Source organism: Desulfosporosinus metallidurans, assembly GCF_001936615.1.
GTDB classification, from domain to species: Bacteria; Bacillota; Desulfitobacteriia; order Desulfitobacteriales; family Desulfitobacteriaceae; genus Desulfosporosinus; species Desulfosporosinus metallidurans.
In genome coordinates this window covers 1-57671 of the sequence record NZ_MLBF01000020.1, presented here as the reverse complement: position 1 = coordinate 57671, position 57671 = coordinate 1, and the positions used below count along the sequence as shown (strand labels likewise).

At 44.2% G+C, this 57671-nt stretch carries 46 protein-coding genes, 2 pseudogenes and 2 other annotated features; of the genes and pseudogenes, 42 read left to right on the top strand and 6 right to left on the bottom strand.

Features of this window, described 5'->3' with window-relative positions:
• Positions 1 to 341 precede the first annotated feature (341 nt).
• Positions 342 to 1301 (bottom strand): NAD(P)-dependent oxidoreductase, encoded by a 960-nt coding sequence (locus DSOL_RS13545; protein ID WP_075365368.1) that lies wholly within the window; start codon positions 1299 to 1301, stop codon positions 342 to 344.
• Between the two features lie 105 nt (positions 1302 to 1406).
• Positions 1407 to 3056, bottom strand: a complete 1650-nt coding sequence (gene aspD / locus DSOL_RS13540; RefSeq protein WP_235838820.1) for an aspartate 4-decarboxylase — start codon at positions 3054 to 3056, stop codon at positions 1407 to 1409.
• A gap of 558 nt (positions 3057 to 3614) precedes the next feature.
• Here aspD and DSOL_RS13535 point away from each other — a divergent pair.
• The 22 genes from DSOL_RS13535 (at position 3615) to DSOL_RS13430 (ending at position 31110) form a co-directional block, all read left to right on the top strand.
• Positions 3615 to 4820 carry a bifunctional 3-deoxy-7-phosphoheptulonate synthase/chorismate mutase gene (locus tag DSOL_RS13535; RefSeq protein ID WP_282433548.1) on the top strand — a complete coding sequence of 402 codons (1206 nt, stop codon included), beginning with the start codon at positions 3615 to 3617 and terminating at the stop codon, positions 4818 to 4820.
• Between the two features lie 67 nt (positions 4821 to 4887).
• Positions 4888 to 5213 (top strand) — a binding site (T-box leader).
• 61 nt (positions 5214 to 5274) lie between these two features.
• Positions 5275 to 6504 (top strand): tryptophan synthase subunit beta, encoded by a 1230-nt coding sequence (trpB, locus tag DSOL_RS13530; RefSeq protein WP_075365367.1) that lies wholly within the window; start codon positions 5275 to 5277, stop codon positions 6502 to 6504.
• Positions 6497 to 7315 (top strand): tryptophan synthase subunit alpha, encoded by an 819-nt coding sequence (trpA, locus tag DSOL_RS13525; protein WP_075365366.1) that lies wholly within the window; start codon positions 6497 to 6499, stop codon positions 7313 to 7315. Before trpB ends, trpA begins: the two co-directional genes overlap by 8 nt.
• 155 nt (positions 7316 to 7470) lie before the next feature.
• Positions 7471 to 8421, top strand: coding sequence for a sugar ABC transporter substrate-binding protein (locus tag DSOL_RS13520; protein ID WP_083642558.1), 951 nt, complete (start codon positions 7471 to 7473; stop codon positions 8419 to 8421).
• 7 nt (positions 8422 to 8428) lie between these two features.
• On the top strand, positions 8429 to 9934 hold the full coding sequence (locus DSOL_RS13515; RefSeq protein ID WP_075365365.1) for a sugar ABC transporter ATP-binding protein: 1506 nt from the start codon (positions 8429 to 8431) through the stop codon (positions 9932 to 9934).
• A 134-nt stretch (positions 9935 to 10068) separates the two neighbouring features.
• Complete coding sequence (locus DSOL_RS13510) at positions 10069 to 11022, top strand: ABC transporter permease (RefSeq protein ID WP_075365364.1); 954 nt, start codon at positions 10069 to 10071, stop codon at positions 11020 to 11022.
• 17 nt (positions 11023 to 11039) lie between these two features.
• The gene (locus DSOL_RS13505) at positions 11040 to 12566 is read left to right on the top strand and encodes a xylulokinase (protein WP_075365363.1); all 1527 of its coding nucleotides are present in this window, start codon (positions 11040 to 11042) and stop codon (positions 12564 to 12566) included.
• Positions 12567 to 12716: 150 nt separating this feature from the next.
• Positions 12717 to 12965 (top strand) — a binding site (T-box leader).
• 126 nt (positions 12966 to 13091) lie between these two features.
• Positions 13092 to 14114: an ABC transporter substrate-binding protein gene (locus tag DSOL_RS13500; RefSeq protein WP_075365362.1), complete on the top strand. Its 1023-nt coding sequence runs from the start codon at positions 13092 to 13094 to the stop codon at positions 14112 to 14114.
• A 19-nt stretch (positions 14115 to 14133) separates the two neighbouring features.
• Entirely contained in the window at positions 14134 to 15042 is a 909-nt protein-coding gene (locus DSOL_RS13495) for an ABC transporter permease (RefSeq protein WP_075365361.1), read from the top strand.
• Positions 15043 to 15046: 4 nt separating this feature from the next.
• Positions 15047 to 15841, top strand: a complete 795-nt coding sequence (locus DSOL_RS13490) for an ABC transporter ATP-binding protein (RefSeq protein ID WP_075365360.1) — start codon at positions 15047 to 15049, stop codon at positions 15839 to 15841.
• A gap of 694 nt (positions 15842 to 16535) precedes the next feature.
• A complete protein-coding gene (locus DSOL_RS13485) occupies positions 16536 to 17723 on the top strand; it encodes an ABC transporter substrate-binding protein (protein WP_075365359.1) in 1188 nt (395 codons plus the stop codon).
• Between the two features lie 172 nt (positions 17724 to 17895).
• On the top strand, positions 17896 to 18789 hold the full coding sequence (locus DSOL_RS13480) for a branched-chain amino acid ABC transporter permease (protein WP_075365380.1): 894 nt from the start codon (positions 17896 to 17898) through the stop codon (positions 18787 to 18789).
• 2 nt (positions 18790 to 18791) lie between these two features.
• A complete protein-coding gene (locus DSOL_RS13475; RefSeq protein ID WP_075365358.1) occupies positions 18792 to 19847 on the top strand; it encodes a branched-chain amino acid ABC transporter permease in 1056 nt (351 codons plus the stop codon).
• Entirely contained in the window at positions 19844 to 20617 is a 774-nt protein-coding gene (locus DSOL_RS13470) for an ABC transporter ATP-binding protein (protein ID WP_075365357.1), read from the top strand. The genes DSOL_RS13475 and DSOL_RS13470 overlap by 4 nt, the downstream gene beginning before the upstream one ends.
• Complete coding sequence (locus DSOL_RS13465; RefSeq protein WP_075365356.1) at positions 20610 to 21335, top strand: ABC transporter ATP-binding protein; 726 nt, start codon at positions 20610 to 20612, stop codon at positions 21333 to 21335. Before DSOL_RS13470 ends, DSOL_RS13465 begins: the two co-directional genes overlap by 8 nt.
• 189 nt (positions 21336 to 21524) lie before the next feature.
• Positions 21525 to 22721 (top strand): MFS transporter, encoded by a 1197-nt coding sequence (locus tag DSOL_RS13460; RefSeq protein WP_075365355.1) that lies wholly within the window; start codon positions 21525 to 21527, stop codon positions 22719 to 22721.
• Positions 22722 to 22940: 219 nt separating this feature from the next.
• Positions 22941 to 25421, top strand: a complete 2481-nt coding sequence (locus DSOL_RS13455; protein WP_075365354.1) for a DUF4350 domain-containing protein — start codon at positions 22941 to 22943, stop codon at positions 25419 to 25421.
• Positions 25422 to 26351 carry an ABC transporter ATP-binding protein gene (locus tag DSOL_RS13450; protein ID WP_075365353.1) on the top strand — a complete coding sequence of 310 codons (930 nt, stop codon included), beginning with the start codon at positions 25422 to 25424 and terminating at the stop codon, positions 26349 to 26351. It begins immediately after the preceding gene.
• Positions 26348 to 27256 carry an ABC transporter permease gene (locus tag DSOL_RS13445; protein ID WP_075365352.1) on the top strand — a complete coding sequence of 303 codons (909 nt, stop codon included), beginning with the start codon at positions 26348 to 26350 and terminating at the stop codon, positions 27254 to 27256. The genes DSOL_RS13450 and DSOL_RS13445 overlap by 4 nt, the downstream gene beginning before the upstream one ends.
• 2 nt (positions 27257 to 27258) lie before the next feature.
• Positions 27259 to 29046, top strand: coding sequence for a hypothetical protein (locus DSOL_RS13440; RefSeq protein ID WP_075365351.1), 1788 nt, complete (start codon positions 27259 to 27261; stop codon positions 29044 to 29046).
• A 21-nt stretch (positions 29047 to 29067) separates the two neighbouring features.
• Positions 29068 to 30054 (top strand): AAA family ATPase, encoded by a 987-nt coding sequence (locus DSOL_RS13435; RefSeq protein WP_235838819.1) that lies wholly within the window; start codon positions 29068 to 29070, stop codon positions 30052 to 30054.
• Positions 30055 to 30228: 174 nt separating this feature from the next.
• The gene (locus DSOL_RS13430) at positions 30229 to 31110 is read left to right on the top strand and encodes a DUF58 domain-containing protein (protein ID WP_083642556.1); all 882 of its coding nucleotides are present in this window, start codon (positions 30229 to 30231) and stop codon (positions 31108 to 31110) included.
• A 55-nt stretch (positions 31111 to 31165) separates the two neighbouring features.
• Here the strand turns inward: DSOL_RS13430 and DSOL_RS13425 are convergent, their stop codons facing one another.
• Positions 31166 to 31750, bottom strand: a complete 585-nt coding sequence (locus DSOL_RS13425) for a Uma2 family endonuclease (protein ID WP_075365350.1) — start codon at positions 31748 to 31750, stop codon at positions 31166 to 31168.
• 365 nt (positions 31751 to 32115) lie between these two features.
• On the opposite strand from DSOL_RS13425, the gene DSOL_RS13420 reads away from it, so the two are divergent.
• The 13 genes and pseudogenes from DSOL_RS13420 to DSOL_RS13355 all read left to right on the top strand — a co-directional run bounded on the left by DSOL_RS13420 (position 32116) and on the right by DSOL_RS13355 (position 49331).
• On the top strand, positions 32116 to 33936 hold the full coding sequence (locus tag DSOL_RS13420; protein WP_075365349.1) for a vWA domain-containing protein: 1821 nt from the start codon (positions 32116 to 32118) through the stop codon (positions 33934 to 33936).
• The gene (locus tag DSOL_RS13415; protein ID WP_075365348.1) at positions 33926 to 36817 is read left to right on the top strand and encodes a VWA domain-containing protein; all 2892 of its coding nucleotides are present in this window, start codon (positions 33926 to 33928) and stop codon (positions 36815 to 36817) included. Before DSOL_RS13420 ends, DSOL_RS13415 begins: the two co-directional genes overlap by 11 nt.
• Before the next feature lie 11 nt (positions 36818 to 36828).
• Positions 36829 to 37176 (top strand): annotated as a pseudogene (locus DSOL_RS13410) (ATP-binding cassette domain-containing protein); the annotation flags it as partial.
• 418 nt (positions 37177 to 37594) lie between these two features.
• Positions 37595 to 38224 carry a hypothetical protein gene (locus tag DSOL_RS13405; RefSeq protein WP_075365347.1) on the top strand — a complete coding sequence of 210 codons (630 nt, stop codon included), beginning with the start codon at positions 37595 to 37597 and terminating at the stop codon, positions 38222 to 38224.
• Positions 38225 to 38316: 92 nt separating this feature from the next.
• The gene (locus DSOL_RS13400) at positions 38317 to 38919 is read left to right on the top strand and encodes a DsbA family oxidoreductase (protein WP_083642551.1); all 603 of its coding nucleotides are present in this window, start codon (positions 38317 to 38319) and stop codon (positions 38917 to 38919) included.
• Between the two features lie 37 nt (positions 38920 to 38956).
• On the top strand, positions 38957 to 39655 hold the full coding sequence (locus tag DSOL_RS13395) for a sulfite reductase subunit beta (hemoprotein) (RefSeq protein WP_075365345.1): 699 nt from the start codon (positions 38957 to 38959) through the stop codon (positions 39653 to 39655).
• A 345-nt stretch (positions 39656 to 40000) separates the two neighbouring features.
• A complete protein-coding gene (locus DSOL_RS13385) occupies positions 40001 to 41671 on the top strand; it encodes a formate--tetrahydrofolate ligase (protein ID WP_075365343.1) in 1671 nt (556 codons plus the stop codon).
• Positions 41640 to 42476 (top strand): Vitamin B12 dependent methionine synthase activation subunit, encoded by an 837-nt coding sequence (locus tag DSOL_RS13380; protein WP_345788388.1) that lies wholly within the window; start codon positions 41640 to 41642, stop codon positions 42474 to 42476. Before DSOL_RS13385 ends, DSOL_RS13380 begins: the two co-directional genes overlap by 32 nt.
• 135 nt (positions 42477 to 42611) lie before the next feature.
• Positions 42612 to 43505, top strand: a complete 894-nt coding sequence (locus tag DSOL_RS13375) for a uroporphyrinogen decarboxylase family protein (RefSeq protein ID WP_075365342.1) — start codon at positions 42612 to 42614, stop codon at positions 43503 to 43505.
• 352 nt (positions 43506 to 43857) lie between these two features.
• Positions 43858 to 44475 carry an NfeD family protein gene (locus DSOL_RS13370; protein ID WP_075365341.1) on the top strand — a complete coding sequence of 206 codons (618 nt, stop codon included), beginning with the start codon at positions 43858 to 43860 and terminating at the stop codon, positions 44473 to 44475.
• A 45-nt stretch (positions 44476 to 44520) separates the two neighbouring features.
• Positions 44521 to 46017, top strand: coding sequence for a flotillin family protein (locus DSOL_RS13365; RefSeq protein WP_235838818.1), 1497 nt, complete (start codon positions 44521 to 44523; stop codon positions 46015 to 46017).
• A gap of 373 nt (positions 46018 to 46390) precedes the next feature.
• Positions 46391 to 47686, top strand: coding sequence for a phenylacetate--CoA ligase family protein (locus DSOL_RS13360; protein ID WP_075365376.1), 1296 nt, complete (start codon positions 46391 to 46393; stop codon positions 47684 to 47686).
• A gap of 49 nt (positions 47687 to 47735) precedes the next feature.
• Complete coding sequence (locus DSOL_RS13355) at positions 47736 to 49331, top strand: L-lactate permease (protein WP_075365339.1); 1596 nt, start codon at positions 47736 to 47738, stop codon at positions 49329 to 49331.
• Positions 49332 to 49465: 134 nt separating this feature from the next.
• Here DSOL_RS13355 and DSOL_RS13350 read toward each other — a convergent pair whose 3' ends face one another.
• Positions 49466 to 50062 carry a Uma2 family endonuclease gene (locus DSOL_RS13350; protein ID WP_075365338.1) on the bottom strand — a complete coding sequence of 199 codons (597 nt, stop codon included), beginning with the start codon at positions 50060 to 50062 and terminating at the stop codon, positions 49466 to 49468.
• 135 nt (positions 50063 to 50197) lie between these two features.
• On the opposite strand from DSOL_RS13350, the gene DSOL_RS13345 reads away from it, so the two are divergent.
• From DSOL_RS13345 to DSOL_RS13335, 3 genes are all read left to right on the top strand, one after another.
• Complete coding sequence (locus DSOL_RS13345) at positions 50198 to 51097, top strand: GNAT family N-acetyltransferase (protein ID WP_075365337.1); 900 nt, start codon at positions 50198 to 50200, stop codon at positions 51095 to 51097.
• 50 nt (positions 51098 to 51147) lie between these two features.
• Complete coding sequence (locus DSOL_RS13340; RefSeq protein ID WP_075365336.1) at positions 51148 to 51924, top strand: NRDE family protein; 777 nt, start codon at positions 51148 to 51150, stop codon at positions 51922 to 51924.
• A 107-nt stretch (positions 51925 to 52031) separates the two neighbouring features.
• Positions 52032 to 53606: an ASKHA domain-containing protein gene (locus DSOL_RS13335; RefSeq protein WP_075365335.1), complete on the top strand. Its 1575-nt coding sequence runs from the start codon at positions 52032 to 52034 to the stop codon at positions 53604 to 53606.
• 271 nt (positions 53607 to 53877) lie between these two features.
• Here DSOL_RS13335 and DSOL_RS13330 read toward each other — a convergent pair whose 3' ends face one another.
• A complete protein-coding gene (locus DSOL_RS13330) occupies positions 53878 to 54285 on the bottom strand; it encodes a hypothetical protein (protein ID WP_075365334.1) in 408 nt (135 codons plus the stop codon).
• 249 nt (positions 54286 to 54534) lie between these two features.
• On the opposite strand from DSOL_RS13330, the gene DSOL_RS13325 reads away from it, so the two are divergent.
• Positions 54535 to 55407: a DMT family transporter gene (locus DSOL_RS13325; RefSeq protein WP_075365333.1), complete on the top strand. Its 873-nt coding sequence runs from the start codon at positions 54535 to 54537 to the stop codon at positions 55405 to 55407.
• 129 nt (positions 55408 to 55536) lie between these two features.
• Here the strand turns inward: DSOL_RS13325 and DSOL_RS29545 are convergent.
• Positions 55537 to 55824, bottom strand: a pseudogene (locus DSOL_RS29545) (methyl-accepting chemotaxis protein); the annotation flags it as partial.
• Between the two features lie 171 nt (positions 55825 to 55995).
• On the opposite strand from DSOL_RS29545, the gene DSOL_RS13315 reads away from it, so the two are divergent.
• The 3 genes from DSOL_RS13315 (at position 55996) to DSOL_RS13305 (ending at position 57339) form a co-directional block, all read left to right on the top strand.
• Positions 55996 to 56268 carry a hypothetical protein gene (locus tag DSOL_RS13315; protein ID WP_075365331.1) on the top strand — a complete coding sequence of 91 codons (273 nt, stop codon included), beginning with the start codon at positions 55996 to 55998 and terminating at the stop codon, positions 56266 to 56268.
• 131 nt (positions 56269 to 56399) lie between these two features.
• On the top strand, positions 56400 to 56693 hold the full coding sequence (locus DSOL_RS13310; protein WP_075365330.1) for an autorepressor SdpR family transcription factor: 294 nt from the start codon (positions 56400 to 56402) through the stop codon (positions 56691 to 56693).
• Positions 56677 to 57339, top strand: coding sequence for an SdpI family protein (locus DSOL_RS13305; RefSeq protein ID WP_083642548.1), 663 nt, complete (start codon positions 56677 to 56679; stop codon positions 57337 to 57339). Before DSOL_RS13310 ends, DSOL_RS13305 begins: the two co-directional genes overlap by 17 nt.
• Positions 57340 to 57671 lie beyond the last annotated feature (332 nt).

Here is a 57671-nt window from a genome sequence, read left to right as displayed (position 1 = left end):
AAGGATTAATAAGTTCGGAATATTTCGTCAATAATCGGCATAAAACAGTTAAGTTTATTTGTTAAACCACCCTATCACCATCCTATCCGAGACTATTAACACTAAATTTAAAGCTAGCGATAGCCTTTTCTCGGTGTTATGTAGATGATATTGCAATAACTGTGCCATGCATATAAATTGTAGAAACAACGGATTTTATCGCATTATTATGTGAATTTTCCAATACAATGTAGGAACCGTAAGTCGATACTGACTCTTTTAAGTCATTTTTGGATCGAAATATCCAAAAGGACTTGACGAAAATCAAGGCTGGAAACATTAACTGCATCCAGCCCTGAGGATCAATTTACAACATTTATTAGTTTTCCTTGCATAAACGATTTTATATTAATAGCCATGAGTTCAATAAGTCTTTGCCTCGACTCAAAACGTCTCCACCCAATATGTGGAGTGAGGATGACGTTTTTCATGTCAAATAAGGGGTTGGTTGCTTCTGGAGGTTCAGGATCTTGTACGTCTAGAGCCGCACCGCCAAGTTTCCCAGCCTTCAAGGCTTCGATTAGATCCGGTTCACTGATTATTGCTCCTCTGGCAGTGTTTATGATAAAGGCCGAGGGCTTCATCAACGTTAATCGGTCTTTATTGATCAAGTGCAAGGTATCGGCTGTGAGGGGGCAGTGGAGGGTCACAAAATCACTTTGTCTGAGCAATTCCTCCAGGGACACAGATTGTATGTTGGGATTGTCCCAAGATTTTGGAGTTCGACTGTATATGAGGATTTTCATCCCCAAAATCAGAGCAATTTTTATTACTTCTCGCCCGATGGCGCCACCACCGCCAATCACTCCTAGCGTTTTGTTTTGCACCTCGAAATGGGGCAGTTCCACGTATTGCGTAAAATCATTAAAGTTCTTTTGTTTAACCATGACCTGACGCTGGATTAAGGAGGAGCTGAAATTTAAGATGTAGGTAATCACCAGATGAGCGACGGCTTCGGTGCTGTAGCCGGGAACATTGCAGACGGTAATATTCTTTTCCCGTGCGGCGACAATATCGATGTTGTTATAGCCGGTACCTGCTTCACAGATAAGTTTCACGGAGGGCGGGAATTGAGAGATCAAATCCCTTCCCAGAGGTAATTCTTTGGTAAGGAGAATAGTTTGATCCTTCACCCGTTCTAAAATTTGCTGATCGCTGCTTTCATCGTATTTGGTGAACGATGTGAGTTCGCTAACTGGCGAAAAATCGAGTTTGTTGTCAAAGTTCAGTTTCGCGGAATTAAGAAATACAGTTTTTTGCATAATGCCTCCTAATGATTCAGTCTTTGTTATTTGAATTTTAGTATAGCCTTGCTATAACTCAAGGTCAACTCTTCTGCTGGTCTGACCTTCTATGGATGAAAAACATTACTTTTGCGGTGCTTGTTGCTCTCTCCAAGAAGTGGCATACTCATCAAATGTCTTTTGAACGGTTTCACCAATTTCCTTATAAGCTGCATCGTCTAGGTTGGCAAGAGAAGTTCGGATGGACCAATCTGGGCCGCCAAATCCCCCGCCATTTAGGAGCACAATTGAAGATTCTTCAGCTAAACGAAAAAGAATGTCGGTGGGTTCATAGTTCGTTTGTAAGTAGTCACAGAATTCGTCACCGTACTTTACTTTTGCCCACACTAATAAATCAATTTGACAGTAGTACGCGGCGTCAAACGCATCATTTCGCAACTTAAGTCCGAAGCCATCATACAATAGTTTCTGGCGATGATGACAGATTTCCTGAGTTAACTTTTTGTAATGGTTCTCATGATCAAGCAATGCGAAAAGCGCAAAGAACCCCATTTGTACTTGCTGTGGTGTGGATAAACCTGCTGTGTGATTCAGAGCAACTTGACGACTGTCAGCCACCATCCGATCAATAAAACGAAGTTGTTCAGGATGCAGCGTAATGGTTCCATAGCGCTCCGCCAGCGCCTCAATTTTCTCGCGCGGTAGTTCCTTAAGCAATTGATCAAATACGTTATTTTGCTGAATCGCGATAACTCCGAGACGCCAACCTGTAGCCCCAAAGTACTTAGAGAAAGAGTAAACCCCGAGCGTATTAAATGGTAATTCGGCCATGAGCGAACGGAAGTTATCGACGAATGTTCCGTACACATCATCCGTGATGATCATTAATTTCGGATTATCCTCTTTAATGACTTCTACTAAATGTTTTTTTGACTCGTCTTTGATTGCGATAGAGGGTGGGTTGCTCGGGTTAACCACAAACAAAGCTTTGATATCGGAATCCTTTAGTTTATCTATCTCTGAGTTCGGATATTGCCAGGTATGGTTACCCTGTTCATCCATTTCCAGAGCATTGATTCTTACAACATCAAACTGATAACGTGATAGATGCGGGATCTCAAGGTAGGGGGTAAAGGTGGGTACCATAAGCGCAATTTTGTCCCCGACTGACAACAAATTATTAGCAATCAGGGAGTCAAAACTATAACACATGGCTGCGGTTCCGCCTTCAACGGCGAATAAATCATAGTTGACTGGTGGAGAAACGTTATTACACATTTCTTGAATGAGATAGTTATGAACGACCTGCTCGAGGTGCACGAGCATACGATCCGGGACAGGGTAGTTATCCCCAATGATTCCGTCTACTAGTTCGTGGATCCAAGCATCAGGGTTGAAGCCTAGTTGTTTGGGTCCATAATCAAGGGCGTTTTTAAGTAATGTGACTCCTGGCGAGTCGGGGTGTTTTTTAAGGTAGGCCTCTAGGCGGGTTGCAATCCCTTCGATCTGTGGCATGCCAGCCAGATCGGTATCTTGCCATGCCTTGCGGGTTTCTTCTATAGCAAACTGGCCTAGAGTAAAAAATGCCTCTCGTGGCGTTGCTACAGTCCAGTTGGGGTTACCTCTTCCCGCGTTCAGCATTGCCCAAATACTTGTATCACCACGTTTATTGGCGAGGCTGATCAATTTGTTCTTAAGTTCAAAGGGACTCAGTTGCTCATAAGTGCGTTCCATTTTCCTGCGAGGGGTATTCTCGTTATCGATGAGTATCATTCCTTTCAGATCTAAACTTGGAGAGTAAAACAAATCTAGTACGTTTCATAAGTATCTCACAGTTAATATCGTTTGGCTTAGTCCTCAATAATTGCATTAAAGGTACTCTGTGCTGTACCCGAAGCATTTATACGCTTTTCTGACTGTAATAAGGAATAATACTGGAGGATGGTTTGTGAGGATACCGAAATTCAAACTTGAAATTCTTGGGTTGAAGTGCTATTATTATTTAAACCGTTGAAGGGGAAGTAACATCGCAAGACCAACCTCACAGAGAGTCGAGTAAGGTGGAAGCTCGACAGGTAACGGAGCGAGTAAATGGGCCCCTGAGGGTGGAGCGAAAAAGCTTAGGCTTTAGTAGCTACCAACGCAAAGCCAGCGTTATTGGGCTGAGGGTGTGTTGGCACTCTGCATGAGTAGATGCCTATTTTTGTGCATCAATTAAGGTGGTACAGCAGATTAACGTCTGTCCTTATTTTAGGACAGACGTATTATTTTTGTGTCCACGCTTCGTTCCATTCATGACGGTGGATAAAGGATACTGACTTGAATTGGAACGTGCAGAGAAAAGAAACCCGCAAATTAGGAAATTTGAGGGAGGCTATGTTAAGGATGAAAGATCTAAAATTAGCAGGACTTACTTCTGAAAAAAAGACAAGTTCAATTGAGGTCAACGGGGTTACCATTGGAGGAAAAGAGATAATTCTAATGGGCGGACCCTGTGCTGTGGAATCAAGTGCTCAGATGAGCCAGTCAGCCGAAACTGTAAAAAAGGCGGGAGGAAAAATCCTGCGCGGTGGGGTTTTCAAACCCCGCACTTCCCCTTATAGTTTTCAGGGCTTGGGCCGAGAGGGACTTAACTACTTGGTTCAAGCGGCTAAAGAACAGGACCTTCTCTGTGTCACTGAAGTGATTGATGCTCAAAGTCTGGATTTAGTGGTTAATAATGTCGATATAATCCAAATAGGCGCACGTAATATGCAAAATTTCGAACTTCTGAAATTGGCCGGGAAAATTGACAAGCCTATTATCCTGAAAAGAGGCTTGTCTGCAACGATTGAAGAGTGGTTGTTGGCCGCCGAATATATCCTTGCTGCTGGCAACCCTCAGGTTATCCTTTGTGAGCGGGGAATACGTACGTTTGAACCCAGTACCAGGAATACGTTGGATTTAAGCGCAGTTGGAGTAGCTAAAGAAGTTTCTCATTTACCAGTCATTGTTGACCCTAGTCATGCAGCCGGGCGAAGAGACCTGATTTCATCCTTATCTAAGGCCGCTCTGGCAGCAGGTGCAGACGGTTTACTCATTGAAATGCACCCTAATCCTGCTGAGGCCGTTAGCGATGGACCCCAGTCTTTGACTCCAGAACAGTTTGTTCAACTAGCGGGGGAACTGGGGGTAGTCGCCAATTCAGTTGATAGAGTGTATGTTTGTGCTGGCCAAAGGGATAGTGATACTCTTGAATCCCTGCGTGCCGAGATTAATAATCTGGACCAAAATATCATTGGACAGCTAGCAACTCGCATGCAACTTGTTAGAAAGATAGGGGAACAAAAACGTCTAGATCGAGTCAAAGATTCTAACCGAGAAAAAGAGATTATGCAGCGGTTAGTTGACCTAGCCGAAGAACTTCAACTTCCCTCAGAGTTAGTTAAAAGGATCTATCCTTTAATATTTGAGTTTGGAGTGCAATCTCAAATAAAGACTAGGGTTGCTCAGGATCGAGATATCGAGCAACCGTTTTTTTCAGCAGGTAGTAAATAAAAACTCCTTGACAACTTAGATCCTCTGTCTTATAATAACTTAAAAATATATGTATAGTTATAATACAAAGTAGCTGCTGATGAGGAAAAGTATGTTTTATGAGAATGTCTTAGCGAGTCAGAGGCGGTGAAAGTCTGATACAAGTCTCTTTAACAGAATGGTCCTCAGAGGTGTGATCCGAAAGCTCTAAGGTTAGTAGGTGATTCCGGGTGTTTCCCGTTACAGAAACGAGGGTATCGAGAAAGAACATTCTCCGTACCTGATCGATGAGAGGTATTAGGTAGTTTATTTCATTCGAAAGAGTCCAAGCGAATTCCGCTGGCTTGGACTGGATTAGAAGAAAGAGCTCATTAATACAATTAAGGTGGTACCACGGAGTTTTCCGTCCTTTGAGGATGGAAGGCTCTTTTTGTTTTAAGAAAGATAGTTCACAAGTACGAAAGGAGATTTTCCGATGGTGATGGAAAAAATTCATGTTTTAACAGATGAGGGGCACCAAACGAGTGGGCATTTCGGGCCCTATGGAGGTGCCTATGTTCCGGAAACGTTAGTACCTGCTTTAAGCGAGTTGGAAGAAGCCTATCTTAAATCTTGTCAGGATGAGAGCTTCCAAAGAGAATTTAAAGAACTCTTGCAAAAGTACGTGGGCCGACCGTCTCTCTTCTATGAAGCCAAGCGTTTGACCGAACAACTGGGTGGGGCGCGAATTTATCTCAAACGAGAAGACCTCAATCATACAGGTGCTCATAAAATTAACAACACCTTGGGGCAGGTTCTCCTCGCTAAACGGATGGGCAAAAAACGAGTGATCGCCGAGACTGGGGCGGGGCAACATGGGGTAGCTACAGCTACGGCTTGTGCTCTGTTTGGTCTGCCGTGTGTAGTTTATATGGGAGAAGAAGATATCCGAAGACAGCGTTTAAACGTATTGCGTATGCGTTTATTGGGGGCAGAGGTTCGTTCGGTGACACTCGGTTCGCGGACTCTAAAAGATGCGATTAATGAGGCTTTAAGAGACTGGGTGACCAATGTTGGAGAAACGTTTTATTGTTTCGGGACAGCGGCTGGGCCTCATCCTTATCCAAGCATTGTGCGGGATTTTCAAGCCGTAATTGGACAAGAGACTAGAGAACAGGCCTTAAATGAGTTAGGAAAGCTACCGGACGCCGTCATTGCTTGTGTCGGTGGAGGCAGTAATGCGATTGGTATCTTCCATCCGTTTATAGCCGATACTGAGGTCAAACTGATTGGGGTGGAAGCAGGAGGAACTGGGAATAACAAGGGGGAAAATGCAGCCACTCTTTGCCTAGGTGAACCGGGTGTTCTACATGGGGCTTATAGTTATTTGCTCCATGATGAGGATGGACAAATCGTAGTCACAACGTCCATTTCTGCGGGGCTCGATTATCCGGGAGTAGGGCCTGAACACAGCTATCTCAAAGAGAGTGGCCGAGCAGAGTATGTCAGCATCTCTGATCAAGAAACACTTGAAGCCTGTACCCTGCTTTGTCAAACGGAAGGAATCTTGCCAGCTTTAGAAAGCGCGCATGCCGTTGCATATGCGGCAAAACTAGCCCCAAAGCTCTCGAAAGATCAGGTGATCGTGGTAAACTTGTCGGGAAGAGGAGATAAGGACGTAGAGACTTTGGCTCAGTATTTGGAAGGGGGAGCTAATCATGAGTGAACGATTAAACGCTGTTTTTAAGGTTCCGCCCACTGGGGTAACCCGTCTTGTTTCTTATATCATGGCAGGAGATCCGAATGTGGAAGCAAGTCTACGTCGCTTAAAGGGACTTGCCGATCATGGGGTGGATGTGTTAGAACTGGGGGTTCCCTTTAGTGATCCCATGGCCGATGGACCGGTTATCCAAGCCGCTGCGGAGAGGGCCTTGTCCGCTAAAATGACGGTTAAAAGAACTTTGGATCTTGTCCGAGAATTTCGCCAGACAAACGATACGACGCCACTTCTCTTGATGAGTTATCTTAATCCGCTGCTTACCTACGGCTGGGATCGCTTGGTTAAGCATGCTGCTGACGCAGGGGTTGATGGCTTTATATTGCCCGATTTACCTTGGAGGGAAGGGAAGGGTCTCCGCGCAAGAACGAAAAGACAGGTGGATGAACGATTGACCTTTATCCCGATGATTGCCCAGACGAGTCGTGAGCAAGATGTCCAGACCGTCGCTCAGGAAACCGACGGCTTTGCCTATGTTCTGTCCCGTAATGGGATTACAGGTGGAGAAGTAGAAATCCCGGCATCCGTTAGTGAATTTATTGATCGGTTGGGAAAAAGCCTACAAATTCCTCGCTGTGTCGGCTTCGGGATTCAGAAACCAGAGCAAGTCCATGCCCTAGCCAAAGTTTGCGAGGGAGTTGTCGTAGGAAGCGCTTTAGTGGACAAATTTGCTAGGCTCGACCAAGGACAACTCGAGGAAGAAAAGCTCATAGATCAGGAAAAAGCCGTGTTTGAATGGCTGGCAAGTCTCAAGAAATAAGTATCCATAATTCAACTCATAGACAAAACTCCACGAAAACATCCTTGCGAAATCCTTTAAGGATTCAGGAAATCTGGAAAAAGGAGCAGCTCGTGCTCCGTTTGGGTATCACAATTTGAAGCTAGCTTATAACGAAAAGAAAGAGGGAGAAGTCGGTGAAAAAAGTTGTCTCATTGCTGATTATGTTAGTTTTGGTTTTTAGTCTCACAGGCTGTAGCGGTGCGAAAACAGCCGCAACGGGCGGAGAATCTGCAAAGGTGTCTAAAAATGTGGCGATCTTGACGCCTTATTTAGCATCTGTCACTACGAACGAAATGGTTGAAAGCTTGAAGAAACAAGCTGCGGACCGTAGTTGGAAAGCCAATGTCGTTGATACTAAAGGGGATTTCGGCCAATTGGCGAGCCGGATGGAAGATCTAATCTCGACTAAAGTGGATGCGATCGTGCTCGTGAGTACGGATCCAAACCAAGTGAAAACACAGATTAAGAAAGCCCAAGAAAAAGGGATCCCTGTCTTTGGTTGCGATTCCGGATATATTGAAGGGATGACAATGAATGCAACCAGTGATAACCAAGCCATGTCCCAGATGATCACGGAGTATCTTTTTAAAACCCTGAATAACAAAGGAAATCTCGTGGTTCTTACGTACAGACCGCATCCTGGGGTACTCAAAAGAACTCAGCAACTCGATGAACTTCTCAAGAAAAACACTGAGATTAAAACAATTACTGAACAACAAGTCCAAGTTCCAGGCCCCATCGAAAATTCGCGCAAACAAATGGAGAGCTTGTTGTTAGCTAACAAAGCGGAAGGATCGATTACGGCAGTTTGGGCTGGTTGGGATGAGCCTGCCATTGGAGCTGCACAAGCTATTGAAGCTGCAGGACGGAAAAATATCGTGGTGGTGGGTATTGACGGGACCAGTCAGGCTATCGAGATGATTAAAAAGGGCTCTCCCCTGATTGCCACTGTCAAGCAGAATTTCCCCGGAATGGCAGAAATCGTGGCGAAGCAAATGGATTTGGTTTTCCAAGGCAAAAAAGTTGAAGGAACGGAACTCTATGCACCCGCTACTTTAATTACGAAAGAGAATGCTGGGAAGTGAACTGCGGATGCCGTTACTGGAAGTTAGAGAGCTCGCTCAAAAATTTGGGAGAAACTATGCGCTGTCCGGAATTTCATTATCCATAAATTCAGGCGAGATACACGCTTTGATTGGAGAAAATGGTGCGGGGAAGTCCACCTTTATTAAATTAATGACTGGAGTTTATCAGCCTGTTGGGGGTGAGATTCTCTGGCAAGGGGAAAAGGTGGTTATCAGAAATCCTCGGGATGCCCGTGAACTCGGAATCAGCGTTATCCATCAAGACCGGCATCTAGTTCCTTACTTTACAGGTTTAGAAAATCTCTATCTTGGAGCAGACTACCCCAAACGGAGGTTCTGGCCCGGTATTCGTTGGGAAACGATGCGGGAAGAGGCAGAGAAGATTCAAGCTGAGTTAGGCATGGAGGTTCCCTTGGAAAAACAGGCTCAGCACATGTCTCCGACGGAACGAACAATGGTGGAAATTCTGCGGGCTGTGAGGACGGGGTGTAAACTTCTTTTTTTGGATGAGCCCACGGCATCGTTAACAGATCAAGAAACGGAAACGTTATTTCGCTTGCTTTTTCGCCTCAAATCCCAGGGAACCGCAATTATCTATGTCACACATCGCTTAGACGAAGTGTTTCATCTAGCCGATCGCGTTACGGTGCTTCGTAATGGCAAATTGGCGGGCACCTTAATTATGGGTGAAGCCCATAAAGAGAGGTTGATTAAGCTCATGGCCGGTCATGAGCACAACTTCAGCAAAGGAAAAAAAAGAACGGATATTAAAACGGCCCCCATGGTTTTGCAGGTTAACGGCTTAAAAACTGTGGATAAGAGAGTCAAAAATGCAACCTTCTCCGTACGCAAAGGAGAAATACTGGGGGTATTTGGCTTGGCAGGAGCCGGTCGTACCGAACTCTTAGAGGCTATTTATGGACTAAGGCCCAAAAGTGTGGGGGAAGTATTGATCAATGGCAATACTCTGCCCAACAATTCCCCTTCCTCTTCATTACAAGGAGGAATCGCTTTTATTCCTGAGGATCGCCGCGGGCAGGCTTTGATCATGGGCATGTCTATTCAGGAAAATATTACCCTACCGGTTCTGACGAACTATACAAGGGGTGGAGTTATAGTCAATTCTCAAGAGCTTAAAGTTAGCGAAGACTGGATTAACAAGCTTAGAATTAAGGCCCGTGGACCAGGCCAGTCTGTTCAAGAATTGAGCGGGGGAAATCAACAAAAAGTCGTTTTTGCCAAGGCGTTAATGTCTCGTCCGAAGTTGTTTTTATGTGACGAACCAACCCAAGGCGTGGATGTGATCACTCGTAGTGAAATTCATCGCTTCTTGAGAGATCAAGCCGAACAAGGTGGGGCAGTCTTATATGTATCCTCCGATCTGGAGGAAGTACTGGAAGTGGCGCATCGTCTGCTTGTTATGAGAGAAGGGGAAACGGTTGCCGACCTTCCAATAGAAGGGTTAACACCTGAAGCCGTGCTGCAACTTTGTTATGCTAAGGCAGAAAGGTAGGTGGATGCAAATCAGTGCAAGTCAGGGACGGTTCTTGAACTTGCATACTTGACCTGCATCTGACGTGTTCGAACCATGGGGAGAAATCGTGCTGGCATTCTGCTTGTGTTCTTGGAAAGGAAAGGAGTCTACTGATGAAGGAGATGGGTAAACAACTATTTTGGCTTCAGCTACTTCGAACCTACGGAACGGTTGTTGCTGCTGTCTTCATTATGATCGGATTTAGTGTCTTAAGTCCCGCGTCGTTTGCAACCTGGGATAATGCTATTAATATCAGTCGTCAAATCTCCTTTCTAGTCATAATTGCCTTGGGAGCAACTTTAGTGATGGCTATTGGTGAATTTGATCTTTCCGTTGGCGCTATGGCCAGTTTTGGTGGAGTAGTGGCTGCAAAATTAGTAGTTCAGGGGTTGCCCTTTTGGGCAGCCTTCCTTATCCCTTTGGGAATAGCCTTCGGCATAGGTTTTATCAACGGTTGGATCGTGACTCAGTTTCGCGTATTATCGTTCATAACAAGTATGGCGATGGGGACCATTCTCGGTGGATTTACCTTTTGGTTGACCGGAGGGACAACAATTTTCGAAAATATTCCTGAATCGTTCCGCTATCTTGGTCAATCTGAATTATTGGGAATCCCGATACTTTCGTTGCTCATGGTTTTACTTACGATAATATTTTGGTTCATAATGGCCCATACTGCTTTAGGACGCCGTTTATATGCCTTAGGAGGGAATGAAGCAGCTTCAAGAATTGCAGGGATTAACGTAAGTGCAAATAAGAATCTGGCGTTTGCCCTGTGCGCTACCCTCGCTGCTTTAGCAGGAATCTTGATGGCTTCTCGCTTGGGCTCTGCCCATCCTACGGGCGGCAACGGGCTGTTCTTGCCGGCGTATGCGGCAGCCTTTTTAGGGATGACTACTTTTAAAGAAGGAGTCCCTAATATCTGGGGGACCTTTGTAGGGGCGGCAATCATCGGAATCTTAGCCAATGGTCTGACGATTCTCGAAGTGCCAACCTTTATGCAGGATGTTATTACAGGAGTGATTGTAATTTCTGCTGTAATTTTACAAAAGCTTGGGCGTAAATAAACCAGGGAGTGATAAAATTGCAGTATATTGCCGCATTCGATATTGGCACAACCAATGTTAAGGGAATTCTTGTCTCCCAAGACGGAGACATACTGGGGGAGACGACACGACCCATCCATACTTATAATGAAGAAAATAGAATTGAACAGGATCCAGAAGAGTGGTGGAAAGCAGTCTTTGAGATCGCCAATGTTTGGTGGCAGAGCGGCTTCCAGCCGGAAGCAGTTAAAGCGATTACCCTAAGCGGGCAGATGGAGGATTGTATTCCAATTGATGGAGAGGGAAAATCGGTTAGAAGAGCGATCCTCTATTCGGATTCCCGCGCAGATTCAGAAGCCCAGCGAATCCTGGCACACTTGGGGGAAGAGGAGATTTGGCGGAAAACAGGCAATCACATGGATGGGCAGATGACGTTTCCCAAAATACTTTGGCTGCGGGACCATGAGCAGGCGAATTTTTCAAAGACAGCGTGTTTTTTAATCAGCTCAAAGGATTATGTCATCCGGCAATTAACTGGGCGGAACATCACGGATCCTACATCGGCTGCTACGGCAGGAATGATGAATTTAGTCGCTCGGGAGTGGGTAAGCAACTGGCTGGATTCCTTTGCTTTGGAATCGTCATATCTGCCCGAACTATTGGCTCCAGATGAAATTGCAGGTTATCTCACAGAAGCTGCCTCTTTATTGACGGGATTTAAGATGAACACTCCAGTATTGTGTGGAATGGGGGATGCTGGGGCAACGACACTTGGGGCCGGGGTAACGGAGTTAGGTGAAATGTATGCTTATTTGGGTACAACGGGCTGGGTTGCTTTACCCACAGATGAAATAAGCCTGCGTGGATCTGGGATCTTCCACTTGGCTCATGCTCCCAAAGACTTACTTATCGCCATTGCTCCGTTATTGAATGCTGGAAACGTTCACAACTGGGCTTTGTCCGTTTTTGGAGACCCCAATCTTTTGGATAGCCAAGAGGGGTTTGCTTATTTGGAAGAAATTATGGCCAATTCTGATCCGAGCATTAGGCAGGTGATATTTTTACCTTACTTGAATGGGGAACGCTGTCCGATTCAAGATCCTGAGGCTAGTGGCTCTTTTGTAGGCCTTAGAGCGACAACCACACGAGGAGAAATGTGCGCCGCTGTTCTTGAAGGAGTTGCCATGGCAGTCCGTCAAGTCATGGAACTTCTCCTGGGTGAAAACGAGATTCGGCGAATTACCTTAATCGGTGGCGGGAGTAAAAGCCGGGCTTGGAACCAAATTATTGCCGATGTGTGCGACTGTAACGTGGTCGTCCCCAAGGATTCTGAATATCTCCCGGCTCTCGGGGTTGCAGCAGCGGGTTTTGTCCACCTCGGTTGGTCTGATAGCTATGCGGACTTCTCGCGAAGATTGCTTGCGATGAGGCCCAGTGAGCAATATCTTCCTAAGGAGAGGAATGCGCGGGCTTACGGCAAACTGTATCAGAACTATTTACAGATTTATCCGGCTTTAGCAATCTTGTCACGCCAAGTGGTGGAAGTCGAAATGGCTTCCCGTTGATCAGAACATTAGTCGAGTGGGCTGAGTTTGGGTTAAACGTTGACTGCTGTTTGATGCCTATTTTAGAAACAGACGAGATGATGAGTCATGACTACGCTAAACAGGGGCTAATTTAACACTTGAAATCCCTTGCTCGGAGTGCTATTATAATCTAAACCGTTGAAGGGGAAGTAAAACCGCAAGACCAGCCTCACAGAGAGTCGAGTAAGGTGGAAGCTCGGCAGGTAACGGAGCGGGCAAATGGGCCCTGGAGGGTGGAGCGAAAAAGCTTAGGCTTTAGTAGCTACCAACGCAAAGCCAGCGTTATTGGGCTAAGGGTGTGTTGGCACTCTGCAGGAGAGGATGTATAGTTTTGTGCATCAACTAAGGTGGTACCGCAGATTAACGTCTGTCCTTATTTTAGGATAGGCGTTTATTTTTGTACCCACCCTTCGTTCTATTCATTACCGCATCGGTGAATGGAATGTGCAGAGAAGGAAACCCTTAAATTATTTAATTTATAATTAGAATAGGGAGGTATCTTCAATGAAAAAACGATTGGCGGTAATGATCTCAGTTATTATGACCTTGGCTTTGGTGTTTTCCTTAACGGCTTGTGCACCCAGTAAGACTGGAAATTCGGTGAACTCAGGAAACACAGGCAGTACCGATGTAAAGAAGAAAATAGGGATTGTACAAATTGTGGAACATCCTTCTCTGAACACGATTAGAGAGTCTCTGATCAAAGAGTTACAGGCCAAAGGATTCAAAGATGGCGAAAACATTACGATTGATTATCAGAATGCCCAAGGTGACCAAACGAATCTGAAAACGATTGCTCAAAAATTCGCAAGTAATAAATATGACCTTATTGTCGCTATCGCAACCCCTTCGGCGCAGGCCGTTGTGAGTGAGACCAAAGACATTCCCATTCTTTTCTCGGCCTGTACTGATCCCTTGGGATCTGGTCTGGTGACCAATATGGAGAAACCGGGAGCTAATGTCACTGGAACATCGGATGCTGTCTCCGCTGAAAAAATCATGGGACTTGCCAAACGCATCACTCCAGATATCAAAAGAATCGGTGCTTTATACAACTCTAGCGAAACCAATTCCGTGTCCGTAATCAATAACTTGAAGGACTATGCGAAGAAAAATAACATGTCGGTGGTTGAAGCAACTGTGACCAACTCCTCGGACGTTCAGCAAGCTGTCACTTCTTTGGTGGGTAAGGTCGATGCTATCTTCTCACCCATTGATAACACGGTAGCCTCCGCGATGCCTGTTGTTGCGCAGGTTGCCAATAAGGCAAAACTACCCGTTTATGTAGGGGCAGATTCCATGGTTAAAGATGGAGGGCTTGCCACTTACGGAATTAATTATGATGTCTTGGGTAAAGAGACGGGAGATATGGCTGTGGAAATATTGAAGGGTAAAAAAGCCGGGGATATTCCAGTGAAAACCATGACGGATATGGATATTTATCTTAATAAGACCACGGCTAAGGCAATTGGAATCAATCTCCCCGACGATGTCTTGAAATCAGCCGCTCAGGTTTTCGGAAATTAAGAAATAAGGGGTTTAAGTGATGACCTTCATGGTGTTACAGGGTTCCTTTGAACTAGGAATAATCTATGCGATCATGGCTCTAGGGGTTTTTATATCCTTTAGAACTCTCAACATGCCTGACCTGAGTGTGGACGGTAGTTTTGTCCTCGGGGCAGCGGTTTCTGCTGTTATGAGTACCAAGGGACATCCATTTCTTGGCTTGGGGATCGCTTTTCTGGCAGGTTGTGGAGCAGGGTCTATCACAGCATTACTTCATACTAAACTAAAGATTCAGCCACTTCTAGCTGGAATCCTGACCATGTTGGCACTCTATTCTTTGAACCTAAAAGTGATGGGAGGCAGGGCCAACATCCCCCTAATGAATAAGGCGACAGTTTTCAGTGTTTTTGAAAAGACTGCCTTAGGAGATTACAGCAAGTTAATTTTTTCATTGGCAGTGTTGTTATTGATGCTCCTGTTGCTGTTCCTTTTTCTCAAAACGCGACTGGGGTTTGTTTTAAGAGCAACAGGGGACAATGACCATATGGTAAGAGCGCTTGGCGTTAATACGGATTCTGTGATTCTCATAGGGTTGGCTCTTTCCAATGGGTTAGTGGCCTTATCTGGTGCTCTGATTGCCCAGTCTCAATCGTTCGTAGATGTTGGCATGGGAATTGGTATGGTCGTTATCGGGCTGGCTTCAGTGATTATTGGAGAAGTGGTTTTTGGCACAAAAACTCTTCTTAGAAGGCTAATTGCTGTCGTTCTAGGGTCCATTCTTTATCGCTTGATTATCGCCTTTGCACTCGAAATCGGGATGCCCCCGACTGATTTAAAGCTTGTTTCGGCGGTAATTGTTGCCATAGCAATGGCTATGCCCATTATTAAGAAGCGACTTTCTGTTGTGAAGCGGAAATTAACGGTTACACATCATGAAAGGAGCAAATGACCTGATGCTTAAAATAGAAGCGTTACGTAAGGCGTTTGGACAAGGGAGCAACAACGAAAAACTGGCTCTTGCTGAAGTCAACCTATCCTTGCAAGAAGGGGAATTTGTAACGATCATTGGAGGGAATGGTGCTGGAAAGTCTACCCTTCTTAACTGTATCTCCGGGGTATATGAGATAGACGAAGGAAGGATCACCCTTGACTCGGTGGATATCACGTTCGACCCAGAGTATAAACGCTCAAGACATATTGGACGGGTGTTTCAAGATCCATTGAGAGGAACAGCCTATGATATGACAATTGAAGAAAACCTAGCCATAGCCTTTGCTAAGGGGAAATCTGTAGGGTTAAGACCAGGGGTGGCGAAAAACGATACTGCCCTTTTCAAGGAGCGACTAGAGCTCCTTGATCTGGGCCTCGAGAATAGAATCAAGCAGAAGGTGGGACTCCTTTCCGGTGGACAGCGTCAAGCACTCACGCTTCTGATGGCGACAATTGTAAAACCAAAGCTCTTGCTTCTTGACGAACACACCGCAGCCCTCGATCCGACGATTGCACGGAAAGTCTTGAATTTGACCCGTAAAATAGTTGCAGAGGAAAAGCTTTGCACTTTGATGATCACGCATAATATGAAGGCCTCGTTGGAATTCGGAACCAGGACGATTATGATGCATGAAGGGAAAATAATGATGGATCTTCAGGGTCAAGAACGAAGCAATATGACTGTGGATCGACTGATCGAGCAGTTTGAGAAGCGAAGCGGGGCGGAACTTGATAATGACAGGATGCTGTTAAGTTAAATTTTTGGTTGCAAGGCGCGTATATTATTGGATGAAGTGATTAATAATATGATATAAGGGTACGTAATGGTTGAGCCAAGATTTATATAGGCTCTAATGGGGTATATATGGGTGGGCCAAAGATTATGTTCAGGTGGTAAAACGCTTGGGTATAGTCAGAGGGAAGATTTTTTATGGTGGGGAAAAGCTTTCTTGCAGTCTTTCGATTGTATTAAGGTTCCAACTTATTGTAAAAGGTCGAGCTAAGATTCTTTAGGGTGTTGAGTTTTTCTTACTCAACCATATGTCGTCTGATGTATGCATGTGTAAGAAATTTCGGTCATTTACAGCCGAAAGGTTGTATGTGGCTGGGTAGATATCTTGAAGGGTCGAACGAACCATTAATATAGATAGTGATTTGCTTGATTATGGTCGCAAGATTATCGTTAGGTAATAAGTTATCTGTATTGGTGTTAGGTAGACCATTGCGTGCTCTTATATTACTCCAATAACTTAAAGACTAGCATAGAAAAGCCAGCATTTCGGTGCTGGCTTTTCTATGCCAAAATCATGATCTCGATTTCACCAATAATTCAAATATCTGTAGCCTGGATTTATACACATATGTATTGACAAGGAGGACGGACCTCTCTATACTCGGTTTAGGGTATATAGCCTTTTTAGACTAGGATTTATAGAAAGAGGAGGAAACAAAATGAGAAAAATGGCTTCAGTTCTCGTCTCTGCTCTATTGGTAGGGGCACTTGTTGTGACTGGATGTGGAACCCAAACGGCGGCTCCGAGCGCAACTGGGAGCTCAGGAACTTCTGGGAGCGGAGATGTAATCAAAATCGGTGTGTTCGAACCGATGACCGGGGCGAATGCTGCCGGGGGTGCGTTAGAAGTTGAAGGGATTAAGCTGGCTAACAAACTCTATCCAGAGGTTCTGGGCAAGAAAGTAGAATTAGTGACGGTGGACAATAAGTCAGATAAGGTCGAGGCAGCTAGTGCAGCTTCTCGTCTTGTGGAAAAAGAAAAAGTCTCGGCAATCATCGGAAGCTGGGGAAGCTCACTTTCTATGGCAGCCGGAGATATTGTGAAGAATGCGAAAGTCCCGGCAGTAGCAGCTTCCGCGACCAACCCGCTCGTTACAAAGAATAATGACTTCTATTTCCGGGTTTGCTTTATTGACCCGTTTCAAGGGAAAGTCATGGCTAACTATGCCTTTAATAAGTTAAACGCTAAAAAGGTAGCCATTGTTCAAGAAGTCTCCAGTGACTACTCTATTGGCCTCGCCAAATTCTTCACAGATTCGTTCAAACAATTGACGGGAGATCAAAACGCGATTGTCGGTGTGGCTAACTATAATACAGGAGACCAAGATTTCTCCGCTCAACTCACCAACATCAAGGCGAAGAATCCAGATGTTATCTTCGCACCAGGTAACTTCACTGAATCGGCGCTTCTCATTAAGCAAGCTCGACAACTTGGAATTAAAGCGCCAATCATTGGCGGGGATACATGGGAGACCCCTGAATTTATCGATATCGGCAAGGATGCCGTTGAAGGAGCCGTCTTCTCAACGTTCTTTACTTCGGAGAAGCCAATTACCCCAGAATCTGAGAAGTTCTTGGCGGAATACCGCAAAGAAAACACAGGCAAAGAGCCGGCTGCGGTCACTGCGCTGGGATATGATGCCTATATCGTAATTCTTGATGCCATCAAGAAAGCCAATTCCTCAGACCCAGTTAAAATCAAGGAACAACTGGCTAAAACAAAAGACTTCCCCGGAGCAGCTGGTATGATTACGCTCGACGAGAACGGGGATGCCGTCAAAGATGCGGTCATTAAGCAAGTTAAGAACGGAAAGTTTACTTACATGGATATTATCAAAGCCAAATAACAGTTGAAACTACACAAATTTGTGACAAATCTTAATCAATATCTAGTCTTGGCTACCGATACGCTTTCCTTCGCTGTAAGGGGAGCGTATCTCTTATGAACTAATATAAAGGACAATGAGGTGATAAACTAAGGTGATGAACTTAAACGCGATTTTTCAGTTTTTGACAGGGATGGACTTAAGTACGTTTTTTCAACATTTGGCAAACGGAATTTCCCTAGGAAGTTTATATGCCTTGGTGGCTATCGGCTATACCATGGTTTACGGAACCCTACGCCTCATAAACTTTGCTCATGGCGATGTGTTTATGATGACGACGTATTTTGCTTTTTATGGTGTCTCCACGTTTATGCTACCTTGGTATGTTTCTTTTATCCTGGCTATTATTTTAACAGCGGCTCTCGGGATGTTACTCGAAATAGGGGCTTATCGTCCGCTCCGCGATGCACCGAAGATCTCCATCATGATCTCGGCGATCGGCGCGTCGTTCTTACTTGAGAATTTGGCGGTCGTGTTATTTGGTGGACGCCCCAAGGCATTTCCAAGTGTTAAACTTTTAACGGACAGCATCCAGTTGGGAACAGTTTCTATTCAAAAATTGACCTTCGTTATTCCAATAGTGACTATCATATTCCTTGTTGGGCTTCTATATTTAATCAATCATACGAAAACGGGGATGGCTATGCGGGCGGTGGCTAAAGATTACGAAACGGCTGGGATCATGGGAGTGAATGTGAATAAGACTATTTCTCAAACCTTCGCAATTGGCTCCATGCTAGCTGCCGTTGGCGGGATCATGTGGGGACTTAAGTTTCCACAGATTGCCCCACTGATGGGGGTAATGCCGGGCCTTAAAGCCTTTATTGCTGCCGTTATCGGCGGAATTGGAAACATTAAAGGGGCTGTGATTGGGGGCTTTATCCTAGGGATTGGTGAAATCCTGATTGTTGCTTTTCTCCCAAGCTTGAGTGGCTACAGGGATGCGTTTGCTTTCGTCTTTCTGATTGTCATTCTGTTATTTAAGCCGACTGGGATCACCGGCGAGAAAATAGCGGAGAAGGTGTAACTATGAAACAAAAAAAGACACTACTGACAGTTATCGCGATTCTTGTTTTATTCGTCTTAGTTTATCTAGCCGATCAAAATCTAGATTCCTACAAGATGAGGATCTTAAATCTTTGCGCTATCTACGTCGTTCTCGGCTTGAGTATGAATTTAATCAATGGTTTTACTGGGCTCTTTTCTCTTGGGCATGCCGGTTTTATGGCGGTCGGCGCTTATACTACGGCCATTCTTACGATGCCGGACGTTGTGAAGGGGCAGAACTTTTTCATGGTTCCGATGATGAAGCCCTTAGACACGATGCATGTGCCATTTTTTCTAGCACTTCTGATCGGGGGAATTTTTGCGGGCATTGTGGGTTACTTGATTGGTGCCCCGGCTTTAAGGCTTCGAGGAGATTATTTAGCGATCGCTACTCTGGGATTTGCGGAGATCATCCGGGTCGTCTTTACTAATATGCAAAGTATCACGAACGGAGCCCTCGGCCTCAAGGGGATTCCGGAATCGTCGAATGTTTGGTGGACCTTCGGGGTCGCTGTGGTGACCGTGCTCTTTATTGGGTCGCTCATTAACAGCAGTTATGGCCGGGCGTTTAAAGCGATCCGAGAAGACGAGATTGCGGCTGAAAGTATGGGGATTAGCCTCTTTAAGCATAAGGTCCTAGCTTTTACCATCGGGGCTTTTTTTGCTGGAATTGGTGGTGGACTGTTGGGAAGCTTGTTAGGAACCATTGATCCCTTGATGTTTCGCTTCTTCCTTACCTTTAATGTTCTCCTTATTATTATTCTTGGCGGGATGGGGAGTATCACGGGAACCATTATTTCTGCCTTTATTATCACCATTGGGGGAGAGGCCTTACGATTCCTTGATGAATCTATGACGATCGGCAACCTTGTAATTCCAGGCATTTCCGGCCTGCGTATGGTTGTTTTTTCAGCTCTTCTCATGATTGTCGTTCTTTTCTTTAACAGAGGGATCATGGGAACCAATGAAATCACCTGGGACAGACTTTTCGCCAAGTTCAACAAAAAACCTCTTGCCAAAGGAGGGAGCAAACTGTGAAACTATTGAAGGTCGATAATGTCTCGATGATCTTTGGCGGGCTGACCGCAGTCAAGGACTTTAACCTTGATTTAAACCAAGGAGAAATTGTTGCTTTAATTGGGCCGAATGGCGCAGGAAAAACAACTGCGTTCAACATGATTACCGGAGTCTACAAGCCCACGATCGGGCGAATTAGTTATAAAGGAAACGATATTACAGGTCAAAGGCCGGATCAGATTACCAAGCAGGGAATAGCGCGGACGTTTCAAAATATTCGTTTGTTTAAGGATTTGACAGTACTCGATAATGTCTTGATTGCTAATCATTTGCACCTAAAGTCTAATTTTTTAGAAGCCACCTTTAAACTCCCACGCTACCGTCGGGAGGAGAAGGAAATCTTGGAGAAGTCACTTAACCTCTTAGAAAAAGTGGGGCTTGTGGATGCTCAGGGTGAAAAATCTAGTTCACTTCCTTACGGCAAGCAGCGGCGTTTGGAGATTGCGAGGGCTTTGGCGACGAATCCGGAGATACTCCTTTTGGATGAGCCAGCTGCCGGAATGAATCCCAAGGAAACAGACGATTTGACCGAGTTTATTCGCCAAATTCGGGATGAGTTCCATTTATCTATTTTCATGATTGAACACCATATGCAAGTGGTCATGGGGATTTCCGATCGGATTTATGTTTTTGATCACGGAGTCACGATTGCTCAAGGGAACCCCTATGAGATTCAAAATAACCAAAAGGTGATTGAAGCGTACTTGGGGGTGGCAGAAGATTATGCTTAAAATAGAAAACTTAAGTGTCGCCTACGGTGGGATTGAGGCCTTAAAAGGGATCAGCCTTGAGGTAGAGGAAGGGAAAATTGTCACCTTAGTCGGGGCCAATGGTGCTGGGAAGAGTACCGTGCTGCGCTCGATTGTCGGTCTTGTTAAACCTAAAGAAGGTTCAATCACTTATCACGGGAAAAATTTGTTGTCGGAGAAGCGCCATAACATTGTAAAAAAGGGGATTACCTTGGTTCCAGAAGGACGGCGAGTGTTCTCGGATATGACCGTCTTAGAAAACTTGAAGATCGGGGCCTTTACTCGCAAGGATCATCTGGGAATTAAAGAGGATATAGAATGGGTTTTTACCCTCTTTTCTCGGCTGAAAGAACGGGAATGGCAACTCGCCGGAACATTATCCGGGGGAGAGCAGCAGATGCTTGCGGTGGGACGGGCCCTCATGTCTCGCCCCAAACTTCTCATGATGGATGAACCATCCCTGGGGTTAGCTCCCCTCATCGTCAAAGATATTTTCAACATTATTCGGGAGATTCACAAACAAGGGATGACCATTCTGTTGATCGAACAAAATGCCAATGCGGCACTCCATATTGCGGATGTTGGTTATGTTATCGAAACTGGACGGATTACTCTTAAAGGAACCGGAAAAGAATTATTGGCGAATGAAGACGTAAAGAAAGCTTATTTGGGTGAGAGCGTTACCAAACTGAAAAGTTAACTTTATCAAGGATAGAGCTTTATTGAGAGACAAAAACAGTGGCTAGATTGGATGCTAATCTTACCACAGTTTTTGTCTCCGTTTTAGTTTAGAGATTGGTAATGAGTTGCGTCTTAGGCGAAACTTATTATATTGTATAGGATAAGAACGAAGGGCCTTTGAAAAGCCTCTGGAAAGAAGATTTTGAGCTTGAGTTTTATCGAAAAAGGTACGATTTCCTTTCGCAATGCCATCCTTGCTTTATTTGCCGGTGGGTTCAATACCTTTGCCATTTTGTACAACATACAACCTTTGATGCCGGAATTTTCTAGGGAATTCCATATTTCGCCGGCTGTGGCTAGCCTTTCATTGTCCTTGACAACGATTGCCATGGCTGTCAGCATGCTTTTTGTAGGTGCATTGTCAGATGCTAGGGGACGTAAGTCAGTAATGAGTATTTCCTTGTTTATTGCCTCGGTGCTAGCCGTCCTGACCGCGGCTAGCCCGAATTTTCACTTTTTGCTCTTACTTAGAGTTATCGAGGGTATTGTATTGGCAGGTCTGCCCGCCATAGCAATGACCTATTTAAGCGAAGAAATCGAACCTGCTAGCCTGGGCGTCGCCATGGGAATATATATCAGCGGAAACTCCATTGGAGGTATGGGTGGGCGGATTATTAGTGGGATGGTGACGGACTTTTTCAACTGGCGTGTAGCCCTTGCTGTGATCGGAGTCTTAAGTCTAGCTGCCACTTTGATGTTTTGGCGTACTCTTCCGCCCTCAAGAAATTTTAAACGGAGGCCGCTTCAGATCAGTAAAATAACGGAATCATTGCTCTCACAATGCAAGGATCCTTATTTGCGACGCTTATATGGCTTAGGATTTTTGGTAATGGGCAGTTTCGTGACATTATACAATTATATCGGTTACCAGTTAGTGGCCCCGCCCTACTCCCTTAGTCAATCTTTAGTGGGTTGGATTTTCATTGTCTATATTATGGGAACCTTCAGTTCCACTTGGATGGGTAGGCTCGCAGATCGGTACGCACGCTATAGAGTGATGTGGCTTGCCTTGACCATCCTTTTAATAGGGGTCATCATTACGTTGAGCAGTCTCTTGTGGTTAAAAATTATGGGTATAGCTATTTTCACCTTTGGCTTCTTTGGCGCCCATTCTATTGCTAGCAGCTGGGTCGGACGTTTAGCCACAAGCCATAAAGCACAGGCATCTTCACTCTATCTATTTTTCTATTATTGTGGTTCCAGTGTCGGTGGCACGTGTGGGGGGTTATTCTGGAGCCGCTTTGGCTGGACTGGGGTGGTGGGGTTGATCGTCTGCTTCTTGATTGTCGCCTTCTTCTTATCGGTTCGCTTAGCGTCTATTCCTGATCACTGTGAAAACTTGTAGCGTGTCTACCATTATAAGGCCATGATGAATGTTGGGTGGAAAATAAACAAGGCTAGAGGCATAGTTATTGCTTCTAGCCTTGTTTCTACGTAAACAGAAATTTCGATTCTCAAAAAAGAGGAATATATTGGATCTTGGCGAATTGTAAGAATATTGGAAGGTAAGGAAGAATTTATCTTGTAAAATATGCTAGTACTTTAAAGAAGAGAAGGAGTTGAGATGTTGTCAAAACTAAGAAACTGGATACTTCTAGTCATTGCCATTCTTGTTCTTCTATCCTCTGTGGGGTTATCGACTAAGGTTATCATGGCTGCTCCAGAGGATGAGAATCAAAACCCTTCCATCATCATTAAGGCAAAGGGGACCTACGGTAACTACACAAAACAAGGTGCTTGGCTACCTCTTAAAGTTGAGGTGACGAACCAAGGAAAAGACCTCCAAGGAACTTTGAGGGTTACTCCTAATGATAATCGTCCGGAACTTAACACCATGGATTATGTTAGCAGTGCGGTTCTTCCTCAGGGATCGACGAAGGGGTTTGATTTTTATCTACCCGTCCAGGAATTATTAACAAGTGTGACAATTGAGTTGGTCAGTGGGGATAAAATCCTTGCTAAACAGACGCTTAACTTAACGTCTATGAGTAACAATCAATTAATGATTGGTCTGCTAAATCGTTCGGAAGAAGGATTAACCTCTTTAAGTGGACTTAAGCAAGCGAGCTGGTTGGCCCCGATTTTAACGACGGTTAAAAATGAAGATTTGCCCGAGAAGGCGGAATTGCTTACTTTATTCGATGTACTGGTTATGGATGACACGAATCTGAAACTCACTCAAGAGCAGGCTTCTGCATTAACTCACTGGGTAAGCCGGGGGGGAACTCTGGTGGTAGGAGGTGGGTCAGGCTGGCAGAAGGTGCTGCCCAATTTGCCACCCGAACTTCAAGCGGTGACAGTATCTGGAGTTGAGAATAAAACTTTGAGTGAACTTCAACATAGCTTAAGTGAGCCTGTTAGTGAAGCTTTGGCGGGTCCCGTACGTATGGCTACTCTCCAAAGTTCTAAAGGTAAGCTCCTCTTCGCTGAACAAGGGCAACCTTTAGCGGTAAAGTATTCATTAGGGGAAGGAAAGGTCGTGTACCTGGCTTATGATCCCGCCTTAGAACCTATGTCCAACTGGTCTGGGGCTAAGGTGCTTTGGAAGGATCTCCTGATCGATGAAAAGTCTATGTTTGCAAATAGCTCAGTACCGGGTCAGTTTGGCGGTCCTGTTTTCAAAGGACAGTTCAATACTATGAATGGTACGGCCAATGCCTTGGGAAATATTGAGGACATGGCTCTTCCCTCCCTCCGGACTATGGTATGGATCATTGGCCTTTACCTTTTGTTAGCCGGCCTTGTCAACTATCTAGTTCTTAAGAAATTGGATAAAAGGGAATGGACCTGGATAACCGTACCCGCCTTGGCCTTAGTTTTTGTTTTATTAATCTATGTGACGTCTTTTAAAACCCGCCCTGCGGAAATCATTTCTCACCAGATCAGTGTTGTCGAGGTTATGCCAGGTACCACCTTGGCTAAAGTTACAGCGGTCACCGGCTTATTTGCCCCTACTCATTCAACGTATCATCTTCAATTACAAGGCAGACATCTAGTGGGCGCTTTGCCCAATATTGATGGTGGAATGGGGATTGACCCACGTACTCAAAGACCTAATGCGACGATCCGTGTGGAGCAAACACCTGGACAAACGAATTTAGACTTTCTTCAAATGCGCTCCTGGGTGATGAGAGGGTTTACTTCAGTTGAAGATGCTTCTCTTACCGGGTCAATCAGCGGGGAAATCTCTTACAAAGACAATAAGTGGCTGGCCACGATCACTAACGGTACGAGGTATAATTTCACAGACGGTGTGATCCTCTCTTCCCCCAATTGGTTTACTAAAATTGCCGCCCTCAAAGCAGGGGGGAAGATTCAGACGGAAATTGACCTAAATTCTATGAACAATAACCGTAACATGGGGGCCCCTTTAGCTTACCAAATCTATAATCCTCAGGTTAATTGGCAAGGCCCAGGGGCACCACCGCGCCCTCAAGCTAAAGACATGATGCGACAACAAATATTCGAAAGTCAGCTGGGCAACGGATGGGACCCTAGGTCAGGGGGGGGGCTGCTATTTTTTGGTTGGTCAGCAGAGCCTTTTCAAGGGGGACTGAGCCTTGAGGACAATCAAGTAAAGAAGTACTATACTACGTTGTTTCAAGTTCCCTTGAACCTGAAATTTGACTCGGAACACCTAGAAGTACCAGAGGGTTTCATTTCAGGGACGTTGTTAAGCTCTCAAAATATTGGACTGGGACCCGGCAGTATTGTGATGCAACCGAATTCAGAAGCGGTTTACCAGATGGAACTCCCCGAGGGTAAATTTAGTGAAATGCAGTTGAACATTCATCAGAGAAATAATGCCAACTTTTCTACGGTCACAGGGTACCTTTATAACTGGAAAACAGCTGCTTGGGAAGATATCAATATGACGACAGATAACACAGTGATTAAAGAACCTGCCAACTATATTAACAGTGACCGCTTGGTCCGATTTAAAGTGTCCAATCAGACGCAATCGCAATCGCAGCAACAACCGTTTCAGACCCAAGAATTTTACGGGGTCAGTATCTCTCTTAGTAGCAAGGGAGGTGGGCAATAAGTGATCAAGCTTGAAGGACTTAAAAAGACCTATGGGAAAATGGAAGCACTTAAAGGGGTAAGTTTTGAGATTGAACAGGGGAGCATTTTTGGTTTTGTGGGTCCGAACGGAGCGGGTAAGTCAACGACTTTAAAAATTTTAGCGACCTTGATGGTCCCGACAGAGGGGAAAGCCTATATTGACGGAGTGGATGTGACCAAATACCCCAAAAAGGTTCGTGCTTTAATGGGCTATGTGCCTGACTTTTTTGGGGTGTATGAGCGGATGAAAGTGACAGAGTACTTGGATTTTTATGCCTCTTGCTATCGGATCCCCGGAGGGAAACGGAAGAGTATCATTGCTGATCTACTCGAACTGACGGATCTAAGCTTTAAAGCAGAGGCTTATGTAGACTCTTTGTCTCGAGGAATGAAACAGAGGTTATGTTTGGCCCGAAGTTTAGTTCATGACCCTAAGGTACTTCTGCTGGATGAGCCTGCCTCAGGTTTGGATCCCAGGGCCCGAGTGGAGATGAGGGAATTGCTTAGAGAACTTAAGAATATGGGTAAAAGTATTGTTATCTCGTCCCATATTTTGCCGGAATTGGCTGAGCTGTGTACGGAAGTTGGGATAATTGAGGGTGGAGAGTTGGTTGCCGTTGGCAGTGTGGACGATATAACTGCTCAACTTCAACAGGAAAAGTTGATCCAAATCAAGGTTCGGGAAAAAAGCATAGCAGCTAGTGCTTTGATTGAAGAAAACCCATGGGTAGTAGCTCTGAATGAGACAGCCGATGGTGTTTTACAGGTTCGTTTTTCCGGTGATGGAGAAGAGCAACAAAAACTACTGCGCGCTTTAGTTTTAGCAGACCTTCCCGTGCTTTCCTTTGCGGAATCCTCCAATAGTTTAGAGGATTTGTTTATGCAGATAACCAAGGGGGTAGGGCAATGATCGTCAATCCAGTGTTAGCGAAAGAATTGCGGGATAGAGTGCGAACTTGGCGTTCCCCGCTTTTGATTACTATCTATATCTTGGTTCTGGGAGGAATCGGTGGGCTCGATTACTACCTCCAAACACGCTATAGCTTTGGAGGCACTCAGGCGTTGCGCTTGGGATTGATGATCTTTGGAATCCTAGCGGTTGTTCAGCTCGTTCTAATTGCTTTTTTAACACCTGGAATGACAGCCTCGATTATCAGTGGGGAAAGGGAGAGGCAAACCTGGCCGCTCTTGTTAGTGACTCGACTTTCTCCTCTGTCCATAGTCACAGGTAAGCTTTTATCCGCGATCAGCTATATCGTGTTGCTTGTCATAGTTTCTATGCCCATTTACAGCACAGTTTTTCTTTTTGGAGCAGTCGCAATGCGGGACCTACTTCTAGTCGTTCTTATTTCTCTGGTAACGACTGTGACCATCGCCAGCATCGGTCTCTTCTGTTCAGCTTTATTTAAACGCACGATTACGGCTATTGTAATTAGCTATCTGCTGACCTTCTTTCTTTTCGGGGGGACGTTAATCTCTGCCGCCTTAATCCAAAATCTAAATATGGAAAAATGGTCAAGGTTAAATCAACCCCCTCCGATCCCGTTTATCGTTAATCTCAATCCGTTAGTGGCAGTAGGTTCGGCTTTACCTATAGGAGTGGATATAGTCCCTTTTTCCCGTCCGGTTAACGTTCAATTTTCGACCAGGACATTTATCAATGGTCAACCAGTGCCCGCCCAAGCAAAACCTGCCGAGCCTAGGCCTGTCTGGCAAGTGAATCTAATGCTAGACGCTCTCATCATTTTAGTTTCCCTTGGGTTAACCGTTTGGCTGATTCGTCCCCTACGTGCAGGAAATAAGAAAGGGGGATAAGAGTGGAAGCCGTAACAGAGAAAAACTTAATCAAGGCGCTGAAGCCGGTTCTTAGACATATGACTTGGCAGCATTTTGGCAAGTGGTTAATTAAAGGGCTTAGTATGGGAGCGGGGTCTGCCCTGCTTGTGTTGATAGCCGCACGTATTTTCCCTCTCTATGCCAGTCGTTCATGGGCTGTTGGTCTAGGCTTGTTGCTTTTGCTATCTGTTATGCTAAGGGCATTTATGTTGCGTCCCGGTATGTGGGAAACCGCTTTAACGGTGGATCGAGCGGGGCTTAAAGAACGGGTAACGACGGCTTGGCAGTTGAGAGATTCCACGGACGTCTTAGCCCAGTGTCAGCGTCAGGATGCGTTAGAGCACTTGGACAGGTTTTCGTTTCAAAAAGCATTGCCTTGGCCCAAGTTGGGTAAACAACTGGGAATGCTCGCTGCCCTCTTGGCGGTTGTTCTTGTTTTGACTATGTGGCCCAATCGGATGGACGAGATTGCTCGCAACAATCACGAAGCCAAAAAGGAACTCCTAGCAACCGAAGGTACAGTCAAACAGGTAGAAGAACTTATTAAGAACGATCCCAACGTCTCCGAAGATTTGAAAAAGCAACTTTCTAAAGAATTGACAAAGTTACAACAGGAATTAAAGCAAGCAAAGTCTTTGGGGGAAGGGGCAGAAGCCATAGCTAAGACCCAAAAGGAAATGACGACAAAGTTAAGCCAGGCTGAAGAGAAGCAAAACCTGGATAAATTGGCCTTCCGATTACAGCAAAGCTCGACGACGAAAGGAGCCGGGGCGGCTTTGCAAAAACGGGATGCCCAAGATTTTCGGCAACAGGCGAAAGAGCTAGAAAAGAAGATCCAAGAAATGGACCCGGTGGAAAGAGAGAAACTGTCCAAGTTTTTCGAAGAGATCGCTAAGTCCCAGGAAAAAGCGGGTAATCTTGATTTAGCAGATGATTTGAACAAGGTTAGCCAAGCAATAGGTTCCTCTGGGCAAGCAGGGGCGAAGGAAATGGCTAATTTGTCAGAAAAGCTATCTCAGCAACTTACTTCGAATGCTGCAGCAACTCGTTTGGCAGGTGATTTGGCCAAAGGGTTGAGTAGTGCCAAGGAAAAAGTGTTGGCAACGGCTAATCGCACAGGAAATGGAGCTGGCCCTAGCGGTGCTGCCAACTCCATGGGTTCTAATAGCTCTGGAAGTTCCAGTCAGACGGCGAGTAGTAATGATGCCGGAAAGAGTGGAAGTCAAAGCGGCACTGGAACTGGTAATAACAGTAGCGATAATGGTAGTGGTAACGGAAATGGAGTAGGCTCTGGGTCAGGAACAGGGAGCAGCGGAGGAAGCGGAAGTTCTGGGGGCAGTGGTGGTGCTGGTGGGGGATCAGGAGGCGGTAGCGGGGCTGGGAAAAGTGGCAATGATGCGGGGAGCGGATCAAGCAACCAGACGAGCGATATGAATGGCCAAACGAAGGTTGGGGGGCCCGGTTCCAGTGGTATAGGAGGAAATGGGGACAATCGTGAAGGTCATTGGGATCAAGTTTATGTTCCCAGTGGTAGAATTGGCAATGGGGGAGTCGAAAGCAACCTAAGTGGTTCGGCTGGTAATAACTCGGGAAATTCAACGATGGTTGATTCAACGGGTGGATTAGTCCAGGGTGGAAGTTTACAGCCTTATTCTGAAGTATTTACTCAGTACGAGGCCGAAGCTCGGGAAAGTATGGACAAGGAGTATGTCCCGGATAATCTAAAGGCGTTAGTTAGGAACTACTTTTTGGATTTGTCTGGGGAATAAAGTGCTTTTGGAGGGATGAGTTTGCCGACGGATATTCGAGAAGCTCAATTGGCTGAAATCGTGGATAAGGTACAGGGTATTGAACGGGAAGTCGCTAAGGTGATGGTCGGTCAGCAGGATGCGATTAGGCAGGTTTTGTTATGCCTGATATCTGGCGGGCATGTTTTGTTGGAAGGTGTCCCTGGGTTAGGCAAGACTCTATTGGTTAGGTCCCTTAGCCAAGTTTTAGGGTTGAAATTTGCACGTATTCAGTTTACCCCAGATCTAATGCCTGCGGATATTGTGGGGACGAACATTATGACGGAAACGGAAGAAGGACGAGGCTTTCAGTTTCAAGCGGGGGCGATTTTCGCCAACTTGGTTTTGGCGGATGAGATTAACAGGGCTACGCCAAAAACCCAGAGTGCTTTGCTGGAAGCTATGCAGGAGCGAACGGTATCAGTCGCCGGAATCACAAGGGCTTTGCCGAATCCGTTTTTTGTGTTAGCAACTCAGAATCCATTGGAGATGGAAGGAACTTATCCTTTGCCCGAAGCTCAACTTGACCGGTTTCTTTTTAAGGTGATGGTTGGTTTTCCATCGGCTGAGGATCTAAAAAGCATTTTGACGATGACGACTACGGAACAAAGCGTTGAACCGGAGAATGTGGTTGACGGTGAAGGATTAGCTCGGCTGATTAAAGTTGCTCAGCACATACCGGTTGCGGATCATGTTACAGATTATATCGTCAGACTTTTACTAGCGACTCATCCGGAACAGCCTGGAGCAGATGAGCGAATTAAAAAATATGTTCGGTACGGTGCCAGCCCACGAGGTGCACAGGCGATTTTAACAACAGCCCGGATCAGGGCCTTATTGGATGGACGATTTAATGTCGCCTTTGAGGACGTTTTCGCAGTCGCTTTGCCAGCGTTAAGGCACCGTATGTTTATTAATTTCGAAGGGGAAGCGGAAGGGGTCACAACTGATATGCTAGTTCGAGAGTTATTGGAATCCGTACCTAAGTGATCGAGGCACGATGCACGAGGATTGAGGTGAGCGGTGCAAAGTCCGAAGTCTGAGGTGCGAAGAAAACAGTACGGTGTACAAGTTTGTTCATAGTTCGAAGTCTGAGGTCATATTCGTTGTTCGTCTTCGAACATCGAACTTCAAATATCGATCATCGAGTAAGGGGGAACCGTTTTGGCAGAACTAATCTTTGAGAAGGATTTCCTTAAAAAGCTGGAGAACATGGCTTTTCTCTTAAAGAAAGCTCAGGCCGGGTGTTATAGTGGACTGCATCGTTCAACCCGCAAAGGTCAGTCGGTAGAATTTGCTGATTATCGGTCGTATGTAGCTGGGGATGATTTTCGCCAAGTGGATTGGAATGCTTATGCTCGCTTGGATAGGTTGTTTATTAAACTATTTATGGAAGAGAATGATTTAAGGATTCATTTTTTGCTGGATACGAGCGGTTCCATGGCCTTGGAGGAGAGTTCGAAAGTTTTCTTAGCCAAACAATTGGTGGGGGCTTTAGGTTATTTAGCGTTAGTGAATATGGAACAAGTGGGTGTGATCGCTTTAAACCAGAAAACGAACCGCGTTCTGCCTCTTCAACGAGGAAGAAATGCTATCAGCAGGCTGTGGGGATTCTTGTCTCAATTGGAGGCGGGTGGGGAGACAGACTTGAATATTAGCCTACGTCAAACTGGAAAATACATTAAGGGGCCAGGCATTGCTATTCTAATTTCGGATCTGTTAAGCCCATCCGGTTTTCAAGAGGGTCTTAAATACTTGCAGCATTTGGGACAGCAGGTCGTGGTCTTGCATATCCTTGCTCCTGAGGAAAGAGGTCCCCAGTTGCTGGGGAATTTCCGTTTGGTTGACTGCGAGACAGGCCTAGAAAAAGAAGTGAGTATTACCCCGATTCTGCTCAAAGCCTACAAGGATCACTTGGAAACATTTTTAAGCAGTATTAAGCAATTTTGCTTAAGCCGAGAGATAACTTACCACATGGTCGGGTCCGATGACAATTTGGAAGATATTCTTTTACGGTCATTACGCGGGGTTGAGGTTCTGGTGTAGGTAAGGGTAAAGTACGGGAATTTCTAGCTGTTAATGCCTGATGCGCACTTGGAAGTCAGAGGTTAGCAAAAACTGTCTTCAAGTCAAGGATTAAGTCTGGAAAAGTGTTCACCTTTATTTCATCCTCATCGGAATAGATATCGGGTCTACCGTAGCGTTTATTATCTTGCAATAGAAACACGTTTACAAGCTTGTTCTCAGGTTCAACAATCCAATATTCTTCCACGCCAGCCATTTCAAATTTATTGAATTTCAAAATCTTATCTTTTCTTGCCGTTGATGGGGAAGAAATTTCAACTATAAGTGAGGGTACTCCAAAGTACCCAGTTTTTCTAAGTTTGCTTTCATCACATACGACGACAATATCAGGCTGTGAAATGAGATTAGAAATTTCTTCATCACTTTCGTTTTCTTCAGAAATACAAAGGTCAAACGGAGCTGCAAATACTCTACAAGGTTTATCCTTTAGGTATTCATAAAATTGAGAAAAAATATCACCGGAAATTGCTTGGTGTTGCCAGGATGGAGCTGCTTGCATGTAGGGTACACCGTCAATTATTTCCCATCGTTCTCCTTCGGGCCAAGTTAGATAATCTGTATAGGTATACTTTTGTTTAGCATTGTTCTGGAATATTGGCATTATAAATTCACTCCTTTTCCGAGTTTTCTATAACTTGGAATAACTTGTTTATAATGATCTTCTGGTATACTTTGTTTTGAAATAACTAACTGAAGACATAAATTATAGCATTATAATAGCAAGAAACAACATAATTTTGCATGAATAGTTGTAGTTTGTAGAATAAAGTTGATAAATAGAATCAAGCAAGAGGTTCAGAGATTAAAAAACTGTTAGGAATTGAATTGAATCTAAACGTATAGTTCTCCGATTAACTAGATTATAGTATATGTTGCGAAAGCCTTCAAGTTTAAAGTCCAAATTCATCAGTGGAGAAGCTGATGTCTAGATTATCTAGATGTTAAATTGAGAAAAGAGTTGGTGTAATGCAGTTCCTGGCTCCCTTCGCGTTGGTTTTCTTACTGACCATTCCCGTCATTATTCTGTTTTATTTACTCAAGCAAAAGAAACAACAGCAAATGGTGAGTAGTACGTTACTCTGGCAAAAGGCTTTAGCGGATACCATTTCGCAAACCCCTTGGCAGAAATTGCGACGTAACCTGCTTTTATTCATACAGCTCCTGCTGGCTTTGCTCTTGGTCTTGGCTTTAACTCGCCCTTTTTTAGAGCGAGATCAGCAGGCAGGTGCCAGTTTCATTCTCTTGGTGGATACTTCGACGAGTATGATGACTAAGGAAGAGGGGGGGACCCGGCTGGAACTGGCAAAGGCAGAGGCTGAAAAGCTAATCAAAGCCCAAAGTAGCGGGACAAAGTTTACGCTAATCGGTGTGGGGCCAGTTCCAGAAATACTGGCTAACCAAAGTGATCGAGAGGAAGTTCTCAACGCTTTACAGGGGATGCAACCGGGTTATCAGGAGGGGAATCTCGACAACACTCTTTCTTTAGTCTCAGCACTTCTGGAAAAGGGAACCATGGCCCCGGTGATTTTTTACAGTGACGGTGGAGTAAGTTTACCGGAAGGACCTGTGGGAGTAAAAGAATTTCAATACCGACGGATTGGTACCCGCGAAGATAATTTAGCTATAGGGGCTTTTTCTTGGCGTGACGGTCCAGAAGGACCAGTTGCTATGACGAGGATTGATAATTATGGTGCTGAAGAGCAGGAGGTCACCGTCAATCTACTTTCTGAAGGCAAGATGCTAGACGTCCAAGCAGTCAAGGTTGAACCAGGTAAACCAGGATATCTCTTCTGGCCTGTACCCAAACAAACCGCTTATTTAGAAGCGCGTTTAGAAGTAAACGATGCTTTGGAGATTGACAATACCGCTTGGTTGGTTCCTCATAAGGACGCTCTGAACAAAGTTTTGCTGGTGACGGAGGGTAATTCCTTTCTGGAACAAGTCCTGAAATTAAATTCTCTTCTGGAGGTTCATAAGGTAAAGCCTGAAGCATATTCCAGTGTCAAAGATAAATACGACCTTTATGTCTTAGATGGTTTTTGGCCGGATAAGCCGCTAGAAGGTCAACTGTTAGTGTTCAATCCCCCTACTTCAAGTGGCTTGATTGGAGAAAGGGACGGATCAGTCACAGAAAAATTACAACCCGCGCCAGAGCAACCCCTTCTAGATCATGTTTCATGGTCGGATGTTCATGTGGCTACAAGTAAAGACGTTAAACTTTCCGCGGATGGGCAAGCGCTGTTGAAAAGCGGGGAGCGGACCATGTTAGGGATAGGGAAAATTGGTCAGGTAAGAGCTGCAGTTTTTGGTTTTGATTTGCATCAATCTGATCTACCTCTCCGAGCGGCTTTTCCAATTTTGATTCAGAATTTGACGAATTGGCTTCTTCCTGGGGGGGAACCTGCAGAAACCCAAGTGACGATCGGATCACCGTGGGAATTGAGGGTGCGCCCCCAGGTGGATGAGGTAAACCTCTATCAACCGGATGGCAAAAAGATTTCTCTCGCGCCCCCCTTCCCGATCACCAAAGGAACCGAAAAATTTAGTCCAGGATTATATAAGCTGGAACAGGTGAGTAAAGGAGAAAAAGCGCTGAGCCCTATCGCGGTTAATTATTTCTCTGCTCAAGAATCCCAAGTTAAACCCGTTATTCATCTGATGCTTGGCAAAAAGGATCTGAACGTGGAAGTCAGTACTAAGGTGAAATGGGAGTTTTGGCCTTGGCTTGTTTTGACGGCCTTGCTGCTTTTAGCGGTGGAATGGTGGGTGTATTTACGTGGGCATTAGTTTTTCACAACCTCTCTATTTGCTTTTATTTGTCTTGGCAGCGTATTTTGTTGATCTTTGGAAAACAAGTCCTAAGGCTTTTACCATCCGGCAACAAAAAGGCTTTTTAGGGGTGCGCTTAGTTTTGGTTACCTTGCTGGTTCTCTCGTTGGCTGGGATGCAACTTAATTTTCGACACTCGGAAAAATCGGTGGTTTATGTAGCCGACCGATCGGCTTCATTACAGGAAAAGGACAAAGAAATTAGTGAGTGGATCAGTAAATCCCTAGCTTCCCTGCCTGCGACTATGGGAGCAGGAGTTGTGAGTCTAGGGAAAAGGCCGATGGTCGAATATCCGGTAGAAACTCATCCCGATTTTAAAGGGTTGCAAGGGGTGCTTGACCCTAACTATACGGATTTAGCAACAGGCTTAAGACTGGCTCGCTCTTTGATGCCTGAGGAACAGGGTAAACATATCGTCTTATTGACGGATGGCAAACAAAATCGGGGCAATGCTCTGGAACAGGCCAAATTGTTAAATCAACAAGGGATTCGGACTGATGTACTACCAATCGTTCCCTCTAGTGGGCCAGAGGTTCTGGTGAAAACCGTTGACCTTCCTTCCCGCCTTAAAGAAGGAGAGTTCTTTGACTTGAAGGCAACGCTGGAAAGCACGGTTTCGACCAGCGGCACTGTACGGATAATGGTGGATAACAAAGTATTGCGAGAAGAAGAAATTAAGATCGAAAAGGGTATAAGTCGACTGGTCTGGGGTATGAATGCTGAAAAGGCAGGCTTACATACCTATAAGGTTGAGGTTATCAGTGCTAAAGATACGCATAAAGAAAATAACATGGCCCAAGCCATAACCCAAGTTGAAGGGGTGCCAAGGATCTTAGTTGTGGAAGGAACCCAAGGGGATAGTAAAGCGCTGGGAACAGCGTTAGCCTCCGTGAATTTTAAGGTGGAGACCGTTGCTTCGGAGTCTATGCCTAAAACGTTAACGGGACTGGCCCAGTACTCTTCGGTTGTTCTCGTTAATGTGCCCGCGACGGATTTGCCTGATGCGACAATGCAAGCCTTAGAGAATTTTGTGCGTGATTTAGGGCGGGGTTTAGTCATGGTTGGAGGAGAGAATAGCTTTGGGCCGGGTGGCTATTTCAAGACCCCAGTTGAAAAAGCGTTGCCAGTTAATATGGAGATTACGGGTAAAGCAGAGCTGCCGAGTGTGGGCTTGAATCTGCTGATCGATAAATCAGGTAGTATGTGTCATACGCAAAATAACGTCACAAAAATGGATATGGCCAAGGAGGCTGCCCTGCGAGCAACCGAAATCTTGGACACTAAAGACCAACTAGGTGTGATTACCTTCGACAGCGAGTATAAATGGGTGGTTAAAACGGCACCGTTAATTAATAAAAAATCGGTCCAAGAGCAGATCGGATCCATTGAACCCAGTGGGGGTACGAATATGTACCCCTCCTTGGAAGCGGCATATAAGGCCCTCAAAGAAGCCAAAGTCAAAGTGAAGCATATTATTCTTTTATCCGACGGGGTTTCCAAGTATGGGGGAGATTATGACCATCTGCTTAAGCAAATGGAAGCGGATAATGTAACCTTGTCTGTCGTAGCAGTAGGCAGTGATTCAGATACGTCGTTACTGAAGTATCTAGCCCAAGAAGGACATGGTCGGTATTACTTTACCAATCAGATAGACACTATTCCTAAGATCTTCGCTAAAGAAACGATGATGGTTACCCGCAGTTATTTTGTGCAAGAGCCTTTTACTCCAGTGGTCACAGCCTCGACCGGTATGTTGCCGACGGTTAATGAACTACCTCAGCTATTGGGTTATGTTGCCACAACCCCTAAAGATACGGCGGAAGTCGTGCTTACCAGCCATGAAGGAGATCCCGTTTTGGCGCGCTGGCACTATGGACTTGGACGAACTGTGGCCTGGACTAGTGACAGCAAAGGACGTTGGGCAGAGCACTGGGTAAATTGGCCTGCTTTCCCGCAATTTTGGGGAAAGGTGATGAGTTGGACACTGCCAGAAGAGAATGTAAACGGCCTGAATGTAACCACAACTCGTGACGGGGGCTTAGGTCGGATTAGCGTGGATATGCCGGTGGAACGTGGTAAAGCTGCGGATCTGCAGGCTAAGGTTATCGACCCCAATGGAAGTTCTTCGGATCTGATGATACCCGCGATAAGTCCAGGACAGTATCAAGTGGACTTTCCCATGGAGCAACCGGGTGCATATATGATACAAGTGGTTGAAAAAGAAGGCGACAAGATAGTACACCAACAAACCACAGGTCTCGTTCAGTCCTATTCCCCGGAATTTTTGCTCCAAGCGGATCAACTCAAATTTCTGGAACAACTTGCCTCAGCAGGGGGAGGGCAAGTCCTTGATCCTACTCAGTTTGATTCGATAGGAAAACTAAAGGCACCAGAAGCCGTGGGAAAAATTCCTCTATGGCCGAAGTTCCTGATGTTTGCTGTTTTGCTTTTACCCATTGATATAGCCTCTCGACGCTTTAATTGGAATTTAAAATGGGTTTCTGCAGTAGGGCACCGATTGGGTCGGCCAGCAAGCGGAGAAAGAGTGGAGCATGGTCAAGAGTCCTTGATCCAATCAATTAAAGAACGTAAAGTAAGTAGGGAACAGCTATATCAATCTTTGGGTGAGATAAAGATCGGGGAGCAGAGAGCGGAGGAGAGGAACAGGCAGGAAGGCCCGAAGACAGCAAACATTGCGCAGGATAAACGGCGAAAAGTGGGAGACTTGAAGGAGCACGGGGAGATCGCTTCGAAGGGTACGGAAACTAAAGGCAAAGTAACGAATAGGGATAATAATAGAATAGATAGTCAAATCAAGGAATCCGTGGAGAAAAAATAAAAGATCTTAAAATGAGTTTTGGTACAAAAGAAGTTCTGAAGGGAATTAATCTGGAGATATACAGGGGCCAGATTATCGGGTACATTGGGCCAAACGGGGCTGGAAAGAGCACCACTGTTAAAATCTTGCTTGGTTTGTTGGAAGGGTACAGAGGTGAGATCAGAATCTTTGGAGAGGATATCTCTAATGGCAACGTGGAATATAAACGAAAAATAGGGTACGTGCCTGAGACAGTGGATATATACGAAAACCTGACAGCCTACGAATACCTTACATTTATTGGAGAGGTTTACGGGCTGAGTTTGGAGCAGGTAAATAAGAAAGCCAAAAATCTTATGGCTTTACTTGGCATAGAAGAAGTCTAGGCCTATATCCTAGTCTAGGGTTGGCAACATTTATGCCGATAATTATGTTGGTAAATATCTTTAGAGGAACAGGCGTGGTGAATGAACCTCTAACAGACATTTCTCAAGGAGCCTATTATCTCGCTATCTATATTTCCGTCTTCATGCTTTCATTATGATTTTTGACTCGAAAAAAACGTAAGGAAAAGACATATTGCAAAAAAGAGAGCAAGTGATATAACTGAGATAGTGTAACTTTAACTGACCATTGGAAACTTCTTTCATCGGAATGGGAGGAATTTATTGGATTTTACCGAATAGTGTAAGATAAAAGGGAAAGAATGAATTAGGGTGATGAACAAGGATGAGACCGCAGTAAAGGGGAAACTCGAAACGGAATGTAATAATGTACTTCGAAAGGATGAGGTTCGAAATGACACTTAAACCAAGGCGTATTTATTCTGAACAGTGGAATCCATCAGAGGAACAAATAAATAGCATATTACCGATCGATGACATCTCGGCGGAAGTAGGAAAGGATCCTCGGATTGAGGTGTTTCGCGATGATGAGATTAGGCTGAAGTATCCTGGCGAATATAATATCTCTGTGCAAGCAAGAGCACATAATCTGTCTCTTGTTGAACTTTTGCAGGAGTATTACGAGAACTATAAAAATAGCCCGGAGTTTGCAGATTTGATCGGGGTTCAATTACCCCAAATTAAGTGGATGGATACCTTAGGTTCCGAAGATACTTTAATCGGTCTCCATATATCCAAGCTAAACAAGCAAGAGATTTTTATTAATGATATCGTCTTAGTGAAAAATGATAACTTCGACTCGTTAAGTGATGCTATCCTTGATAAGGTACTCAATAATTTACGCAGGTTTGCCAAAGAACAAGGGGCAAACTATTTATCAGGTTACGCAGCAAATAAAAGTACACTGAAGCTCTTTCTAAATAAAGGATTCAAAGAAGATAAACGTGAGAGTATGGGCAACGATTATCTTTGGAGAATCGCTTGTATGATGGGCGAACAGCTGCCTTTTTATGAAGAGTTATAAATTCTAAGAGCCCGAGAGTAAGGTTTTACTTCTGTCAAGTACCAGCTATACTGGTGTATATGATGGTACTTTTTAAAATGGGAGGCATAATCATGGTGGACAAGATTACAGTTTTCTCAGATTTCTTATGACCGTATTGTATGATTGGGAAAGTCCCACTTGACCAGTTGGCCAAGGACTACAATTTATATATAGAGTGGAAGGCCTTTGAGCTTAGGCCGGAAGGTATAGAAATCCCCGAAAAACCGCCAAACTATGTAGCTCGGGCGAAAGCGAGTATTGAAGCTTTAGGCCGAAAATACGGGTTGCAGATGACGTTTAACGATAAGAGTAAACATTCAAGCTTAGCGTTAGAAGGTTCGAAATTCGCCGAAGAACATGGGCTGGGAAACGCCTATCATGATGCGGTGTTTGCTGCTCAATTTCAAGAAGAGAAAAATATTAATGACCCACAAGTTTTGACGGAGATTGCTGTCCAGATCGGGCTGGATCGGGAAGAATTTCTGAACTCACTCGTTACAAGAAAATATGAAGAAGCTGTTTGGGCCGATGAGGAAGAGGCTCACCGTTTAGGGATTCATACGGTTCCTTGTTTTATCGTCGATGGTCGCGCAGCCCATGGGGCCCAGAGTTACAAAACCCTAGAGAGACTTTTGCAGGGGCACGGTTTCCGCATGGCCGGAAACTTGCTGTAGCTTATGGGAATGGAGAAAAATACGAGGAGGTTTTTTGATGGAATTGACGAATGACCAGAAGAAATCATTACTAGGACAAGGATATATACCCTCCGACGACGGTGTTCACTTTGCATGTAGGGTTTTAATACCGGCTGGTAAAATGAATGCGGAGGTAGCACGTAAAATTGCGGAAATATGTGAAAAATATGGCAAGGGCGTTTTTAACTTAACTCAAAGAGCTAATGTAGAAATTCCATGGATAAAGCATCAAGATCTAGACAAGGTAGCTAGTGAGCTTAAGGAAGTCGGCCTGTTTATTGGTGGCACAGGGATACGGGTTAGACCCGCACTTGTCTGCAAAGGGAATGTTTGCAAATTTGGCTTCTTTAACACAGAGGATGTGGGTAAGGAAATTGATGAACGATTTTATAGAGGACAGTACAAATCATTGCTCCCGAATAAATTCAGAATTGTAGTTAGCGGGTGTAATAACGGCTGTACCAAGCCGCTGCTCGGATGTATTGGGCTTCAAGGAAGAAAACCTAACCAAGTCACTATTATGATTGGAGGTATGTTTGGCAAAGATCACATGGTGGGTCAAGAATTAGCGGGCCTCTATTCAGTCAGTGAGGCGTTGGATATTGTTGAAAAGGCAATCACTTATTATCGTGAGAACGGCTTGCCTGGAGAACGATTCGCTAAAACTGTGGAAAGAATGGGTTTTGAGACGGTTGCGAGCTTTCTCGTGGGTTAACTAGGGTAAAACGGAGTACTCTCAGTTCAGAAGTTTATGCAGTAGAAAAACTTTATATGGAATTTATTGAGTAAGGCTGGGGAACTTTTCTCCAGCCTTACTTCTTTTATTGATTGTAAATATGAGGAGCATCGATTGTTTCGTGGTGCTGAATAATAACAGGTTATTGAATATTCAAAGAGTGAGAATTTGGCTTATTGACAGAATAATGAAAGAGATATATGATAAGATCATGAACATACACATGTATATACAAGTAAGCACAGATGAGAAAGGAAAGCTGAAATACCAACTAAAGGTTAGCGTAGAAGGTTGTAAAAACTAAACTAGAAGGGAGTTAATAACTTGAAAAGTGACATTGAAATTGCACAAGCAGCAGTAATGAAACCAATTTCAGAAATTGCCAAAGGACTCGATTTGAAAGAGGATGAGATCGAGTTATATGGTAAATACAAAGCCAAGATTAATTTGAGTGTCTGGGATCGGTTAAACGATAAGCCCAATGGCAAGCTTATCTTAGTCACTGCTATTAATCCTACCCCTGCAGGAGAAGGAAAAACAACAACAACTGTGGGATTAGGACAAGCTCTCTCCAAAATGGGCAAGAGTGCTATGATCGCGATCCGTGAACCATCCCTTGGGCCTTGTTTTGGAGTAAAAGGTGGAGCTGCGGGAGGTGGGTATGCTCAAGTAGTTCCTATGGAAGACATAAATCTCCATTTTACCGGAGATTTTCATGCTATCACGTCGGCCCATAGTCTCTTAGCAGCAATGTTAGACAACAGCATTCAACAAGGAAACCTTTTAAATATTGATCCTCGTCAAGTCGTATTCCGCCGTGTCGTGGATATGAATGACCGTGCTCTTCGCAAAATCGTTATGGGTTTGGGTGGCAAGATGGAAGGGGTACCCCGCGAAAGTGGCTATGATATTACTGTAGCCTCTGAAGTCATGGCGATCCTCTGTTTGGCTAGTGACCTTATGGATCTGAAAGCACGTTTTGGTAAGATTGTCGTGGCGTATACTTATGAAGGAAAGCCTGTAACTGCTCATGATTTAGAAGCCGAAGGGGCAATGGCGCTTCTTATGAAAGACGCCATTAAACCGAATCTTGTTCAAACCTTAGAAAACACGCCTGTCTTTATCCATGGTGGGCCGTTTGCGAATATTGCTCACGGGTGTAACAGCATTATGGCAACGAAACTGGGCCTTAAACTGGCGGATTATCTCGTGACAGAGGCTGGTTTTGGTGCTGACCTTGGAGCAGAAAAATTCTTTGATCTGAAGTGCCGCTTCGGTGGATTGAACCCTGAGGCTGTCGTCATTGTGGCGACTGTTCGGGCCTTAAAGATGAACGGTGGGGTAGCCAAAGATCAGTTAGGCACAGAAGATTTAGAAGCTTTAGCACGGGGTGTGGTCAACCTTGAGAAACACATTGAAAACATGAGCAAATTTGGTGTTCCAGCGGTTGTAGCGATTAACCGGTTCCCAACGGACACAGAAGATGAGCTAAACTTAGTGCGCGAGAGATGTCAGGAGTTAGGTGCAGAAGTGGCCCTTTCCGAAGTGTTTACGCGGGGTGGGGAAGGCGGCGTTGAGCTAGCAGAAAAAGTACTTTCCGTACTCGAACACAAAGTGTCCAAATTCAAGGTTCTCTATGAATTGGAGTTGTCCATTGAAGAGAAAATCGAGAAGATCGCTAAAGAGATTTATGGGGCGGATGGCGTTAACTTCGATAAAGCAGCTCAAGTTTCCATGAAAAAATATGTTGAGATGGGTTATGGTGATTTGCCTGTCTGCATGGCAAAGACACAGTACTCTCTCACAGATGACGCCACTCGGTTAGGTCGGCCGACGGGTTTCACGATCACCGTTCGGGAAGTCCGTCTCTCTGCTGGAGCCGGGTTCTTGGTAGCGATTACGGGTGCTATTATGACCATGCCAGGATTGCCGAAACGACCGGCGGCAATGAGAATGGATATTGATGCTGACGGAACAATTACAGGATTGTTCTAGATTTAAAGAAAGTAACTATCAGATCGCCATGAGATCAGCAATATTTAGTGTTGATCTCATGGCGATTTTTGGAAAGAAGGGTCAAGTTATGAAAGAATCCATAATTATGGAGGTTCCCTTGCCGAATGTTACTCTTGAAGAGGTTTTTAGGGCAGAAGGAGCTGATTACAGCAAACGTTCCCCTCGCCCAAGTGTGGTAGAGATACACAACCGGATCTTGAATCAAGATGCTAGACTTGTTCGTCCCACGGCTATTTGGCGCGAGTTTGTCATATCAGGGGTTAGCGAACAAGAACTTTTTCTGGAGGGGGGGCCACAGTTAAGAAGTAAACTATTAGTGAGAGTGGCAGGAAAAGCTGAAAAATTACTATTGTATGCTATGACCATTGGAAGTGCTTTGGATAACGCTGTTTTGGATTATAATAATGCCGGTCAAATATTAGAGTCCTTCGCACTTGATGCAGCGGGATCAGTATTTCTCTCTAAAAGCATAATGTTAGCAGTCAGAGAACTTGAGGAGAAGTATAAAGGTGTTGGAATGAATACAACATTCCTCTTAGGGCCAGGTCACTCATATTGGAGTGGGCTCGAAGATGTAAGAACCATCATAGAAGGGCTTGATGCAGAAAGAATAGGGATTAATCTCACAAATTCTAATTTAATGATTCCCCGAAAGTCAGTGGCACTTGTCATGGGTGTCGGAAAGAATTTACCAAACTTCCAAGGTAAAACTCATTGTGATTTCTGTAGTTTGCAAAAAACCTGTAACATGAATAAGTGCGGTCAAGACTGCGGTATTTCATAAGTGCCTAATCATTAAGTTCATCTATAGCAATAACATGTCTGAAACAGTATAATATTTATTAACACATTAAGGAAAATTAGCGAAGCGGAAACGCTGGTAAATGATTTCGTAGCAATTACAAAGGAAGTGTGCAGCGTGACAAAAATCGAAAGAATATTTGCGGCTATACGCTTTGAGAGGGTGGATCGCATACCTAAAGGGGAGTTTCATCTTGAAGATGGATTTGTGGCCAATTTATTAGGTCTCAAGGAAAAAGTTAAGTTTAAAGATAGGGTGGAAGCTTGTGAACTTTGTGGGCTAGACGCTTTAGCTTTTTCTCCTTCTTCCTCTCAACAAGATAAAGGCCAGGTTTGGGAAAGTTTTAAACTATGGAAAAAAGAGACGGACTTTTTTGTTTTTGCTTTGATCGATGGTCCATTTCAAGGAACAGCCAAACTTTTCTCTTCGTTTACCGATTATCTGTTGGCGATCGCTAAACGTGATCCGATAATACCAAAACTTGTCGCAGAGGCTATAGCTACTAATGTTGAATTAGGGCTAAATGCTTTGGCTTCGGGTGCAAATGGAATCATCGTTGCAGATGACATAGCTTATAATGGTGGTACATTTATTTCCCCGGCAGCTCTGCGTAAGTACTTTTTTCCGAGTCTTACGGAGCAGGTAGACGTTTTGCGGGGACAAAATGCACCTGTTTTTTTCCATGCGGATGGAGACTTAGTGTCGGTATTGGACGATATAATTAATTCTGGAGTGGATGGGTTACATTCCTTAGATCTTCCTTCGCTTACGGAGATAGCAAACGTCAGAAGGGCGACGGAAAATAGTGTTTGTTTGATGGGTGGCTATGATCTGGGTTGGTTTGAAGAGGAAAACAGGACGGAAAGAGCCAGTGAATTATTGACGGTAGCTGCTAAGGGGGGGGGGTACATCTTTGGCAGTAGCGCTGGGATCCTTGGGAGTGTTCAGTCGGCCCAACAGGTCATGGATGTGTATCAGTTCGTGAGTAACTTTCCCGTTTTGAGATCGTAGGTAAATGAATTTCATCAGAGCCAGTTTGAAATAGAGGCACCTCAAGTATAAAGTGAATACAATTATTAATAATGATAGAACCAAGTAGAATCAGTTTAATCTTGGTTCTATTTTGCTACTTTGTATTCTTACTTTACTTAGGGATTATCGTGAAACTAAATCAAATGGTTTTGTTAATGGACTGTAAAATTCTGTTCCTGCATAAGCAGGGATTTGTTGGACTTTAGAGAATTATGAGGATATAGGGAAAAGGTGGAAGCGATTAGCTTGCTACACGTAGTGGATGTGTTCTAAAAAGGATTGTGGAGTTATAAAGTATTGGGAAAATGGGAGTAAATCTGGGGGTGGGAAAATGGAAAATTTCTATATCGACAGCATCAATGCTGTATACATAATCTGTATGAGTTTAGGAATCTTACTTAGTATCTCAGCTCTAATCTTTGGAAGCGGGCACGGGGCATCGCATACTCCTCATGGATCATTTGACCATGCAACAGTGCATATTGACCACCACAGCCCAGTTTCTCAAGAGGGTACTTCAGGGAATAACGTTCCATTGTTAAACATAAACGCAATGTTTGCGTTTTTAATTGGATTTGGTGCAGCTGGGTTAATCGCCTATGGAATGTTAAAAGTAGCTCTACTATCATTAATACCTGCCCTAGTAGTCGGGTTGCTTTGTTGGTACGTGGTGCGGAAAATACTGTCTGCCATGCTAAAAGGACAGTCAAAATTCCTCACGACTTCTATAGACGACATTATAGGAGTAACCGGTACAGTAAGTTCGGCATTATCTGACCAAAGAGTAGGGGAGGTGATTTATACAATTGATGGGGATACTAGGGCAATACCAGCAAAGCATAAGCAGAATGGAGAAGTGCAAAAGGGCGAAAACGTTGTAATAATTGGCATTGTCAGCGGTGTGGCAATGGTCGTTAAGAGCGACAAATTCAATTTGGAATCCAAATAAACGCAAGATTGAAAGAGGGCATTGATTAATATGGGGATATTTCAAGTGATCACTATTGTTGTTCTGGCAGTAATCGGACTTTTACTAGTAGTGACAGTTCTTGCCAAGATGTTTCAGAAGGTTGGACCGGATGAGGCTTTAGTGGTTTTTGGGATGGGTGGCAGTAATGTTATTACGGGTGGAGGCAGGGTAGTATGGCCACTTGTTCAAACCTCCAAACGATTATCCTTAGCGTTAATGTCCTTTGATATTGCGCCACAAAATGATTTATATACAAACCAAGGAGTTGCTGTGACGGTTGAGGCCGTTTCGCAGATAAAAGTGCAGGATAATTCGGATAGCATCAAAACAGCCTCGATCCAGTTTCTCAATAAAGAGGCTGAAGAGCGCGAAGCGATGATCAAACAGGTCATGGAAGGGCATCTGCGCGGAATCGTCGGGACGTTGACTGTCGAGGAAATCGTCAAAGACCCTGAAATGGTTCAATCTCGAATGCTCGCCACGTGCCAATTAGATCTCTCCAAAATGGGTTTGGAAGTTCGATCTTTCACCATTAAGAATGTCAAAGATGCCAATGGTTACATCGAAAATATGGGTAAACCGGAGATTGCACGCGTCCTTAAAGAGGCTCAAATTGCTCAGGCTATCGCTGAAAAAGAGACGGAAACAACAAAAGCATCCGCCAATAGAGACGCAGCAATTGCCAAAACAAACGCCGAACAAGAACGAGTTATGGCAGAAACCGCATCTCAATCAAAACAAGCTGAAAATATCAAGGAATTAAATCTTAAAAAAGCGAAGTACGACACTGAAGTTGAGACCGCAAGAGCAGATAAGGAAAATGCCTATAATCTTCGTACAGCTGAACTCAAACAAAACTTGACTCAACAAGAATGGAAGATTAAGGAGATAGAAAGACAAGGGCAGGTAAATGTTGCAAATGCAGAAATTGAACGTAAACAAAAAGAACTAGAAGCAGATATTATCAAACCAGCCGAGGCGCAAGCTAGGGCGGTAAAAATCGAGAATCAAGCGAAAGCCGAAGCCAACGCAACGGTAACAAAACTTGAAAATCAGGCTAAAGCTGAAGCTAATGCACTTACTATTAAACTTGAGAATGAAGCAAAGGCTGAAGCAACACGGGCAGTAGGTAACTCTGAAGCTGAAATCATTCGTGCCAAAGGTAAAGCGGAAGCGGATACTATTTTAGCCAAAGCGCAATCGTTTAGTAATTACTCTCAAGCAGCCATTCTCGATAAACTTTTATCCGGCATTCCCGAATTGGCTAAGGCTATTGCTAGTCCTCTGGAAAACGTAGACAAGATTACAGTTATCTCAACAGGTGGAGATAACTCAGGTGTGCAAAAAGTTACCCGTGATATTACGGACATGATGGCCCAAATGCCAGAAGTCATCGAACAACTTACGGGAGTACACATAGGTAATCTTATTAATTCCTTGAAGGTACCCAATGATAATGCTAATAGTATTGGTACAAATGGCATAGCCAAGGATACTGAAAGAAAAACAGAGAGTGAGTAAGTTTTAGGTAAGAACCAAGCAAATCTATTTATGCTTGGTTCTATTTCGTAACAGCATTGATTTATAAAGGGGGTGTCAATGCTTATGCAGGGGTAACACCATAGTGATAATAATTTTCCGATAGACAATTCCATTATAGTTGGGTAAAATAGATAATGTAGAGTGACCTGTGAGTTGTTTCACAGGTTTGTAGTAGGGTAGGAATAGGTAGGACTAAGAAATTGGAACACAGAAATCATAGTTTCAGAATGGAAGGATGGTAGAATATGAAGTATTCAGCGATTGAGTATAAGTAGCTATCCTTTTTTAGGTAGCTATTTTTTGTTTCTTTCTAATGGTTCGCTATATTCAACAGAAGAAAGGTTGGTTAATTGTGATCTGGAATATTGAGCAAGAATGTATGAACCGCAGTCGGCTGGAGGAATTGCAATTAGAGCGTCTGAAGTGGACAGTCAACAGGGTGTACCACAACGTGCCTCATTATAGAACGAAGTTCGAGGAACTCGGTATTACTCCTGAGGATATCAAATCTTTGGACGACTTAAAACGTCTGCCTTTTACCACGAAGGTTGATTTAAGAGACAACTATCCCTTCGGTCTTTTTGCTGTTCCTCAGAAGGAAGTGGTTCGCGTTCATGCCTCATCCGGAACTACGGGTCGCCCGGTGGTCGTCGGGTATACGGCTGGCGATCTCAATAACTGGACCGACCTTACTGCTCGAATGGTCACATTGGCGGGTGTGACCTCAGAAGACGTCGCCCAGATCGCGTTTAACTACGGCCTTTTTACAGGTGGGTTTGGCCTACATTATGGACTGGAAAGGGCAGGCGCCATGGTCGTCCCCGTTTCCGGAGGGAATACCGAACGACAGCTCATGCTGATGCAGGATTTTGGCACTACCGTGCTGATTTCGACTCCTAGTTATTCACTCTATATCGCTGAAGTTGCTGAGAAAATGGGGATCGATATCTCCTCTTTGAAGCTTAGGATTGGTCTGTTCGGGGGTGAACCTTGGACTGAGGAGATGCGTAAGGAGATTGAGTCTAGACTGAAAATCTCGGCCTCGGATAACTATGGTCTAAGCGAAGTAATGGGACCGGGTGTGGCTGGGGAATGCCAATACAAGTGCGGACATCATATTGCCGAGGACCATTTTATTATTGAGACGATTGATCCCGAGACGGGTGAAGTCCTCGAACCAGGTCAGGAAGGTGAACTGGTCTTTACTTCCTTAACTAAGGAAGCTTTTCCCGTGATCCGTTTCCGGACTAAAGACATCTCCTGTATTACCCAAGAACCATGTCAGTGCGGTCGGACCACAGCGCGTATGCGCAAGGTTGTCGGTCGCACGGACGATATGCTGATTATCCGTGGAGTTAATGTCTTCCCTTCTCAGATTGAAAGCGTTCTAATGAATATCGAGGGCATTGGTCCTCATTACGTGATCAATGTCCATAGACGAAACTTCCTTGACGAGCTGGAGGTGGTAGTCGAGCTTACCCGCGAAGACTTGCTCGAACCCTACTCCAAGTTGGAAGATTTCACGGGATATATCCGCCAGAAGCTCCATGGCGTACTTTCCATTAACGTCCGGTTGAAAATTGTTCAGCCAGGAACACTAGAACGCAGCGCGGGTAAAGCCAAGCGGGTCTACGATTACCGCAACTAGATAGTTGACTAGTTATACCTGAAACTTTGAAATGGGGTGGTGATTAGTGATGCCAATTAGTTCACTTTTATTAACGTTGACTCCTATTGCCGTCATAATATTGATGCTCGTTGTCTGGAAGAAGCCTGCGGATATTAGTGGGATCGTAGGATGGATCGTTGTTTCGGTGATCGCCTTCGTATTTTTCCGAACGAGTCTTGAAGTGATCTTCCGGTCTACCATAGCTGGTGGGGTAAAGTCGTTCACGGTTTCATTGGTCGTCGCAACCTCTCTGTTGCAGATGGCCTTTATGGAGAAAACCGGAGCACTTCGGAGAGTTATTATTTTTATAAAAACGATTGCCAGTGATAACAGGGCTGTTCAAATTATGCTGATCAATATTGGCTTTGGTACGCTGATGGTATCAGTTGGAGCAACCCCTGTCTCTTTGCTGCCGCCCATTATGTTGGCCTTAGGTTATTCCACCTATGTTTCCATAGCGCTACCCTGCATTGGGTATGATGCTTTATGCACCTATGCTTTGTTGGGCGCACCTGTGGTTGTTTTTGTCGATATGGCTAATTCATTTTTGGGCAAGGGTCACGAAATAAGCTTGTCCCAAGCGGGCAGCGTGTTTTTCATGTTCCTACCGATTATCTCCACTTTAATCGGTTTTTGCATGCTCTGGATTGTAGGCAGGTGGCAGGGTATCAAAGATGGTTGGCTGCCCTGTCTTATTACTGGTGCGGTCATAACATTTGTCTCCTATTTTACGAATAAAGTAGACAGACTCGTGGTTCTGACTGGCATCATGTGTGGGGCGGCTGTTATTATTGCTATGGTATTTTATCTTGTAGTGACAGGGAAAAAGGTGATCGACAAAAGCAGGCTCACTGTCGAAGAGCTGGAGTATGAAAAATACTATCCTCTTTGGAAGGCATTAACACCATGGGGCCTGCTTATTCTTTTAATTCTAGCGCTCAACCTGCCAACGGATATGTTTAATTTTCTCTACAGAAAGGTTACTCTTCCCATCGCCGGATTATCAGCTGATGGAAAGCCTATAATGACAAGAGCGTTGTGGAATGCTTATACGTGGATTTTTGTGAGTACCTTCTTGTCCATGGTCTTTATTAAACCGACGTCATCTCAATTGAAAGAGACATTTAAGGTGTGGTGGAAGAGGGCACCTAGGCCAGTCTTTGCAGTCGCTATTTTCTTTAGTATAGGGGAGATTATGAATTTTTCTGGTTTTGATATGGCTGCCAATAAGTTTGCTGTAGCCAGTATGGTGCAGGTTCTGGCAAACTTCTCGTCCCAGATCTTCAGTAATGCGTATGGTTCGGTGGTTGCTTTCATTGGCTTATTGGGGGGATTCATAACAGGCAGCGAAGCCTCTACCATAGCAATGTTCTCAATGTATACCATGAAGACGGCAAGTTTACTCCATATGGGTTTAGAAGGAATGCTGATCGTCACGGCAGGATTGGCCTTTGGTGGCGGTTTAGCAAGCGTTATTTCTCCAGCGAAATTGCAGAATGCGGCTGCTGCCATTGACAAGATGGGAGAAGAAACTAAGGTCATTAGAATCGCTTTTGTATTTTCCTTAATTCTAATAGCTGTAACCACTGCCTTGGTTATGGGTTTCTTAAGAATTTATGTTTAGTCAGCTTAATGTCGGCGCTTTAATACATTGGAATACGGCAAAGAATTTAGTCTGGTAGTAAGGGCGAACTCATTAAGTGCAATATCATAGCACATAAAATAAGGCTGGAAGCGATATTTGCTTCCAGCCTTATTTTATACGTCCCCAACTTGCACGATGCCTGCAAATACTGGTTCTAAATCAACGATAAGGTCTGGGAAAATTGAAACGTTTATCTTGTCCTCTTCAGAATATACTTCGGGCCGACCATATCGTTGGTCAGCTTGCAGAACAAAGACACTGACTAGCTTTCCTTCGGGTTCTACAATCCAGTATTCTTTCACTCCTGCTTTTTCATAACTATTGAACTTTGTAAATCGGTCCATTTTAACAGAAGAGGGTGACATGATTTCAACAATCAGATCGGGAGCACCATTACACCCTTTGCTATCAATTTTCGCTTTGTCACACACTATGGAAATATCCGGTTCAAAAACTTTTTTAATATCTTCATTTTTCTTGTCGTTATCCTTCGGAAATCTAACACTGAATGGCGCAGGATAGACTTTGCAGGGCTTACCTGAAAGGTAGTGATGAAATTGAGCAGAGAGACCCATTGATATTTCTTGGTGAATAGGAGATGGTGTAGCTTGCATATAAGCTATGCCGTCAATGATTTCCCATCGTTCACCTTCCGGCCAGGTGAGGTAATCGGCATAAGAATATTCGCCTTTTTCTTGCGGCAATGGCATAATTATCAATCCTCCCTTGCTCTCATATTATACCAAATATTTAGATTGATTACATCATAGTGTGGTATAAAAAACTTGTCCAGGTAGCTGAAAAAACCTTATAATAAATGTGGGTGTCATCTAAGGAGGGAATCCATGTTTATTAAAGGGTATGTGAGTTTGGGAGAGAAGGTTTTAAATGAGGTTCTTAACCTTGAAAGAATCTGTAATGACTATGATAACCTTCTAGGAAGTATGTTCTTAGACTCGTCTCTAAACTTTAATCATTGCATAAATTGTGTCTTTTTGCTCTATGAAAATCGTGAATTAATCAGTATGCTATCCATGTTTATCCCAACACAACAGGAAGCGGAAATTACAGGCTATACGTTACCAAAGTATAGAAGGAATGGTTATTTTAAAGCATTGCTTGCAAAAGCTGTTGAGGAACTTAGGAAATTCAACATTCCAGAGATTCTGTTTGTCTGCGAAACTCAATCAAACTCAGGTAAACAGGTTATCAATGCCCTTAAGGCTGAGTATGAGCATACCGAGTATTCTATGAGGTTAGATCAGGGTGGATCTGAAAATCGAAATGGAAGCGCGTATGTGTATCGTCTGTTGCTATTACGGCCTGAGCTAGAGGACCTTGAAAAGGTGATTGAGACGAGTATCAGGACCTTCGATGAGCCCTACGAGGATGCAAAAAGTCGGATTGAGAATTGTTTTGAATCCGAAACTCGTGAACAGTACCTTGCCGTTTTGAACAATGTCCCGATTGGTTTGGGCTCCACCAATCAAGATGATGAGGTAGGGTCGATATTTGGCTTTGGGATCGTTCCGGAATATAGGGGCAAGGGATACGGAGAAGAACTACTACATTTGATCGTAGATCGTTTATGGCAAAAAGGAAAAACAGAAATAACTCTTGACGTCAATAGCGATAATGCCCAGGCGTTAGCCCTTTACCAAAAATTTGGCTTCAAAATAGTGGTGGCTTATGAGTATTATCGCCAAAAGCTACCGGTAACTGTTCACCCGGATAAAGTGGATTAATGCGTGCACCAAGGGACAACAGAGTTTTTGTTAGAATGGAGGTTTCTGGTATGTGTTTGCTCTTTTTTGCCTATGATTGTCATCCGCACTATCGCTTAATACTGGCAGCAAATAGGGATGAGTATTATCATCGACCGACAGAACGAGCCCATTTCTGGGATTCCCATCCATTAGTTTTAGCAGGCAGAGATTTGGAGATGTTAGGAACTTGGATGGGAATTACGAGAACGGGCCGTTTTGCGGCACTAACGAACTTTCGTGATCCTTCTGCGCAAATCAAGGATGCCCAATCTCGCGGGGGTTTAGTGAGTGACTTCCTATGCTATAATGAATCCCCCGATCAGTACATGTTAGATGTTGTAAACAATCGGACTTGCTATAATCCATTTAATCTCTTAGTCGGTGATTCCACAAGTCTATTATATTTCAGCAATCAATCTTCGTCCGTTAAGGTCCTTGGACCTGGAATTTATGGGCTTAGTAATAATTTTCTGGATACTCCTTGGCCTAAAGTCCAAAAAAGCAAACAAGTCTTAGCGAATTATTTAGTGAATAGGACGGTTGTTGAACCCCAATTTCTCTTTGAAATGTTGGTAGATACGGAATTCGCTCAAGACAATGAGTTGCCCGATACCGGGATAAGTCAAGAACGAGAAAAGATGTTGTCTCCCATTTTTATTGAGGGAACTGAGTATGGAACGAGAGCATCTACAGTACTTTTGATTGATCGAGATAATCATGTGACGTTTAAAGAAAAAAGTTTTATCCAGGGTCAGCAACAGGGAGACGAAGTGGGGTACTCATTCTCCGTTTCAGAAGTAAGATAATATTTGTCATTGATATAGAGTTACAAGCTTAAACTCAAGTGGTATAGTTAGATAATCAAATGAAAGAAAATTTGGTTTATATGAAATAATATAAAGAAGGTATCGCAATGCCAAACATTAATGAGAAGCCAGTGATTCTGTCGGAACAGGTTCAGAAAACACTTGCCAACCTTGAGCCTCTCTCTCGGAAGGTTTTTCTCTCCCTTGATCCGCCGAGCCCAATGGATAACCGCGCCGATGTCGATCAGGTGCGTCAAACTCTGGAACGCACCTATGGTTCTGTCAATGTGCCATTGTCACTTATGTCCAAGATACCCAGCCTATGTCGCAGTGCTGATTGGCAGGTCACAGCTATCCTAGCAGACACTGGTCAAAGCTGGAAATTGATTGACCTAGAACAGGGAGATACGACAAGGGAACAATACGGCCTGGCAATCGACATTGGCACAACTACTGTGGTCGTATACCTCATTAATCTGTGCGATGGCACTGTTATGAGACACGCAGCTGACTACAATGGCCAAATTGCTCAGGGCGAGGATATATTAAGCCGTATTCGGTATGCTGCCGAGCCAGGTGGTTTGGCACGGCTACAAAAAGCGGTTGTGGATACCTTGAATAATTTGATTAGGCGTCTTTGTCCTTCACCAATGGAGACGGACAAGATTACGGCTGCTGCCATTGGGGCCAATACTACTATGATTCACCTTTTACTGGGCCTAGACTCCGCTTCGATTTGTCGGGCTCCTTATACCCCCGTTGTCAACAATCCCGGTTTGATTTCTGCAGTAGAACTAGGAATTGACATTCATCCCCTGGCCCCAGTCTATTGCCTGCCGAGCATCGGAAGCTACCTTGGGGGTGATGTGATCGGCGGAATCCTGGTCAGTGGGATGCATACTCAGTCTGATGTCTCACTTTTCGTTGACATCGGCACAAATGGAGAGATTGTGCTGGGTAATGAAGACTGGCTTGTGGCCTGTGCTGGAGCAGCCGGTCCAGCTCTGGAAGGCGGCGTCACGGCCTTCGGTATGCGGGCCGAACCGGGTGCAGTGGATCATGTAGCCATAGATCCGGTGACGGGACAGGTTCAGTATACTACAGTGGCTGACATGCCGGCCCGTGGTATTTGTGGCTCTGGCCTGGTGGACACGCTGGCCGAACTTTTCCTTAATGGGATCATCGATAGGACTGCTCGTTTTCAGAAAGGAAGGGACGAATTTGTCGTAGTTCCCGTCCAAGCATCGGCGGTGGGAAAAGACATTGTTGTTACGCAAATAGATATTAATAACTTTATGGCCACCAAAGGGGCAGTCAATTCTGCTACCGATCTTTTAATGGAAAACGTAGGCTGTGCTTGGCAGGAACTTAACTGTTTTTATGCTGCTGGGGCATTTGGGCAGTATTTGCCGATTGAGTCAGCTATTACAATTGGTCTCTATCCCGATCTCCCGCGTTCTGCAATAGTGCGCTTAGGGAATAGTTCAGGCGAAGCAGCGCGTCAAGTGCTTCTATCTCGCTCTAAGCGTTTGGAAGCCGAAGGGATTGCAGCCAAGGTTACCTATTTCGAATTAAATGCCAATACGGCTTTTATGGAGAAATTCAGCGGCAGTAAATTTCTGCCACACACGGATCTTGACCGTTATCCAAGTGTTAAGAGACGACTGCAAACTCGTGCCTAATCTATAACAATACTTTATACTTTGGTGCTTACTTTAAACCATTTAAAGGAGTGGGAGATTCTATCCGCAACGAAGCAGAAAAGTGGAACCCCCACTTCTAGAAGTGGGATCTTAGAATGGAATAACGCAAAAAGATCGAGAGTAGGTCTCGATCTTTTGCGTTATTCCAGTAGCTAACGATTGTCAGAATCTTTACATGCACCACAGATCATCTAAGATGGCGGATTAGACTGTGACATTATTACTCCGGTCGCCAGGAAGATGAATTTGTTTAGTTTTGGTAATCTGAACGAGGAATAGCAAAGGATAAGTTGCTGAACGTAAGCACTTCGCTGAATTCGAGAAAGTTATAGTTGCTTTTTTCCGCCTTCTCCATAAGTGCGGAAATCGGCGTTGTGGTAAGGATAACATCCCTTGGTTGAAGTAATTTTTCAATGAGACTGAAATGCTGAGGGTTAAATCGGATCGCAATGTGAACCTCGTTTTCCCAGGTTACTTGGAGGACATAGGCATCTTTGTGTTCAGTTGCAAACCAGTTATAGGTATATCTTGATAGGCCCGATCGTCTGATAACTTTGACTTCTTCACAAAATTCTTTGACATATAGTATGAGGACGTCACGGCCATTGTCAAGTTTGCCAAAGGCAGATTGTTCAGGGGTATAAGCCTGTGTAAACATCTAAATCATACTCCTCCTTTCTCTCATTTTAACACACATGCTTGTGTTCAACCCCAAGAGAAAGAGAAAGGGTGCAGAATATTTACTCCCGTGACGATTCTCTTAATTGCTGTGCTCGGACGCGTACGCGATAAAACGTTTTTATGGGCTTATACCTCATTGTTTCAGATATTTGGGAAGGAAAATCAAATCTAAAATTGAATTGTAGAAGGGGGATAAATTAGAATAGAAACGAATGGGAGGAAATAGATGACAAAGAATCATTTAGGGTCGATTTACTTGGCGCTGGCAGCTACAATTTGGGGGGGTATGTATGTCGTCAGTAAAGTCGTGCTTACTGTTATTCAGCCGCTTGAATTGGTCTGGCTGCGTTATGTGGTAGCTCTTATCACCCTTTGTCTAATTGGAGTTGCCACTCACCAATCCTGGCATATTCATAGACGAGACTTTGGGAATATTATAGCTATCGGTGTGATCGGTTATGCGATATCCATTTGGACTCAATTTGTAGGAACAAAGCTCTCGTCTGCTCAAATGGGGGCGATGATTACCTCGTCAACCCCTGCGTTTATGGTAATATTTGCTCGCTTTATCTTGAAAGAAAAGATCACATTTCGCAAAGGCCTATCCACAATTATTGCCATGATCGGTGTGTTATGCATTGTAGGAGTCGGTGATATTGGAAAGGCAAATCAGCTGGGAGGAATAGTCCTAGGCATAGCAGCGCTAACTTGGGCCTTAATGTCTGTGCTTGTAAAGCGGATTCCAAGTGGGTATTCCCAACTAGTCGTTACAACATACGCAATTGCTATAGCGACAGTCGTGATAACCCCAGTTGTTTTTTCCCAGATAAATCAAACTCAAATTCTTGCGCTCTCACAACCCACTATATGGGGTGGAGTATTATATCTTGGTATCGTTGCCACGGCTGCTGCTTTTTTTCTTTGGAACAAAGGCTTACAAATGGTTGATGCTGCTAGTGGAGGTCTCTTCTTTTTCTTTCAGCCTATTGCAGGGACCCTCTTAGCATGGTTTTTTCTAGGAGAACAAGTGGGGCTTTCGTTTTGGATTGGGGCTGTGCTAATTTTCAGCGGAGTTTTTTTAGTAGTTAAGGAACCATAATTAGCACACCTTGCAATGTCATAAGGTTTCAGTGACAAGCGCAGACCAGTTTTTACCTTGATAGGCGTTATAACCTCTCGTGTGGGCATAACCATAAATTTTGGTGCCGAGAGTTTCTTTTTCAAATAACCATGCTTGTGCATCACAATTGCGTTCAAAAAGGTTTCGATCAATTTTATCGATTATGTCATACGCCACATCGGCTGTTCGTACGGCCATCACTTCGTCCGCTACTACGCTAAATCCCCGACCAGCTTCGCCTGCTCTCGCCGCTTCGATCGCAGAATTTAGAGATAAAAGGTTTGTGTGCTGAGCGATTTGCCGGATGGATTCGATGACTTGACCCATTTCTTGATTAGCATCCTTAAGCTCACTAAGCAGGATAGAAGTATCAATAATTTGGTGGTCGTATGACATCTTGAAAAAACCTCTTAAAATAAAAATAGCCTACCCGAAAATCAGGTAGGCCTCGTTGCCAATTCTGTATTATATTATAGGATAGACATAGGATTTGCAAGGAAATAATTGCAAAATAGAACATCTGAGTATGGAAACATAGATTAATCTGCGAGAAAGGAAGAAGATGCAATGGATAATCCTTGTGGAACGACTAAGGCCAATGTTTTTGAACACACTGAGGTTAACGGGATTCCTATTTATTTTGGCGCCGGGGTTAATCCGGTAAATTCTCCAGCTCAGTTTTTTGTCGCCTGGGGCAAGGGGGCCTTGTCTGGAGGTTTGATTCATACCTTTAACAGTGAGTCTTCTGAACAGGGATTCTTGTGGTTTATTGATGAAGATCAAGCAGAGGCCAAATATGCCAATTTACAGCGGATCTTGATAGGCGGACTTGGCAATTAATTATTTCTAAGGCGCGATCAGAAAGTACTTCTATTTGTAGAAAAAAAGAGTATACTTCTATTAGACATTTAGACGATTGCCTAAATGTCTAATAGAAGTATTTTTATAAATATAAGGAGGACAATGGTTCAATGCTTAATCTACCATTCAAAGCACTTGCCGACCCAACAAGGCGAAAGATTATTTTATTGCTGAAAGATCGAGATTTGACTGCTGGAGAAATTGCTGAACATTTTGACATGACTAAGCCGAGTATTTCCCACCATCTTAATGCCTTAAAACAAGCTTCGTTGGTAACGGATGAACGAAAGGGGCAAAATATTTATTATTCGCTGAACACTACAGTATTCCAAGAGGTAATTAAGTGGTTTTTTAATACAACGCATGTCAACGAAGGAGGACTTGAAGATGGAAAAGATAAGTAGTACTTTGAAGAAAGATTGGTTAATTATAATTCTTATTATTTTAGGGTTTGCCCTAGGGGCCTATTTTTATCCATCGCTTCCCGACAGAGTTCCGATTCATTGGAACGCAAGAGGAGAAATTAATGGGTATGGAAGTAAATTATTTGGTGCCTTCGGTCTCCCCTTGATCAATCTGGGAATGTATTTAATGTTTCTAGCTCTTCCCTATATAGACCCCAAACGTAAAAACTATGCTAGTTTCAAATCAACTTATCAATTTCAGAAGTATTTATTGATGGTATTTTTCCTAGGGCTGGAAGTATTTACTCTTCTTATATCTACAGGAGTTGTCGTTAACAGACCGATTTTTATTCAAATCATGATTTCACTGCTCTTTATTTTATTAGGAAATGTAATGGGTAGGGTCAGGCACAACTATTTTATTGGAATAAAGACTCCTTGGACTTTAGCAAATGAAGAAGTATGGAGAAAAACCCACAGATTGGCGGCACCATTATGGGTAATTGGGGGCATCATTAATATCTTACTAAGCTTTACTGGCATAAATTTTAACGGAATTGCATTCATCCTTATTTTGGCGGTAATTTCGTTGGTGCCGATAGTTTATTCATATTTTGCTTATCAGAAAATTGTTAGCAAGAAGTAGAAGATAATTTTAATTTGATTGAATTGAGCATCTACGCCCTAAAGCGCAGATGCTCAAATTTCTTGTATTACCAGGTAGGATGACGATCCAGCCTGGGTAGCGGCGCCAGTTTCGTCTTCTATGCCTACGAGACCATCCGTCCATAATGATCACTCCTAATTCAAAGAATTTTTCCTTCTTACTTTCATTCCCAATATATAATCCATTATATGGTAGGAACATTTTGTCAGGTTCCACGCCCGCAAGTATATTCGTTAATCAGACAACCTTGTTCATCAAAATATCGCTCAGTGCAAATAATTTATACGAAATTTCGACTATTTGTGTTATAC

Bases quoted from the DNA above. Each gene is read 5' to 3' on its own strand.
- DSOL_RS13335 (WP_075365335.1), top strand. From the start codon at position 52,032: ATGCCAAACATTAATGAGAAGCCAGTGATTCTGTCGGAACAGGTTCAG.
- DSOL_RS13515 (WP_075365365.1), top strand. From the start codon at position 8,429: ATGCCGTTACTGGAAGTTAGAGAGCTCGCTCAAAAATTTGGGAGAAAC.
- DSOL_RS13330 (WP_075365334.1), bottom strand. From the start codon at position 54,285: ATGTTTACACAGGCTTATACCCCTGAACAATCTGCCTTTGGCAAACTT.
- DSOL_RS13425 (WP_075365350.1), bottom strand. From the start codon at position 31,750: ATGCCAATATTCCAGAACAATGCTAAACAAAAGTATACCTATACAGAT.
- DSOL_RS13475 (WP_075365358.1), top strand. From the start codon at position 18,792: ATGAAACAAAAAAAGACACTACTGACAGTTATCGCGATTCTTGTTTTA.
- DSOL_RS13485 (WP_075365359.1), top strand. From the start codon at position 16,536: ATGAGAAAAATGGCTTCAGTTCTCGTCTCTGCTCTATTGGTAGGGGCA.
- DSOL_RS13445 (WP_075365352.1), top strand. From the start codon at position 26,348: ATGATCGTCAATCCAGTGTTAGCGAAAGAATTGCGGGATAGAGTGCGA.
- DSOL_RS13510 (WP_075365364.1), top strand. From the start codon at position 10,069: ATGAAGGAGATGGGTAAACAACTATTTTGGCTTCAGCTACTTCGAACC.
- DSOL_RS13340 (WP_075365336.1), top strand. From the start codon at position 51,148: ATGTGTTTGCTCTTTTTTGCCTATGATTGTCATCCGCACTATCGCTTA.
- DSOL_RS13500 (WP_075365362.1), top strand. From the start codon at position 13,092: ATGAAAAAACGATTGGCGGTAATGATCTCAGTTATTATGACCTTGGCT.
- DSOL_RS13480 (WP_075365380.1), top strand. From the start codon at position 17,896: ATGGACTTAAGTACGTTTTTTCAACATTTGGCAAACGGAATTTCCCTA.
- DSOL_RS13355 (WP_075365339.1), top strand. From the start codon at position 47,736: ATGCCAATTAGTTCACTTTTATTAACGTTGACTCCTATTGCCGTCATA.
- trpB (WP_075365367.1), top strand. From the start codon at position 5,275: ATGGTGATGGAAAAAATTCATGTTTTAACAGATGAGGGGCACCAAACG.
- DSOL_RS13345 (WP_075365337.1), top strand. From the start codon at position 50,198: ATGTTTATTAAAGGGTATGTGAGTTTGGGAGAGAAGGTTTTAAATGAG.
- DSOL_RS13490 (WP_075365360.1), top strand. From the start codon at position 15,047: ATGCTTAAAATAGAAGCGTTACGTAAGGCGTTTGGACAAGGGAGCAAC.
- DSOL_RS13405 (WP_075365347.1), top strand. From the start codon at position 37,595: ATGACACTTAAACCAAGGCGTATTTATTCTGAACAGTGGAATCCATCA.
- DSOL_RS13325 (WP_075365333.1), top strand. From the start codon at position 54,535: ATGACAAAGAATCATTTAGGGTCGATTTACTTGGCGCTGGCAGCTACA.
- DSOL_RS13380 (WP_345788388.1), top strand. From the start codon at position 41,640: ATGCTGACGGAACAATTACAGGATTGTTCTAGATTTAAAGAAAGTAAC.
- DSOL_RS13315 (WP_075365331.1), top strand. From the start codon at position 55,996: ATGGATAATCCTTGTGGAACGACTAAGGCCAATGTTTTTGAACACACT.
- DSOL_RS13350 (WP_075365338.1), bottom strand. From the start codon at position 50,062: ATGCCATTGCCGCAAGAAAAAGGCGAATATTCTTATGCCGATTACCTC.
- DSOL_RS13545 (WP_075365368.1), bottom strand. From the start codon at position 1,301: ATGCAAAAAACTGTATTTCTTAATTCCGCGAAACTGAACTTTGACAAC.
- DSOL_RS13310 (WP_075365330.1), top strand. From the start codon at position 56,400: ATGCTTAATCTACCATTCAAAGCACTTGCCGACCCAACAAGGCGAAAG.
- trpA (WP_075365366.1), top strand. From the start codon at position 6,497: ATGAGTGAACGATTAAACGCTGTTTTTAAGGTTCCGCCCACTGGGGTA.
- DSOL_RS13420 (WP_075365349.1), top strand. From the start codon at position 32,116: ATGCAGTTCCTGGCTCCCTTCGCGTTGGTTTTCTTACTGACCATTCCC.
- aspD (WP_235838820.1), bottom strand. From the start codon at position 3,056: ATGATACTCATCGATAACGAGAATACCCCTCGCAGGAAAATGGAACGC.
- DSOL_RS13305 (WP_083642548.1), top strand. From the start codon at position 56,677: ATGGAAAAGATAAGTAGTACTTTGAAGAAAGATTGGTTAATTATAATT.
- DSOL_RS13395 (WP_075365345.1), top strand. From the start codon at position 38,957: ATGGAATTGACGAATGACCAGAAGAAATCATTACTAGGACAAGGATAT.
- DSOL_RS13465 (WP_075365356.1), top strand. From the start codon at position 20,610: ATGCTTAAAATAGAAAACTTAAGTGTCGCCTACGGTGGGATTGAGGCC.
- DSOL_RS13455 (WP_075365354.1), top strand. From the start codon at position 22,941: ATGTTGTCAAAACTAAGAAACTGGATACTTCTAGTCATTGCCATTCTT.
- DSOL_RS13495 (WP_075365361.1), top strand. From the start codon at position 14,134: ATGACCTTCATGGTGTTACAGGGTTCCTTTGAACTAGGAATAATCTAT.
- DSOL_RS13370 (WP_075365341.1), top strand. From the start codon at position 43,858: ATGGAAAATTTCTATATCGACAGCATCAATGCTGTATACATAATCTGT.